Raw genomic sequence first — 57,671 nt, 5'->3', positions numbered from 1 at the left:
TAGTTTGAGAGTAACAATAACTACTTAACAATAAAGGAAAAACGACTAAAATAATAACAGTGATTTTTTCTTCGATTCTTAAAATGAATTCTTTCATATTTTTTTATTATTTGATTTAATATCCAAATGAGTTGTATTATGCATTTTACAAATCTTAAATATGTTCTAATTCTTTTATAATTTAGATTCAGATAGAATAAATTAGAAAATAATGAATTTTCTTTTAAATTTATATTTTCTTTCTCAAAGAAAATTGAAAAATTTCCTTATTGTCCAAATTTTTATAGGTTTGATTAGTTTATATTTCCTTAAATAAATCAATTCAAACCAGAAACTAGTTTTATTTTGATGTCCTTACAGGACAGATATAATTTTTTTTTAACTATTCCTTAGCTATAGAATTATGAATAATTCAAAATTGGAACAACTATGCTTAAAAAGCAATACCTACTTTCGGTGATTTTTTTCCTAAGCTAATAATTTATCTTTTTTCTCTGCTTGGAGTATTCGCGGATTTAGAATTTTTTTAATAAAAGATTTGTCATTTATTTATGAATGGCTTTTGGGTCAAGTAAATTTCCTACAAATCGGATCTTGAAGCGAAATCCCTTGGAAGAAAGCTTCTAATGCGGCTAAAATTTGGTTACAAATCTGTATCTATGAGGGAGTATCTTTTGGTTATAAGGCTTCATAAATGTTTGGAAACCGTTTCTAAGGTAATATTGGAAAAATCTAAAAAAAATGTGCAATAACTTCTCCCAAGAGCATGTTACCGTTATCATGTTCAAAGCTGGTTTCAATAAGTTAATTCCTTGAAAATCATAAACGACATAGGACCTCTAACGAATGAAATAGAATTTAAGGCACACTTTCCAAAATCAGTTTTACTCCCCATGGGTATGGGTACGCTGCAATCTCTGTTAAGGTATTCATTTTATTGAATTAGGCACGTGATTAATAAGTTTCAATAAGCTAACCGTTAAGATGTTAGAAGCTTTCGTTTATTGAAAAAAGCCAATAATTTGGACCTTTTGAGGTTTTTTCGGAAGTAATACTCCTTTTTGGCCTAATAGACTAAGATTAAATGATTAAACAGGTGCCTTATTCAATCATTTTAAAAGGCTATAGCGATTGATTACTAATACATTACAAATCACCGGAAGTGGGTATTGACTATTGATACACAATATTATATTTTTGTACTAAATTAAATTATTTCAATTCGGAATCTTATGTTTATTGGTGGCCTTGTGAGGTTGATTAAAGGCTTCAAGTCCTCATTTGGCAATCACATCTTATCAGCTTCTCGCATTAACATACGATATATATCCCTTACCTAAATGAGATAAAAAATTAATTTAGAAAAAAAATAATTTTAATAATTATGATGAGATACCAAATTTTATTTTATCTGTTTCTTAATATTTCAAATTCTTCATTTTCTCAAAACAACACAATGTTGACAAAAGAAGAAACGATTAATTATATTGAAAAAAAGCTTAACGAAACAATTGGACATAAAATAAATGGTCAATACGTATCCTCTAATAAAATCTCTTTAAAGGATTGCGAAATTAGATACTACAAAAAGCAAGAGAACAAAGTCAATTACTCTCCTAAACAATGGAGTTATGACTATGATTCTTATTATACAGGTGAATTTACTAATTCATTTTATCCACATCACATTAAGGAAATAGTTGATGGTACCAATGATCCGAATGAAAGCTGTGGTTTGCTTAAAGTTATACTAATATCTAAAACATCAAAGAAAATTACAGTTTATAATGCCTTTGTTGAAAAATTTCAAAAAATAACAATTTTACCAAATCTACAAGAGACGCTAGCGGGTGCTAATTGGGTGCGCTATGAAGATAGACCTTATTATTCTTTTGATAAAAAAAGTGAAGTTACCTCTTCGATGGATGTTATTACCATATATTATTTAAAATCAGATCCCACTAATTTTAATAAAATCAAAAAAGCTCTGGAACATTTAAGAGATTTATGTAAAGCGGAAGACGATCCGTTTGGAAATTAATTGATGTGAATAAGGCATTTATCAAATAAATGTTTTGTATGGATAAGGTGACTTTGCCACCATTATTTTGCTGCACTTTTTACAAATACCCATCATTCCACTTCATATTTGCCAAATATTCATAACATAATCTGTCATCGTGGAACCGTTTCTGAAATTCGAATATTGACAGACTCTTCTTATACCTCATTTCCATTAGTTCAGCCTTTACTGGTAATATTACCTAATATATGTCATTCAAAAAGCGCCTTATTCAATAAATTAATAATTCAGCCATTTAATAAAAATGGAAGCTACCCTACGATTTGAGTTAAGGCAGGATAAAGTTAATCGTAAAGGAGAACATCCTTTGATATTGATTATCCGGGTAGCCGGTCAAAGAAGGAAAATTGGGACAGGGGTAAAGCTCCCTCCCGAGTTATGGGATAATGACAACCAAAAAATCCTAAACCCAAGCCAAAAATTAAAGGCCCAAATTCAAAAATCATATGAAGATACAATTGTTACTAAAAATCAATTGGTCCAATACCAAGAGGAATTATTTTCTATGGTAAACAGGATTAAAACCCTTGAATCAAAATTTTTATACGAAGGGATTTCTTATAGTGCAGATATGATCGTTGAAGCCCTTAAGGGATCAATAACTGTCAAAACCAAAAAAGAAGATCCTTCGAACCTGGTTTATGATTTTATTGACCGTTACATTCAGGAGCATGAACTTACGCGAGTGAAGGGAAGCCTGGTTGTTTACAAATCCCTCAAAAAGCATTTAAAAAACTACGAGACCAAAACCAGGACAAAGGTTCGTTTTGATAAAATCGACTATAACTTTATGCAGGCCTTTCAAAACCATTTGATTGGTTGGGAGGAAGTCCATGAAACTACCGGTACGGTCAAAACATTGAATAACATTACCATCGCCAAACAATTGAGTACTTTAAAAACATTCCTTGGATATGCCAAAAGGCAGGGAATCAAGGTCAATGACGGATACAAGGATTTTTCTATCAAGAAAGACAAACTGGAAGTCATCGCTTTGACCCAAAATGAATTGGACCTGCTTTTTAATTTTAACCTTAGCTCAAATAAACGATTGGATCAGGTGCGTGATGTTTTTTGCTTTAGTTGTGTGACTGGTTACAGGTTTTCAGACCTCCAACAATTAAGGAGAGAGCATATTAAAGAAATGGAAATTCGGCTCACAATCAAAAAAACAAAGGAACCTTCCATTGTTCCTTTAAACAGTTATTCTAAATCCATTTTAGAAAAATACAAGGAGCTGGCGACCCCAATTCCTATGATTTCCAACCAAAAATTCAATAAATATATCAAGGAGCTTTGCAAGCTTGCTGGGATAGATGATCCGATTGAAATCATCCGGTACAAAGGGGCCATCAAACAATCTACTATTTACAGAAAACACGAGATTATCAGCGCGCATACAGGAAGGAAAACCTTTGCTACCCTCTCACTGGAGAAGGGGATCCCTGCAGAAACTGTGATGAAGATAACAGGGCATTCAGATTATAAGAGTTTTCAACGCTACGTCAAAGTAACGGAAGAAAGAAAAAGAAACGAGATGCAGAAAGCCTGGGGAGCTCCTATTTGATATATGAAAAAATGACTTATGAAAAAGTTTGATCCAAATAGACCTTTATGGCAATATAAACTCAGAGAATACTTACTGCTATTTGATGGTTATTCGGAAGAGGAAAGAATTCTCGCTTATCGTTATGGATGGCATATTTTTTCAAACAACCGGCAGCACTTTGAGGATTTTTCCACTTTTATCTTGCGGAGAAAGTGGTTTATTAATTTGTCCTTGGTTTACCCTATACTTATTGCTTTTCTTAGCATTTTGTTAGCACTTTCAGTCTTGACAATTGACGTTACTATGAAGGTGCCACTTGCTATTCTTTTTTCAGGGATTACAGCTGGAATAATATACAATTTGATCGGCAATACACTTAAAAATATTCGGGAGACGGTTATATTCTTAAAATATGTCGATCCAACGGAGAAACTGGCCAATTTCCGTGAGTTTGAAAGTCTTGATTTTTTAGACAAGGGAGCCGCACTTTTATTTTATGAAAATATGCGAGCGAAGAGGGATTATTCAATTATTGATACTAAGGAAGAAAATAAACTTGATAAAACGGAGAAATTACTGGCGCTTGATTTTTTATTGGGTGAACCTGGGACCTTGAATGAATTGATCAATAAACTGTGCCTGGATCCAAATTGCAGTTTGTCGAAGGAAGGGGTTTACCGGGTACTTGGTGAAGTCCTTTCCGCTTCTCCCAGTAACATCAAAAAGGATATTACTCGTGGAGTGAAAGAAATCAGAGCTGGTGAAAACCTTTCCACAAAAAGAATAGATCAACTCAGAAACGTTAAAACCATTTTCACCAAATCCAAATTGGCTTTAAAAGCTCACGAAATCGATAGCCTTCTATTCAACTTTCAATGACTCATCGAAAAAGTAAATAATTAAGTTGTTTAATGCTTATTTAGCCATTCTATAGGTGTCTTCACCAACTGACTGATCATTCTTAATGGTAGGAGACAAAGACTGATTTTTATTCAGTAATTTGATAGGGGTACCCCTATACACATCAAACCTAGCCAAGGTGGAAGCATTACAACTTAGCCCTCCCTTCGGATCCGGCTCATTTCTATGGAATCCAACCTTAGGCCAATCCCAAGGTTTCTTCATATGCCGCAACTAGATGAACCAAAAGTATTTTTACCTTTACACCTCGTAACCTTTCTGCTTTTAAAAACCTTTCAGTCAAGTTCATAAATTTTTTTTCAAAAATACCAAAATTCCCATATCTTTGATCAATAATCATACACCACCTTTTTGAAAATTATGGTTAAAAAGGGGAATTTTGAGCAATAACTTTAGAACGTTGCAAAGTCCTCACGAGAAAAGACAAATTCAGATAATCGAATGATTGGACTTTTGAAAAGCTTCATTTGATAAAGGAAATTGAATTGGCGTTTTGTTATTTTTCTGTAAAACACAACCTAAAACATTTAATCTTGTAGTGAAATATTGATTAAACTTTTGTAGCCTATGACTATTTATGTAGAACAAAATAATCTTACATTGGAAATGCTAATGGCAGCTTATATAGTAAAAAATTTTTTTCCAAGGAAGGTAAAAATCATTATTACCAGAAATATTCCAGATAGCGTGTCTGATTCACTTATTATAAGAAAAATCAAACCGCTTCCATTGACAGGTGATATATTAAGCCATCTTACCCTGATGGAAGAACTCTTAATTGAGGGTTATTTTGTAAGTGATGAAAAGATTTCCATTTTAACAAATGTGGTTAACCTAGGGTTTGAAATTGTTGAAGGAAATAAATTTCCTTCGGTTTCTATGGATTTTAGTCAATGTCAATCATTAATTTCAAAAAAAGCTATCGCAAGTTATATTATTTTTTTATTAATTATGGAATCGGAAGATTTGAAAAAATGAATTTCATCACATTAATTAAGTTTTTATTAATTGAATTAATTCTTTATTATAATATAATAAGATAACTTTACCACCATCTTTTGTGTTAATTTAGTAAGGTTCCTACTTTCTGTTTATTGCTAATGAACCGATATGCGAGTTCGGTGTTTTGGGGGGAATATTGCTCGATTAGTGTGGTTACACCTAAGCCTAGCAATGAACACGATTATCACCTAGTGCATCTGTTTTAAGTTCTAACCTTCTTTCCTGATTTTTTTTAGCAACTTTTGGAGAATGTCCCTCCAGGTCTTTATACTCCCTAAAATGATGAAAGGTATAATTGCCTACTTTCGCTATAACTCATCTTTACAATCGTCAAAAATTAATCTGTCCAACGTTTTTCAGTTCTTAGTCACTAAAATTTAACCTCCAATTTTATTTTAAAATCGCCCATTCCAGCCAATAATAAAGGTTTATGAAAACTTGGGGTACTACCCCAGCTAACTACCCCTGCCAACTTGTGACCATATTCGGCCAACAAACCAAACGAAAACTGAATATGAATGACATGATCTTTTCACCAATTGACAAAAGACAACTTATCCAAGAGATAGCTGAAGAAGTAGCTTCAAGGATAATCCCAGAGTTGCAACCAGCCACTCCCGACGATGAATTGATACAGATACCTGAGGCCATGAAACTGCTCGGGCGCTCCCGCACCACGATCAACAACTGGAGGAGGGAAGGTTTCCTGAAGGAACAGGTAATCAACACCAGGGTGTATTTTAAAAAGTCAGATATACTGAATGCCGGTCACCAAAAAAACGGTCGGAAAAAATAAAAGCGGATCATGCCCGATCCGCCTTAATTAATTTCATTAGGAAATGGTATCCCGTTTTTAATGAGATAAATATACCATTTCTGTATGGAAATATCAACCCAAATCTACAGAAATATGGACGATCAAACCCCTATCAAAAAGATTGATGAGAAATCTTCGAGTGCAACCATTCGAATGATCAGATTCCTTATGACAAAATATGAGTTTAAAAATAACATGGTACTTAACGAGGTCTTTGCAAAAGAAAAAGAAGGAAAGAAGTACCACCCAGTCAATCCCCATACGCTTTACATAGAATGCCGACAGGAGGGATACCGTACCTCGGTGGCAGAGATCAATACCTTTCTGTCTTCAGATTTTATTCCTAAAACCAACCCTTTCGTGAATTACTTTAAACAGGTACGGGAGACCTGGAGGGAAGCCAGCCATGGGGATTATATTCGGAAATTCACCAACTATATTCAGGTACAAGGACAAGAACGTTTTGAGATCCAGTTCAAAAAATGGCTGGTGCGCTGTGTGGCCTGTTGTCTACGGGATGACTTTTTCAATAAGCAAGCCTTGATCTTTGTACAGGAGCAACAGAATAGCGGCAAGACCACACTTACTCGTTTCCTGATTCCAGACCAGCTGAAGACTTACCAAGCTGAAAATATCTCTGTAGACAAGGACAGTCTTATCGCTTTGAGTCAGAATTTTGGAATCATTCAGGATGAGCTTTCCACACTTTCCAAAACCGAGATCAATGCACAGAAAACGCTGATGAGTAAATCACAAGTCAAAGTCAGGCATCCTTATGACAAGAAGCCTAAAATGGAACCGAGAAGGGCTTCCATATGGGGATCTACCAATAAGGCCGAGTTCCTTACAGATGTGACAGGTAGCGTGCGTTGGCTCTGCTTTACGGTAAGGGAAATTAATTGGAATTACATAAAGGAAATTGAAATCGATAGGGTTTGGGCACAGGCTTATCAGCTATACCTGTCGAATTTTCATTATGAAATGACAGCGAAGGAAATCCGGGAAAATGAAATCATGAACAATCAATACAAAACCATTTCTCCTGAAGTAGAGCTAGTGCAAAAGTTCTTTACACCAGGCACCAAAGAGGACCATGACAAATTCATGACTGCAACGGATATCTGCCATCAGCTGGCTTTAAATATTTCCGGCAATCTAAGAATTAGCCCTGTGGAGATTGGGAAAGCCTTGAAACTGCTTGGTCATGTTCAGACCCAAGTACGGAGAAACGAAACCCAAACCTTCCCCGAAAAGGGATACTACATAAAACAAAACCAACCTACTACTTACTACAAATAGGAGGTAGATAATTGAAATACAGCTAATTAACCTGTAGTAAGATAAAATAATTAAAGTTACTACAACCTACTACAAATAGCGCTTTTGTAGTAAGATGGTCTTTGATGCATAATAATATAACCAGTTGAATATCAATAATTAAACGGGTGTTTGTAGTAAGGTAGTAGCTGTAGTAAGTGGTTTTTCAAAAAAATTAAACTTAAGAACAATGAATGCAAAAGAGGCAAATAAAATATCCATAATAACCTATCTGGACCAGATAGGAATCAGACCAAGTAAAGTTAAAGCAGGTTATTGCTTTTATTATTCTCCCTACCGGGAGGAATCCACCCCTTCTTTTAAGGTAAGCCCGAGCAAAAATCTATGGGTAGATTTCGGAGATGGAAATGCTGGGGGTACGTTGATTGACCTGGTTCTTAAAATGAATCCTGCTTATACTGTTCCTGATGCTATTAGGGAAATCGAAACGGTAAGTGGCTCTTCTTTTTATCTTCATCAGCCTGCTATTCCCCGACCCGACCCATCTGTAGAGACAGCTGAAGGAATCAAGATAATTAAAACCAAACCATTAGGAAACAATAGCGCAATAACGGATTACCTTCAATCTAGGCGAATCCTTCTGGACACAGCTAAAGAATTTTGCCGTGAAGTCTATTACCGCATTGGTGACAACAGATATTTTGGTCTAGGCAACCCTCATGAAAATGGTTGGGCAATTCGTAACAAATATTGGAAAGGCTGCACTGCCCAGGGGGTATCTACCTACTGTAACAATTCAGCTGATCTTTGCCTTTTTGAAGGAATATTTGACCTGCTGAGTTATAGGGAGATGAGAAAAGGGGACCATTACCGAGAGGACTTTATGGTGCTTAATTCTTTGGCTAATTTACAGGGGTTCTATTCGAAAATAAATAAGTACAGCTGTGTAAACTTATTTTTGGACAGGGATAAGGCTGGGAAAGAGGCGGCCAGAAAATTAATGGATAGCCTACCCCATTGCAGAGACCAGTCAGAATTATTTCATCCCCATAAAGATTTAAACGAGTATTGGATGAGTAGGGAAAATTTAAGCGTAAAAAGGTAACCGAACCAATTAAGATTTTTAGGATACTACAGAAAAACTAAGAAAATGTCTAGATGAGTGGAGGAGACTTAAGGCTTTGCCTAGCAAATTGTTGAATATACGGATATGCCTATATACCAATACTTACATACATTCCTATTCAAATAATGCTATACCTAATTATATTCCGAAGGGGAGGGGGGAATGACGAAAAATGGAATGCTGAGTTCCAATAATAAATGCCTATTCAGGTATCCATATACACATATGACCATGTATTTAAAGATCCCTATATCCCAATAAAAATATAATATTTATTTGTATATATTTAGATAAAAACATATGTTAAGCAATATTATTAGTAATATTTAGTTATTAATTTACATTAAAACAGTTCTTTATTTAACCAACTAGAGTCTAATTACCGCTCTGGTGCCACTAGAATTCCGCTGTGCGCGGTCTTTGCAAGTTGTGTCTTTGTCCGACAAAAAACCACTGGGTTTTTTTCTACCAAAGACGAACTTGCCCCTCCCATTTCCCTTCTTGTTCGACAGTTGTGCAATGTGGAGTGGAGAAGAAAAATCCTCGCAACTCGGATTTTAACAAAAAAATCAAATGAAAAAAGCAACTCAAAATGACAGGGAACAGGTCGTGACCATCCTGTTGAAAGCATTTAAAAAAAACAAAAGTGTCAACTACATTGCTGGCAAAGAAGAAGAAAAAATTCGCTATTTGATGGAGTATTCTTTTGAAAACTGCATTGATATGGGGGAAGTTTTTATTTCGGAGGATGGCAATGCTTGTGCCATGATCCAATTTCAGGATAAGAAAAAGTTCTCTTGGAAAAGTACCTATCTGGATATACAGTTAATTTTCAAAACCATTGGGGTGGGAAATATTCCCAAAGCCTTATCCAGAGAATCCTTTATCAAGAAGCATTATCCCAAAGCGCCTTTTACCTACCTATGGTTTGTTGGGGTCAGCCCGGAAAAGCAAAAAAATGGCTTTGGCACTAAGATCCTGAAGCATGTACTGGATTATTCCAAAACACTTGACCGTCCTGTTTACCTTGAAACATCTACGGAGAGCAATCTCCCCTGGTATCAGAAACACGGTTTGGAGATTTATACCGTTTCCGAAAAGTTTGGATTTCCCTTTTACTTCCTGAAAACTGCCTAAAACGCTATGACTGTTCTGAATACCGAAATTCACATTGTAACCTTAGTATTTGTTTTGCTGGAGGTGATGATGTTTTCTCATCAACTGGTTTTTTACCTCCAAAAGCCCAATGAGAAGAAGAGGAAATATTACCTAATTTTGCTTTTTCTTCTGATTGTTTACAATTTGGCCGGAGGACTTTTTCCAGATGAAGATTTACCCCTGTCAGTAACATTGCAATACATTCTTGCCTATGGTGCCGGTTTCGGAATGGGAGCTTATTTTCCTTATTATTTTTACAGGGCATTCAATATTACACATTTGGAATTTCATGCCAAATACGGGGTGCTAATATTTTTGATCTTACCGTTTGTACTTTTCTTCTGTATTTTATATCCCATAGGAATAGACTTTAAGACCATGATCTACGTGGGAATGATCATTCCGTTTTCCTATGCTTTTTACATGGTTTACAATATACTTTGGGGCATTCGGCAACGCTACAAAACCAGAAAGGCTTCCTTCGATGCTATTCTATCTTACGTTGCTGTAGCTCCCTGGACATTGATGCCTTTGTTGGCCTATTTGGAAGTAACACAGCTTACTGAAGTTTTATTGACAAATGGTGGCTTCCTGGTAATCACTGTACTTTACATCCGGAACATGGTCGAGGAAAATAGAAAAGATTTGGAAACCCTGAATCTTCTGCAAACCAAAAATGAAGATGAAATTTTCACCATTCGCTGTACCAAGCTTGGCTTTACAAAGCGTGAAATTGAAGTCTGCGAATTGGTTCGAGAAGGTCATATATACAAGGATATAGCTGACACTTTGTTTATCTCCGAAAGAACAGTGAATAAACATATGCAGAATATTTTCAAAAAAGCAGAAAGTAATAACAAGTTTGATTTGTTGAATAAGATTACTAAAGGTGAAAGGACAGCTGAGGTGGGTTAATCATCTGGAATGCTAAAAGTAATGTAGTGACACAAATTGAATCATTTTATGCATCGCGGTTCACTATAATGGAAAAATAAGACGAAGAAGTTTAAAACCAGTGTTTTATTACCTGCTCCATCGTTTGATCAAGTGGATTCTGAACAAATAAAAAAGCTTCATAGAAAGCAAGGTCAAGATAGTTACATGGCTTAGATATGTTAATGTCTCTTTTCCAAACCTTTTCTACAATAGGGGACTGAGATACATATTAGTATAACATAATGAATCAACCGACAGGATGTTAAGCGCCTTATGGAATGACCCATTTAGGGGTGGGATTCCCCTTTACCTACTTGACTATCTATTTAATAGATCCTTTAATCCCAATTTAGATCTGTTTGTATTGATCTGATTAATTTCGCTTTCAGAGTAATTTTCTGGCTTAAAAGTAAGTGTTCCAAAAATATATTGCCCACCAGCTCTAAGTGATAATCTATCCGAAATTACAGCAAACATATAGGGGCTAAACGAAGAATCAATATGATATGCTCTGTGAAAATTTTCAGATACAAGTTGATTTAATTCTAATATGTTATTGTGTACTGTTACTAAACAGAGAGCCTCTTGAGCTTCATTTGACATATGGCTTGTTTTGGGCCATTTCCATTTTTTTAATAGTTTTATGGCTAGCTCCGAATTTATTTTATCGAAGTGATTAATTTTTTGATAAAGCCGTGTTATATCAGCTTTCTTTAAGTTAGGTACTGTTTGAATACTGTCACGATATATTTGATCTCGATAGTAAATTTCTTCAAGTGCCAGTTCAACCGAATCTAAAATTATAAGTTGAGTGAGACGATCTTTGATTTTTTCCACTTCAATAAGTAAGTGTCCTTCTTCTAATTTTGGAAGCCATTGATATTCGTCTTTGCCGGTAGATATCAACTGGGTAGCTAATGATGTGTTACTCTCTGCTTGTTCTTTACAACCATTTAATAATAAAACAATGATTAATACGGTGAAATATCGCATTTATATTTTACAGATAGCATTAAGACTAAAAACTATGGCGGAATCAAAACTTACCCTTTTTAACCTTCAGATTTTGCTTGTTGATAAATGTATCTATTTAATTTTCAGTTTTTAAGGATGTTTTTAGCTGGTGAGGCCAATCGAGTTACTTAGAATACAAGATAATTATTTATTCTTAAGATTTAAAACCTATACTCCTGCATTTACCTATTTACATTTGGTTACCTTGTTTTTGAGAGTTTCCCTCCATGAACGGATCAGGGCCCACTGTTACCTCATCTGCGAGCATATTTTTCTATAGCCCGGATTGGGAGGCAGTATTGGATTCTTGTATGGCGGATAAGGCTGCCAGGGCCTCTTCGCTAAAAGAACTGGCAGCATCGAAAATGCTCGATCGGAGAATAGAAGAATACTATGCCACCTTTGACAGGAGTTGTTTGGAACTGACGGAGGAGAGTTTGTCTTACACTTATATTCCCAAGGAATACCACTATACCCTTTACTATTACGATCAGGCCGGTAGCCTAGTTCAAACTGTGCCCCCGGCAGGAGTGCAGCCACTAAGTGGAGAGCAGGTTACATCGGTGAAAGGTGGTACAGCTATTCATCCCTATCACAGACTGGAAACCCGCTACCAATACAATAGCCGAAACCAATTGATTTGGCAGGACAGCCCGGATGGTGGAGTAAGCCGTTTCTGGTACAATAAGGCCGGGCAACTTCGATTGTCGCAAAATGCCAAACAGACTGTGAATGATCTGTACAGCTATACCAGATACGACAAGCAGGGCAGAGTGATAGAGACAGGGGAGATTTATTCGATAGAACCCACCGATACCTTGCAGGTGAATTTGGAAGATTTAACCTTTCCCGATTGTGGAACCTATGGCTGTGTAGATGTAACCCTCACGGTATACGACCGGGCAGGTTTACCTAGGGATCCCACTTTTTCCCAAGAATACCTGCGCAGCCGGGTATCCTGGACAGCTATGGTGGAGAAAAATGCAGCAGATACTGTATACACTTATTACAGTTACGATCCGCATGGCAACGTAAAGGCCTTACTCCAAGACCTGCCAGGGATAGGCCCAAAACGTACGGAGTATGTATATGATCTGGTCAGTGGCAACGTAAACCAGGTGCACTACCAAAAAGGTTATTCTGACCAATTGATTCACCGCTATCGTTACGATGCGGACAATCGAATTGAGGAAGTATTAACCAGTTCAGATGGCTACATATGGAACCGTGATGCAGCCTATTATTACTACCCACATGGACCGCTGGCCAGAGTAGAACTTGGTGAGTACAACGTACAAGGGCTAGACTACTACTATACACTACAGGGCTGGCTGAAAGGCATCAATATGCCTATGGAGGGTGATCCCGGGGGGGATGGTGAAGGAGGTTTCCGTACAGGTACCGATGCTTTTGCAATTGCTTTGGGTTATAATGAAGGGGACTATAAACCCGTAAATTCTAATGTGACCCTAACGGATAGCAGAGACCAACTCTGGAACCACTATAAAGAAATTAGAGATACCACCGCAACCGGATTATACAATGGTAATATTAGTTGGATGAATACTGACCTGCCAGGCTTGGGCGAGTCGGAACGCATGCAGGCCATGGTATATGGATATGATCAGCTGCACAGGATCGTTCAGGCCAGAAGCTTTAGCGGATCAGAAACTACTGGTTTCGACTCCAGGTCGCCAGGTGCAAATAAATACGATGCGGATTATAGCTATGATCCAAACGGAAATTTATTAACTTTACAGAGAAGGGATGAGCAAACGGCCATTCAAGAGGACTTGACATACAGTTACTATGATGTAACCAATAAACTTAAAAATGTAGATGGGTCAACCACAGAAAACTACACCTACGACGAAATCGGCAACCTGATTAGTGACAATGCCGAAGGCATAGACAGCATCACTTGGACTCCTTACGGGAAAGTGAGGGCAGTGTATAAGGACGACAACTCCGAAGTCCATTTCAGGTACGATGCCTCCGGAAACCGCATCGCGAAGATAACTGAAACGGATACGACCATTTATGCCCGGGACGCCTCTGGAAATGTCATGGCTGTCTACAAAAACGACACCTTGTTAGAACAATCAATCTATGGCAGTTCCCGACTAGGGCTAATGACGGCCACATCCAAAGCAGGCTACCGAACGCTGGGAGGTAAGAAGTATGAACTGTCCAATCATCTGGGCAATGTCCTGGCTGTAGTAACAGATAATATCCATCTCGATCAGGATTCCACTTGGGCCAGTGTAGTAAATGTTACGGATTACTACCCGTTTGGACTGGCGATGGATGGTCGTAGCGTGCAGGATAGTAGTTACCGTTATGGGTTCGGTGGGCATGAGACAGACGATGAGATTAAAGGCTCTGGAGATCATTTAAGTTTTGGAGATTACGGCTATGATCCTCGTATTGTAAAACGCTGGAACCTAGATCCTAAATTCTCCCAATATCCACATGTTAGTCCATATTCTGCTTTTGAAGGTAATCCTATATATTTTAATGATGACTCTGGGGAAAATGCAGAAATAACTATTAGTGGGGATCAGATTACCGTCACAACCAAAATTTACATTTATGGTAGTGGTGCAACAGCAGATAAAGTTGCGGAAATGCAAACAAATATAATGGCCAAATGGGGTGGGGATTATTCCTATAAGGATCCAGAGACGGGACAAATTTACAATGTCAAATTTGATATAAAAGTCGGCATTTACCAGGGGAAAACACCGGATACTAATATTTTGGAAATAAAAACCCAACCTCAGAATAATTTTGTTGAAGTTGTAGATAAAGCTGGAAGAAGTCGAGTACATGGTGAAAAAGGAGAAATGGTAGAGACTTTAGGTGGTTTGCTGATCACGAAAAATGCTATGCAAACTGGAATTTTCTATACAAAAGATATCAACGGCAGTGAAAGAGATGCTTCACCACATGAAACAGGCCATTTGCTTGGCTTATCTGATAGATATACGAATATTAGAAATGCCGCCGGAGTAGTTGTTGATTCAAAACCAATGCCGGGATGGAAAAGTAATATAATGGGGAATTCCTCACGTGGAGTCGTGGATCAAAGAAATATAGATGGTATACTTCAAAATGCCATAAATGATTATAATGGTTCCTACACAAAAAAGTGGAATGACTGCGAAATCTGTCCTGGCAAAATTGATTTTAGTTATATTCAAACCAACAAAGATCATGAGCCGAAATTTGATATTGAATAAAATTATTTTACTGTTTTTAGTACTGCAAATACCTTTAGGTTGTGAAACCAAAGAAAGTTTTTGCGAAAAATTCTTAATAATCACTAATGAGAATTATGGTTTTTTTTCTAATAACTACAAAAAATTTTATTCGTGCAAATATTTGTCTTTCATGAGAATAGACAAGGACAAACTAAATAAATCTCTAGAGGTTTTGGTGAACTCTGATTCGTTAACGGTTTTAAGAATTCATTTAGTTGACTTAGACACTCTTCCAGAAATTATCTCAAGATTTGAACGGTTGGAAACTATGGAAATAGTAGGATGCAACTTAAGTATAATTCCAGAATCATTTTCGAGCTTTACTACACTAAAAAAATTGAAAATTAATAATAATAAGATACGAAATATACCTTATATATCATCATTAGAAAGTCTAGACGTCACAGAAAATGATATGGTAAGCTTACCTTATAAATATTTTAAATCTCAAAATTTAAAATATTTATATCTAGATAATAATGAAATAAAGAATATTGAAATTAATGATATTCATAAGAAAAACTTAATAATTCTTTCAATATCAGGTAATAACATCCATGAAACTCAGGTTGATTCTCTTTTATCAAAATTGGGGGACTCTGTTGTTGTTACCTCAAGACCAGTTGAATAATAGTTTTGATGGTTATGATCCAAATGAGGACTGAGCGTAAAAAATTCAAACCTTAGTATGAATTTAGACTAAGAGGAGAGAATAAGTCTCTCCTCGACGAATTGACGTATGAGTATTACGCATTTAGCAACAAGCTGAAGAATGTGGATGGTACGGAGACCGAAAATTACACCTATGATGAGATTGAGGGCCGAGCGTTAAAAAATGATCCCTTTGGATCATTTTAGAGAGGAGCCAGGCTGTGCGGGAGAATTTCTGATGCTGCAGAAGGTATAGACAGTATTGCCTGGACGCCATATGGTAAGGTGAGGGCAGTTTTCAAGGATGACAGTTCGCAGGTACATTTCAGGTATGATGCTGCAGGAAATCGGATAGCTAAGATTACCGAAAGCGACACCACGGTTTATGCTCGGGATGCAAGCGGTAACGTCATGGCTGTCTACAAAAACGACACCTTGATAGAACAATCAATCTATGGAAGTTCCCGAATAGGCTTAATGACGGCATCCTCCAAAGCAGGCTACCGAACGCTGGGAGGCAAGAAGTATGAACTATCCAACCACCTTGGAAATGTTCTGGCCGTGGTAAGTGACAATATCCATCTCGACCAGGATTCAACTTGGGCCAGTGTGGTCAATGTTACAGACTATTACCCGTTTGGATTGGCTATGGATGGTCGTAGTGTGCAGGATAGTAGTTATAGGTACGGGTTTAACGGCAAGGAACTCGACGGCGGTGGGGAATGGGGCGGACGGAACAATTACGACTACGGTTTCAGGATCTATAATCCGAGGATTGCCAAGTTTTTGAGTGTGGATCCGCTATTTCAAAGCTATCCTTGGTATACCCCATATCAATTCGCAGGAAACAATCCAATCTGGGCAATAGATTTAGATGGATTGGAAGAAAAAAAGGTTAATGATAATTCTGGTGAAAATCGAGTAAGAGAGGCAAAGAAACATGAAAATAATTATACCTATTCTCAGGAGAATGTAAGGCCTTTAAATATGGAAAATAGGAAGTGTTTTGACTGCTCAGGATTTGTTCTATTTATCATGCAGACCACAGATCCTGAAATAGCTAAGAAATTAGCAGATCCTAACGATTCAAATCAGGGTAACACAAAAACAATTCAAGACGGAATAAGGGAGATTGGTGGTGGAATTCGAAAAGATAATCCAAAGGTTGGAGATTTAGCTATTTGGACTGGGCACGTCGAATTTGTAGATTATAGCGATGGCTTGAATTTTACAACTTTTGGAGCTCGAAGAGGAACGGTTCCAAATGAACTAGGTAGGTCAAAAAATGGAACAGTATGGCTGAATAGTAATTATGGTCAAGAAAAACTAAATGATCTGGCATCAGGAACATTCCTTGGTTTTTGGACTCCCCCATCGTCAGGAGGAGATTACAAGCCTCTGATTTCCAAATCAACATCAACCAATCTGAATAATAATACAAATCAGCTACAGGAAATTTTAATGTCTGGTACTGCAAACCTGAAAAAAGCAGAGTTTAGGGCTGCACCTGACCCCACTTTCGGTCAGACTTTGCAGGAAAGCAAAGTTCCAATCGTTAGGACTTTGGGCGATATTGTAAATTATTTTGGTCATTAAAAAATTAATTATAAGACAATGCATATATTAACTAAATTTATTTGTGGGTTCATTATATTGATTTTCTATTCCTGTGCTAGTTCTTCTTCTAGTGAGTATAAAGATTCAAATGTAAAGAATAGTGATTTGAATAAGTCCTTTTTTGAACGTTTTAAATATGATAGTTTACAAGAGGTTTCTAATATTACCTTAGCGAAAGAGCGTCAAGGGGGCGAATGGTTATTGAAAAAAGTAGACCCAATAGAATATAATAAATTTCTTCCTCCCAATTTGTTAAATGAATTTCAAACAAAAAGTTCAGAATTATTTTTATACGGATATAAGAAGCTCAACTCATCACAAATTGCTTTTGTTGAAATTGTTCAAGCACAAGAATATGTTGGATCTATTTTGATTACTATGAACTTAAATGAATTTGAAATAATTGATTATCTGGAAATAGAGGGAGGAAGTTGTCCGGGTCCGTATTTAGATGAAGATGAAAACGTGGTTTGGTGTGAAAAAAAATCTGGTCATTTTTTTGATGATGATAAGTTAAGAGTTGTTAGGGTAAAGTATAATAGCGACGATTTTGTGTCTGGTAGTGTGATGAGAATAGATTCTATAAAAGTCGATTATAAGTTTACCGAGAACGGTCAAATATCCCAAGTTAGTAAAGATTCCGTGAGATTCATTAGTACAGTCGACTAGCTACTCATTTATCTTTTAGTGTCTGTAACCTAATACAACGGACTATTATCCGTTCGGTTTGGCCATGGATGGTCGTAGCGAGCAGGACAGTGCCTACCGTTATGGGTTTAACGGGAAGGAGAAAGACCCGGAAGGAATGGGCGGGGGAGGCTCTACTTATGATTATGGGTTTAGGATTTACAGCCCGCTGATTGCGAGATTTTTATCGATAGATCCACTGACTGACAGTTATCCTTGGTATACACCTTATCAATACGCAGGAAATAAACCAATTAGGTTTATTGATATTGAAGGCCTTGAAGAAGGAGAACCTCGTATTTTCTGGGATTGGGACATAGATATGAATAATGCTCCTGATAAATATAAAGGCCCCCTAATGAAGAAAAGTGTTAAGTCTACATATACAGCAACTGGGTATGCGAGAAATAATGCCTATTACTGGAACAAAGTTTTAGAGAAAGACGCGAATGCATTGGATAGAGTAAATGCGAATAGAGTTAAATACGGAGGAGCGTCTCCAAAAGTGAGTCCCGAATTGATTGCACATTTGAAAAACACAAAGGGTATAGATTTGAGTTCATATGAGGGTCAGACTTTGGTTCACCATCACGTTAATCAAGGTAGAACGGCCGTTGCCATGCCCACAGGTGATCATACGGAATTTTCAGGACGGCTTCATCAAATTACTAGAAAGGGGAAGGTAAGAAGCAGGGGTGGTACTATTGGTAAAATAGGAAGCCTTTTGGGACCATTAGCAGATTTTTCAGGCTATTTGAGGGGTGATCCTCACAATACATGGGTTATGTTTAGTAAGCCTGATATTGGAGCAGTACGTTTTGAAGCAGGAGAAGGGTTTTATTATACGATAACATCTGCAGTGAATAATGATAGTTTTACCAGTGTAACCTTTCAGAGGTTTAGTGATTATCGCTGGGATGATGAGCAAAAGAAACATGTTGGTTTTGGCTATTTAGATACCTACACAGAAACCTATGACAAGAATACAGGTAGAAGTTCCATATCAAAATCGAAAGAATTATAAAAAATGAGAATAGTTGATATTGTTTCAAAAGTCAATCAAATAAAGCCATCAAAAGAAGAGCTTTCAAATCGAATTGAGGATGCTGATTATGTTGATTACCTTTTGGATAGCTATACAATCGATATCAATGATATCGATCCCAAGTTAAGTTTGATAGAAAACCTAGTTCTCCATACAAGTTTTGGTAGTATTGATTTTGCTGGAATAACATTTAACGGTGTTTTAGAAGATTTAGCGGTCAAAGAAACCAGACTCAAAGTTTTTGCTGTTTTTCAGGAGAATCAACTTTGTTATAATGGTTCGCTGGATCGGTTCTATTATATAGATTTGTATGATCCCAATAACCAGCCGATTGTAGTCCAATGTGATCTGATACAGGATAAATTTATGGAAGCTTTACTTTACCTAATGGGATTAGATATACGGTTTACATATAAGGATATACCCATTGGGCCTGATAGTAGCGAGGAATTAGCAAGGATCGCAGGCCATCCAGATTACAAGAGATTTTTTGATATTGTGTTGTCACAGTATGAGTAGAAGGATGGTTTAAGAAAATTCAAAGAAACAGTTAAGCCTCTGGAATTTCAGGGGCTTTTTTATTGGGCAGTGGGCAGGTTTTTTTGGAAGAAGTCTTTGAATTTAGTCCGGGTGAGCATGGAATCGATGATGCGGTACACAGCAAGTTTGTCTCCTTTTTCCAGTTGTGCGATTAGCTGTACTTTTTCATTGACGGTTTTGTCCTCAATCTTGATCTACTTTGGTGCCGCATCTTCCAGATGTACCAGCCCATCCAGTGTAAGGCCAAAGAACCTGGCAAGCTTGTCGGCCACTTCGATGGAAATATCCATTTCCCCTTTTTCCATCTTCGAATAGTTGGACGGGTGTACGTCCACGGCGTTGGCCACTTCCTTTTGGAGTAGTCCCCGTTCTTCCCTGAGCTTTTTTATGTTCTGTGCTAACTGGTGTTATTTTTTCAGATGGGTCAACCCAAAATAGTCTAGGATAAGCAAATTGGTTTTTATTGAACAATATATACCTGAATAACCTTCCACCCCTATATACGCATACCTACGTATTCGCATAAAATAGCCCTTTTTACGTATTTCCTTCCTTATTTTTTTTCCTTCTCTTTGGGTCTGTCAGTAATTAGCAAGAACCAGACAACCTGAAAAACATGAAGGATCCGCAGGAAAACAAAACCCACAAAATCACCTTCAGGCTCAAAGAGCAGGAGGCGAAATTTCTGGATGATTTTGCTGGGAGTGCGGGTATTTCCAGAAGTGATACACTCAGGAACCTGATCCGAAAAATCCAGGGAGATGCATCCATTATTAAGACAGATAAATTGCTTAATACCCTGTCTGACCTTGCAGCCGAGCAGGGGCGGGTAAACAACAATATCAATCAACTGGCCAGGCATGCCAATCAATATTCCAAGGTAAGTGACCTGGACCCCAAGGTATTTGTAAGGTTTAATACGCTGCTAAACCGGCACCTTGACTTTCAGGAGGACATGAACAGGACTTTCCGAAAAATTTATAAATCCATCAGCTGATGACAGTCAAAATTCTATCATCCACCAGTACTTTCAAAGGGGTTTCCTACAACACCAACAAAATGCAGTCCGGCAAAGGTGAACTGATGAAATTCAAAAATTTCGGTTACCTGCAATCGGCGCAAAAAGTAAGCCCGGCTGAAATGAAAACCTTTCTCAAAGTCCATTCTAACCGAAATTCCAGGGTACAAAACAAACAATTTCATGCCATGATTTCTTGCAAGGAACGAGAATACAACAAGAAGGAACTCACCAAAATGGCCGAGGAGTGGCTTGAAAAAATGGGCTATGGAAACAACCCTTACCTGATCGTATTCCATGGAGATACCAAAAACAACCATGTCCATATGGTCTCTTCCAGAATCGGCAACGACGGCAAAAAGATTAATGACAGTATGGAAAGGATTAGGGCACAAAAATACATGCTGGAGATCATGGAAAGAAATCCGGGTCAGGAATGCAGGAAGATTCTGGATCAGTTAAAATCATTTTCCTTTTCCACCCTCAACCAGGCCAAGCTATACCTGGAAACTCGGGGATATAACCTTCAAGAAAAAGAAGACCAACTGCTCCTATATAAATTTGGTTTGCTACAAGGCGAACTTTCCCTAAAGGAAATAAAGCATAAGACCAATGCCTATACCATCGATAAGGCAAGAAAAATGCAGCTCCATGCCTTGTTTGAAAAGTACAGGAAGGTTTACTGCAGCACCCCAGTTCCAATATTTGAACCGCTGAAAGGCAATCGCCTTGGGAAACCTAAGGGTTACCGGTCAGAAATGGCAGACTTTCTCAAGGAAAAATTTGGGGTAGAATTGTTGTTTCATGGCAGGGATGGCAAGACACCTTATGGCTATACGATTATCGACCATAGCAGGAGAATCATCTTTAAGGGAGGTGAAATCTATCCGCTTAAAAACCTGAATCAGGAAGAAACAAGGGATAAAGTTAAAGTAATCAATTTCCTTTTTCCATCAGATATTTCTGCTTATAAAAGCATTACAGGCGCTTCAGATACCCTTTTCCGAATCAAACGTTTTCCGGAAAATACGGCTTACCGGTTGAAATTACTGTCTATTTTAGAGGATTACCCCAACCTCCAAACGGGCCTTGAGGAATTCAAATTACACCTTCTGGTAAACGAAAAGAGCTTGTTTTTACTGGACACTCAAGAGCGGTTTTTTATTCGACTGGAAGCCATTCTGAAAAATAAAGAATACAACAGATTTGCCAGACTTTGGGAAGTCCCTCTCCGAAATGGAACAGGACAAGCAGCTAATATCGAATCAGGTTCTGATTCAAGATTGCAATTACCTATACAAGCGGACAGCGAAAAGGTCTTACCCCACACTTTGGGCAATGAATACGCCGAACCAGACCGGGAGACAGTGTCCCCACTTCCCACTTTTAACCTGGATATCCATCAGGATGTGGACGACGAAGCAATGCATGGAAGGAGAAGAAACAAAGATAAAGACAACAAAAAGAGAAGCATCAGATAAAAACCAATGCATATGATAATTCTATTCGCAAACCAAAAAGGAGGAGTCGGTAAAAGTACCCTTTCGGTGCTATTTTCCAACTACCTAACCCTGGCCAAAAACAAAGCGGTAAAGGTCTATGACATGGACTTTCAACGGTCGCTTTACAACAAGGCCCAGGCGGCAGAAGTGATTGAAAACACGCCATTGTACCCCGTAGAGGCTGCCGAATTGTCTCAATTTAATGCCATACAAAAAAAGGACACCAAAAAAGAAAATCAGGTCAGCATCATTGACCTGGCGGGTAAAATGGATGATGATGAACTTGTTCCGGTATTCCAAAAATCGGACCTCATCTTATGTCCCTTCAGTTATGACGAATACTCCGTGTCCTCTACCATCGAGTTTTCCTTTGTAATCAAAAAAATTAATCCGAACGCCAAAATCATATTTATTCCCAATAGGGTGCGGAGCAGTGTGAAATACGAAACCATGAAATCGGTTCAGGACGCGCTGAAAAATTTCGGAGCAGTCACCAGTAGCATCACTGAAAGGATAGATTTCCAGCGGATCACTACCTATGACATTCCTTCGAATATCATTGAGGTGATCGAACCTGTTTTTGAATCCATTTATAACGAATACATAGACCCGGCATGGCACAAGATGATTACATAAAAACGCTGATGAGCAATTTCCGCCCCAATGGTCATACATCGGTGAAAAAGAACGGAAAAGAAAGAAAGCTTCCTACAAATAAACAAAATAAATCTACTGCCCTGAGTAAGGATATAGACCATTTATTGGAGCAGGTCAGGGAACTGAAAATTGATGGTGACAAAAAGCGACTGATCAAAATCGATGAGAAAAGTGAGGAAATCCTGAAAGTGATGTACCCGGTATTTTCCGTGGATGTAACACGCTTTATCAATTTTCTTTTGACCCGCTTCTTTCAGGACCATCCGGAACTGATAGACGAAATCAGAAAATCATTTAAAAAACTCTAAAATGAACTGGACTGAATTTATAAAATTTTTGGCATCCGGATACCTGCTTTATTATGGGGTACTGGTTGTGCTTGATCTGCTAAAACCCCAAAAGGGAATCTTTCACAGGGGAAATGAAGACTTGCTGGAATTTCCAGAGGAAACCCAAACTACCATTATTGATGAAGAAGCATTTCAAAGTGAGGATTCCCTTAAAGCAACTGAAAGGTCAGAAGATCAGGAAAACCAGCAATGGAAACTCTATGGAGAAAATATCAATGATTCCACAGGAGGAGTAAGCAGCATGACAGAACTCTTTAGACTGGCACAGGATGAAATGATAGAGGTGAAGAAAAACCTTGTTTACTGAAATGAAAAGCTTGTTCCTCATACTGATGGTTTCCACGATTTTTTCTGTCGTCTGTTTGGAATTGACAGCCCAAACACCTCCGGGCCTCTCCGAGATCAACGAAGGAAAAAACCTAATGGCCCAGAACTTTCGGGCACTCTCTCGAGCGGTGCTAATTCTGGGTGCCCTCTTTGGCCTACTGGGCGGATTAAGGATATATAACAACTGGCAAATGGGCAAGCAAAACATCGATATTGAGGTAGCAGGATGGTTTGGGGCCTGTATATTTCTTTCTGTATTGGGAGTCTTCTTAAGTGCCCTTTACCAGGTACCCATTGCCTAAAAAAGATCAATCAATTTTAAACCATAATATACAATCCATTTAAATCAACTAATCATGAACAAAAACAACAAAAAAGCTATCGGAACCCTTGCTATGGCAGTCATTGGCCTGGTTCAGGCAAAAGCCCAGGGAGTACAAGGCATTACAGCCGCAGAATCTTCTCTCATAGGTTATGTAGATCCCGTGGCCTCTCTCTGTCTGGTCATTGGTGCTGTAGTAGGGATCATTGGCGGCGTAAGGGTCTATATCAAATGGAATAGCGGAGATCAGGACATCAACAAAGAGCTGATGGGCTGGGGAGGCTCCTGCTTGTTTATGGTGTTGGTGAGCGTAGTTATTAAGGCCTTTTTCGGTGTTTGATGAGCAAACGATTTCCCATTTATAAAGGGCTCCAAAAACCACTGATGTACAAAGGGTTTCAAGGCAAATTCATCGGCTGGGGCATTGCTTCTCTGGTGATGGGCCTTGTCCTGGGAGGGGTGATCGGAAGCTTTACTAACATGGTTTTCGGGGGATTGCTGACCATCGGTACTATTATAGGTGGCCTTTATTTTACCAGCCTACAACAGAAAAAAGGCCTGCACAATAAAACACGAAATCAAGGTGTGTTTCTACACCCTACAGACCTTAAGTGAATTAATTATGCCTAAACGCAAAAAGACAGCCTTTAAGTTACCCTATATCGGGATAGATCATAGCAATGGATACGATATTCTATACAATGAAAAAGGTGAATTTGGGGTAGTTCTGGAAGTGAAAAACCCGGTCCTGCAGTATGCTGCTGATCCGGGAAACTATGACAACTTTCACCAACTTTATGTCAATGCGATCAAAATTCTTGGGGAAGGATACATTATACAAAAACAGGACATTCTGAGCAGAAAAAAATTCAACCCTAAATCCTCTGGAGAATACCTGCAAAGGAAATATGATGAACATTTCAGGGGAAGGGTTTACACCTCCCATCAGACCCTTCTGGTGATAACAAGAAGAGCAAAACCCGGTTTTTATACTTACAGCCAGAAACAGATTAATGATTTTACTCAATCAATAGACAAAGTAGCAGACCTTTTTGTCCGAAGCCAGCTACCTGTAAATGTACTTAACCAAAATCAGATCAATCGGTACGTCAGGCAGATTCTTTCTATGAATTTCCATGAGAAAGAACTTTGCCTGAACAATCTGCTTGCAGGAGATGAACAGGTTGAAATGGGTGATACCGCAGTCCGCTCTATCAGTTTGGTCAACACAGACACCATTGACCTGCCTCAAGTGGTGGGGACCCATCTGGAAAGGTCAGACAAGGATAGTTTGAAAGGTTTTCCGATCGATAATATGGGGTTTTTGTTTTCTGTCCCCCATTTTAAAACCATTATTTATAATCAGGTGATTGAGATTGTTCCTCAGACCATCACCCAAAGGAAGTTGGAACTGAAACGAAAAAGACATTCAGGAATTCCCGATTCGGCCAATAATATGTGTGTGGAAGACATTGACCAATTATTGGAAGACATAGCAAGAAACAATCAGTTGCTGGTCAATTCTCATTTTAACATCCTGGTGTCCGGAGTAAAAGAGTTGATTCAGGGAACCGCCAATTTTATTGAGTCTTCCCTTTTTCAGCAGGGGATCATACCTTCAAAAAATGCCTACAACCAACTGGAATTGTTCAGAACCGTTTTGCCCTGCAACACTACAGAACTGAAACCTTACGATTTTTTCCTGACCACCTCAGATGCGGCCTTGTGCTTCTTTTTCAAGGAATCCATGAGTGAGGATGAAATCAGTAGTTTTCAGATCAGGCTGACCGACCGACAAGGCATACCAGTAAAGATTGATCCCGCAGACCTGCCCATGCAGACCAACCGGATCAATAACAGGAATAAATTTGTCCTGGGGCCCTCTGGATCAGGTAAATCATTTTTCATGAATGCGCTGGTAGAGCAATATTGCATGTACAATAAAAATGAGACCCCAAAGTGGTTGATGGACGTGGTTATCGTGGATACCGGTCATTCCTATTCCGGCCTTTGTGCCTATTATGGGGGCAAATACATTACCTATTCAGAAAAGAATCCCATTACCACCAATCCCTTTGCCATTACCAGAGAAGAATACAACATCGAAAAAAAAGATGCTCTTCTTACTTTAATTAGTGTACTGTGGAAGTCCGCAGAAGGTAAGATCTCTCAGGTAGAATCCGATGTAATCTCCAATACCATTTCAGCTTACTATCAGGTGTATTTTGATGAGGTATCAAAAATTGACCCCCCTTGTTTTAATAGCTTTTATGAATTTGCATTGACATTCATTCCTGAATTGATTCAAAAGGAAAATATTCCTTTCAATATAGATGAGTTCAGGTTTGTGCTCAAGAAATTCTATAAAGGAGGGGAGTATGGTAGCCTATTGAATGAAGAGGTAGATCAGTCCTTGTTTGGAGAAGCATTTATTGTTTTTGAAATAGATTCCATCAAGGAGCACAAGGTACTTTTCCCTATTGTCACCTTGATCATCATGGATGTATTTATTCAGAAAATGCGGTTTCGGAGCAAGCAGCGGAAAGCACTGATCATTGAAGAAGCCTGGAAAGCCATCGCCTCACCACTTATGGCCAATTATATTCTCTACCTATACAAGACAGTGCGGAAATTCTGGGGAGAAGCCATTGTAGTGACCCAGGAGTTGGGAGATATCATAGGAAACACCGTGGTTAAAGACAGCATTGTGAACAATTCAGATACCATCATTTTGCTGGACCAGGCAAAATTCAAAGACCATTATGATGAAATCGCCTCCCTGCTTTCAATCAATGAGCATGAAAGGAAAAAGATTTTCACCATCAACCAGTTTGACAACACGGAAGGTCGGGGCAGATTCAAGGAGGTTTACATCCGAAGAGGGGCAAGCGGAGAGGTTTATGGCGTGGAAGTATCCCTTCATCAGTATCTAACCTATACCACTGAAAAGCCGGAAAAGGCAGCAGTAGAAATCTATACAGATCGCTTTGGTAGCTATCAGCAGGGCTTGGATCACTTTGTAAGGGATTATGAAAATTCAAAAATGGAATTGAACCGTTTTTTCTCTCTGGTCAACCAATTGGGAATTCCTTATGGAGAAAAAAAAGAATTTACTGACTAAACAATTACAGCATGAAAACTTTGACATTTCTTTTGTTCATTTTCACCAGCGGATGGTTGGAGGCGCAAGTCTATGTTGATCCGGCTGTTTCGGGAGCCCAGGCTACCCATGCCGCCGTGATTAACAATCAACTTAACAAGACCAATGAAAGACTGACTTTAATAGAAAAAGGTCAACAAGCTGTCACTGGAAAACTTACCCTGGTGAATACCGTACAGGAAAAGCTTTATGCAGGATTGACCGAAGTGAGTGCTATCCTTACCAACCTAGCCAATGTGAGGGAGATTGCACGAATTGCGAGTGGCATTTCCGGAGATGTTCGGGACATCATGGAGTTGGCCAAGGAAAATCCCGAATTTATTGTTTTCGCAGAGCAGAACGCTACACTTTTCCAGCAAAGAGCTACTGCATTGGCTTTAGAAGTACAGCATTTTGCACTCAAAGGAGGCAAGGAAAATCTAATGGATGCAGGGGAAAGGGCAAAAATCCTCAATACTATATTAAATGAATTACTGATCCTGAGGTCTTATTCTTATGGAATGTATCGTTCCATGCATTTTGCAAACATGAAGGGGCTTTTCAATTCTCTAAATCCTTTTCAAGGCTATATAGAAACGGACCTTGCCATAATGGATGATATCCTTAGAAAAAGAGAAACCCTTAACCGGTAAGCCATGAAAATTCTCCTGATCTTATTGGCAATTTCCTTCTCTTTCCCAGTGGCAGCACAGGTCAATGTTGCCTTGTTGCATCAGTTGGTAGAAGACTCCAAAAATGAACACGAAAAGCAATCCGATGCAAAGGCCAATCAAGCTAAAAATGCCATTAATGAAGAAGTGAATAGAAACCTGATGGGCCAGGTCAAGGAAAAATATCGGGCAGTTCAGGAGCGTTTTGCTAAGCTTCAACTTTTGGTGGAAGCTGTTGGGCTTGCAGTATCGGCAGAGCCACTTTTAAGATCGATCATAGACCATCAGGAGCAAATCGTTTTTTATTGCCAAAGTGATCCCTTGGTAATTCCCCTGGCATTGGAAACAGAAAAGCTATTCGTCAAGCATTCCTATTCCCTGATGAATTACCTGATAGGCTTAATGGCTTCTATCGGTGACCTCAACCAAATGAAGGTTTCCGAAAGGCGCTTGCTATTGCAGCACGTTTTGCATGAGCTGAGGTCGATCAATAGACTCTCTCTGGCTACCTCCAAAAGTTTGGAGTCCTATATCCGTCAGAAATCAGGAGGGAATCCCTATCCCGAATTCCTTTTGGAAGCCTCAGGGACAGTTGATGAAATATTGGAAAACGCTCAACTAATAAAAAAATGAAACAGCTTCTGATCTTCTTTCTTTTGGCTAATTCCTTTCCGCTGTTTGCTCAAACGGCGGTATTTGACCGGGAGCACTTTTTGATTGTAAACGAAAATGCTGCCATTAGAAATGTATCAGAAATTGGTTACCAGGAAAGCCTTACAAGGATTCGGGAAAACACCGATGACCTTGGCTTGAATGTGTCCAGCCTGGCACTGGTAGAAACCATGATTTACCGGTCCTTGGGCCAGGTAAATGAAGGGCTGAAGGATGCCATTCAGGTAAAACAGATAGGAAAGACTTTGCAAAGAATTTATTCCTTAAGCGACGAAACCATAACTATTGCTTCTGAAAACCCTGTCCTACTCCTTTTTGCCGAAACCTATATTCGCCAAGCCAAAAAAAGAAGCTTTTTACTGGTTTCAGAGGTTTCGGCTTTTGTTCTGGCGGAAGGGAAAAATTTACTGATTAACCCCAATGTGAGGGATCAGTTGTTGGTGAAAATCCAAAATGAAATTGACCTCATTGCCAGCTACCTTCTGGCAGTGAGAAATTCCATGTATTGGGCAAATATCAATGGCGTACTAAAAAGACTTAATCCTTACCAGGCAGATATCGATCAGAACCTAAATCTAGTCAACCAAATTCTCATCCATAAACAAAGCCTGCGATGAATAAGAAAAGAAAAATTGAATTATTAACTCCTGGCCTGTTCCTGCTTTATATGACAACAACTATAGCACAGACCCCTATTCAGGACAATGCGGTTGTTGCACAACAGGAAAGAATGGTATTCAAGCAATGGGATGAAGACCGTTTCCTTCCCGGTCCTAAGCGTTTCCTGGGTATTCCTACGAATCCCAATTGGTTTTTAACCTGGGCCTTGCATCCCGATTATCCCAAACTGGACAGAAGGCCTCTTTCTTCTTCCGGGGAGCAGACCCAAAGACTGGGATTGGCTGCTGCTATGAAAATCTCCTCAGATTATTACAAACAGCAGACAGATACTGTTAAAAATATAGCAATTCGGGAAATGAAGCGCCTATCTGGTGCCTTGTCAGGATCAGACCCATTGTATTTACTCTACTACAAAAAAGAGCTCGCTCCACTTGAAAATATTGAATCCCATGCTTTCCAAAACAGTGCCGCAGGTGTAAGAGATTATATGCTTCAAAATGGTGCTTATGATTGGTATCTGGAAAGGATGAAAAGCCTTGAAGAAAGGTATGGATTTGCGAAAAGGCAGGATATGGAAAGAGGGCAGCGGGTGCTTATGTACCACAGGATTTTATTGGACCTGAGGAAACTCCAAAGCAACTGGGAGTACAAGTTGGCCCTATCACTGAAAATGCTGGCTTTCCGGGAAAGCATGAAAAAAAGACAAATCAGCAACGGACAATTATTGGAACATCCAGATCAAGAGGAAGAAATCCTTTCGGGAATTTTACAAAGACGAATCATACTGCGATGAAAAAAACTGGAACCACACTCATTTTAACCCTTTTGATGCTACCGATGGCACATGGCCAGGTACCAGTTCCCCCAGAAGAGTACAAGGAAGCCATTTCCTTTCTACAGGGAAATGGTGTATATGATCGGGGGGTCATGCGCTTTTTTGAAGGAATGCGCGATTATGCTTATTCCCATTTTGGCCCATTTATACAGGATGCCCAGGCTCTGGCCTGCATTTTTATGCTGATTTTCTTTTCCATTAAATCTTATGAAATGATGGTGGGGGATAAGAAAATGGAAATCATGCCACTTTTGAGACCTTTTGGCTTGTTGATGCTGACCATGTGGTGGGGCATGTTCTGTAGGATAATTGCATTTCCCACTGACCTGATTTCCGCAAAAACAGAAGCCATGTTTTCTACCCAAAATGAACGGATCAATGCTTTGAGGCTGGACCGTGCGGTGTATATTATTCAGGTGGCTGACAAAATGGTTGAATACCAGGCAACCACTGAATTGGCTTCTCAGCAAGCCGAGGAAGCAGACAAAGGCCTGGGTACAGTCATGGTGGATGGGGTTAAAGGCTTTTTTACCGACAATGTTTATGGTCCACTGGTACAGATGAAAATTAGGATGCAGACCAATATGCAACTATTGGTCACCCAGTTGCTGGAATTATTGGCCATCTGGATTTTAAGAATCTGTGTCTATTTTGTCTTTTTCATACAAATCATCTATTCAACCATTTTGGTGATTTTAGGTCCCTTTTCATTGGCCGTAAGCGTATTGCCGGCCTTTCGGGACGCCTTTACCACATGGATTGCCCGTTTTGTAGCAGTCAATCTGTATGTGGGTATTGCCTACCTGGTTTTATACGTGTGTGGGCTGATGCAGGAATATGCTTTTCTACAGGAGATTCAGAAATATGAAGCACTGCTGGATACCTCCGGTGGAGATGAAGTTTTGTCCAAATTGGCATGGATGGCAGGAAATGGCATTCTTTCCTTTGGCTTGGTCATCGTAAGTTTTTTGGTTGGAGCAATCGCCATCACCACTGTACCCTCCATCTCCACCTGGATCATCAGTACCTCGGGCGTTACCTCAGCATCCGCCACTATGGGAAGGACGGGTTCCACTCTTAGCAGAACAGCTTCCCGAATGTCAGTTAGAGGAATTTTAGGAAAATAAATTTCAATACCATGATCATTAAAAACATAGAATCGAAAATTAAACTGGCTACTTATTTGTCCTTAGGGAGCTTTATTACTGCCGTTATAATCTGTATTGGAGTTTCATTTTTTGCTTACAAGCAAGTGTCCAATGCAAGGCAATCCATTTATATCCTGGACAACAATATTCCCATTCTGGCCAAACAGACAAATATGCAAATGAACAGGCCTGCCGAATACAGGGCAGCAGTGGACCTGTTTCACAGCCTGTTTTTCTCCCTGACTCCGGATGACAAACACATTGAATACCAGATGAAAAAAGCCATGTACCTGGCAGATGAATCAGGTGCATTGCAATACAACAACCTGAAAGAAAGGGGCTATTTTAATTCCATTCTCAGTTCTAGTTCGGTACTGACACTACAGACGGATTCCATTGCCCTGGAACCAAGCAATAAATTCACTTTCTATGGCAAGCAGAAAATCGAAAGAAGAAGTGCCACAATCACCAGGTCCCTGATTACAGAAGGGTATTTAATGGATATTCCAAGATCAGAAAACAACAGCCATGGAGTTTTGATCACCAATTGGAAAACACTGGAAAATAAAGACCTCAGCCATGTTTCGAAAAACACCTTCTAAGAATAAAACGCTCTTCACAGCAATAAGAAAAGAGTTCAGTACCCTGCATGAAAAGGGAAAGGAACACATAAGTAAAATATTGGATAAGTATCCCGAACAATGCTTTTCGGGGATGGTGTTCAGCCTTATTGTTTCTGCTCTGCTCACTTTTATTATCCTGCCATTTGAGGGTTCCCAACAACCGGAAGCAGACCAACTCATGGAGGAGGCAAAAGTATTGGGATCCGGAGTAGCTGATGAAGTTTCTGCGCTTTTTCAAATTGGTAATGAGGCAAAGAGAATAGGTCAGCTAAAGCGTGAAGTAGAAAGAATCATTGCCAAGGATAAAATTGATTTACAAGACAGCATTTTTCTTGAAAATGCCATTTCTGAACTTGAAAAGTATCAAAAATTAAACTCAAAAGACCATGAAGATTGACTTCAAACAACCAAAATACATTTTGCCGCTGATCCTGTTGCCCTTTATGCTTTTGCTGAATTTTGGGATGCAGTCTTTTTACAGCGAAGAAGAAAAGGAAGATGATATTGGAAAAGCAGACCTGCAGGAAAGTGTAGGAAATGTTTCTGATCAGGTTCGAAACCGTGGTATCGATGGCAAACTCGATGCATTCAGATCCAGGTACAAAAGAGCGGATGGGTACACAGCCATCAAAAATATGAGGGTTGAGGTTGAGCAGGAAGATGAAATCCTTTCCCAATACAATGAAGCAGAAAAAAGGATGCTGGATTCCATTGATTTGGCTTTAAAAAACACCCTTAACCAGCCTGGTTCCCAATTAGAAAGGAGACCAACGCCAGTTTTGGAAGTCAACAATAATCCTTCGGCCCAAACCGATGAAGATGAACTTATTCTTCAGGCATTAAACCAAATGGAAAGCCAACAAGATATCAAAGAGGAGCCAAGGTATGCCGATCCCATGGACCTTTTTCGGGCTCAAATGGCCCTTGTGGATTCCATCTCAAAAGCCAATGATCCTGCGCTTCAAGTTACTGAAGATGAAATTGAAAGAGAGACTCAAGTTCCGCAAAAAAACAGGCTAAAGGTTTCCAAGACCAGCCAAACAGATAAAAATTTCAATACCGTAAGAAAAACTTCCCAAAGGTCTTTCATTCAGGCGATTGTTGATCAGGAAATCCGCAAAGGTACTTTGGGGGAAAGAATCAGGATTCGCTTACTGGAAGATATACAGATCGGTGCAAGGAAACTTCCTAAAGGGACTTACCTCTATGCGTGGATCAGCGGCTATGAGCCACAAAGAGTGAAATTGACTGTCAGCAGTGTGATGGTTGAAGATGAGATTTTACCCATAGCCTTAAATATTTATGATCAGGACGGCATGGAAGGGCTTTATGTTCCTTCCAGTTCCTTTAGGGAATTTTCAAAAGACCTGGGAGGCAATGTTACAGGAGGGATGAACCTTCAGATGAACCAAGGAGCCTCCTCCATGAATCAAATGTACTTGTCAGCCCTGCAAAAAGTTTTTACCTCCAGCTCTCAGGCCATGTCCAAACGGATCCGGCAAAACAAGGCCAACCTAAAATATGGCACCGTCATCTATCTTATTGATCCGGAACAATTGAATTCTGACATACTTTCAAACTAAAACCCATAATGATATGAAAAGATTAATCCTAATAACATGCCTTTGGAACCTATTTGGCTTTGCTACAATTGCCCAGGAAAATGGCGCTAACCATTCCCATTCCAATAGAGAAAAGTTATACATCCGGGAAAACATAACCCTCCATTTTAATTCTCCAGAACCCATTCAATATGTAGATATTTCCAGCAAAGGATTGGTGGGTGACTTGCCTTTGGACAATGTTTTCCGTATTAAAATGCAGGAAATTAGTGCAGCTGACAATATGGAACCTAAGCAGAACCTTGGAGTAGTGACCATTGTCGGCCAGAAGTTCATAGCCCAATATGAAGTGCAATATGCTTCAGGCAATCAGGATTTGCCCACATTGCTAGAAATCACCCCTGAAAACATGAGTCCTTTAGGTATTGGGCTGGTACCACTTACCCAAAATGAATTGAGAGAGTTTTCTATGGATGCCTATAAGAGAAAAGAGGATGAAACTGGCCTTTACAATTCCCAATATGGCATCACCGGCAATGTCAATCATATCCATACCTTGGATGATTACATTTTCCTGGACATTACCTATACCAACGATACCAATCTGAAATTTGATATTGACCAGATCAGGTTTAGAGTGGAAGATAAAAAAATAGCCAAGGCTACCAATGTACAGGCCATAGAAATGGAGCCTGTATTTACCCTTTTTGAAAAGGAAAACTTCAAACGGAAATACCGAAACATTTATGTTTTGGATAAATTCTCCTTTCCCAATAACAAGGTGCTTTCCATAGAACTAACCGAAAAGCAATTGTCCGGAAGGACTTTGATACTTGAAATAGATTATTTCGACCTATTGAGTGCGGACACTTTATAGGAATTCCTTTAACAGTGTGATTAGTATCTATTGAGGATTAATCAAATGGGGCATCACTAGGCAGGGAAGAACTTCATACCCTTCAATTCCTTAATCTACTTCCGATAAACAGGTGCATTTTAGCTCCCTTAATACGGTTTTGGGATTTATAATAGTGGATGAAATTGGCAACTGAAATCAGATTTCGCCTATTGATAAGTAGCAACGGACCATTGTGATGTTAGTTTATGTTATCTAAAAACCTGAAATAAATGGAACAGAAAAGACAGTTGGAAAAGCTCCATGGATTGATCCAGTTTATGGTCTACGGCATGGTTTTCCTTGAAATATTTCTCTTTATCTATAGCCATAAGTTGCTGTTGGAGGAAGGAACGGGCAGCCAGCTTGTGCCCCTTGTAGATAAATTGATGAATTTACCTATTTATCAAAACTTGCTTTACAGTAAATTGGCCATTTTATTGGTCCTCTTTTTGGCAGCCATTGGTACCCTTTCAAAAAAGGAATTGCACCTAAACCCGAAGAAGCAAATTGTATTTCCTTTGATTTTAGGGTTTGGCTTTTTCTTTGGCTCACTGTATTTCTATTCCCTGGAAACCAGTTCTAATATCTTACCTTATACCAGCTGGTCTGATCTAGCCTTTGTCATTTCATCCCTGCTTGGAGCGGTATTGATCCATACCTCCTTAGACAATGTTTCCAAACTGATCAAGAGTGGACTTGGAAAAGATGAATGGAACATTGAAGGAGAGTCTTTTATGCAGGAGAAGGATAAATTGAATACACCCTACTCGGTCAATATACTCATGCAGTTTTATTATAAAAAACGCGTTCGGAATGGTTGGATTAATATTGTCAATCCTTTCAGAGGTACCCTGCTGATAGGAACCCCGGGAAGTGGTAAGTCATTCAGTGTGGTAAATCCCTTCATCCGACAAATGATAGCCAAAGGCTATACCATGTGTCTTTATGACTTTAAATTTCCAGATTTGGGACAGATTGCTTACCATCATTATTTATTGGCCAAGCAGCAAGGGAAAATCCAAAACCATAGATTTTTGGTAGTGAATATGGATCAGGTAGAGTATTCTAAGCGGATCAATCCTCTGAAACGTGAATACCTCCAAACCCTAGCAGATGCTTCAGAAACTGCAGAAGCGATTGTGGAATCCCTACAGAAAACGGAATCTTCCGGTGGTTCAGATAAATTTTTCACCCAATCCGCTGTCAATTTCTTGGCCTCGGCCATTTATTTTATTTCCAGACATCAGGAGGGTAAATACTCCACTTTTGCACACCTTCTCGCTTTTTTAAACAGGACGTATGAAGAAATATTTACCTGTTTATCGACATTACCGGAGCTGGAATCCTTGCTAAGTCCCTTTCGAAGTGCCCTGGAAAAAAGGGCTTTTGAGCAGTTGGAAGGTCAGGTGGGTACCCTGAAAATCTTTATATCCAGATTGAATACTAAAGAAACAGCTTGGGTGTTTTCTGGCGATGATTTTGACCTGAAAATTTCAGATCCAAAATCTCCAGCCATTTTGGTGCTGGCCAACAGCCCATCCACTCAAAACATCAATTCCACCTGTTATTCGGTGATTGTAAACCGACTGACACGGCTGATCAATACCAAAGGCAATTTGCCTGTTGCCATTGTGGCAGATGAAGCACCAACCCTTTATATCCACAGGGTGGAGAATTTGATTTCTACCGCCAGAAGCAATAAGGTAGCGGTGTTATTGGGTTTGCAAGAACTTCCCCAGCTGAAGCAACTTCAGGGCAAGGATACCGCCACCACCATGACAGCTGTAATCGGCAATGTGTTAAGCGGATCAGTGCGTAACAAGGAAACGCTAGAATGGCTTGAACGGATGTTTGGAAAACGAAAACAACTGGGAGAAAGTGTTTCTATTGACCGAACCAAAACTTCCATTTCATTGAGTGAAAAATACGATCCCCTGATTCCAGCAGGAAAAATTGCCGGTATGCAGACAGGAGAGCTGGTGGGGCTATTGGCGGCTGATGCTAGTAAATTCAATGGCAGCTATAAAACCTCCAATATTCACTGCAGGGTTAATCTTGACCCTCAGGAAATAAAACACGAGGAAAGAAATTACCGACCCATTCCGAAATGGTATGACTTTAAAGGAAAAAAAGAACAAGTGCTGACCCGGAATTTTATGCGGATCAGGGAAGAAGTAGAGAACATCATCGATTACTATACCGCATCTGCTTAAATAAATTAAACTTTATAAAAACACATATATCATGAATTTAAAAGAAGGAAAAGTAATGCAGTCTTTAATGAGAAAACTGGACCGCCTTGAGACAGAAAAGCAAGTTGAATTGACAACCGATGAGGCCCGATTGTATCAGGTTGATGCACTGGATGAACTTCCCCCGGAAGACCATGTTGAACCCGCTAATCCCCTGAATAATGGCAGCTGAAACCAAAAAAATGCACGAAGTTGTAGCTGAGAGAATCATTGCCCAACTAAAAGAAGGAACGGCTCCATGGCAACTACCTTGGGAAAAGTCGACAGCAGCATTTGACAAGCCGCAAAATGCAGTCACCGATAAAGCCTATAGAGGATTAAACGCTTTATACCTTCAACTCTTCTCTCCCTTTGAAGATCCCAGATGGGCTACATTCAAGCAAGCCCAGTCTCAGGGTTGGCAGGTACAAAAGGGCGCAAAAGGAATGTCAATCAATTTTGTCAAAACCCACCAGTTTTATCCGAAAAAAGATGAGAAAGGCAAGCAGGTATTGGATGAAAACGGCAAGCCGGTCAAAGTACGTAGGACATTAAATCCTCCCATGGTCACCAAAGCCTGGGTTTTTAACGCCGAACAGATCAAGGGGGTACCTCCAATAGCAAAAAGCTCGGAGATTAGCCAATGGGAAAAACTGAACAGGGTAGAAAGCCTGATAAAAAACACCGGGGCCAGCATTGCACATGTCCATGGAAATAGCGCCTATTATTCACCTCTGGGGGATAATATCAGAATGCCTGAAAAGACACAGTTTAAATCTTCCGACAGGTATTATGCCACCCTTTTACATGAGCTGGGTCATTGGACAGGGCATAAGGACCGGTTGGACCGGAGTATCATGAACAGTTTTGGGACACAGGAATACGCAAGAGAGGAACTAAGAGCTGAAATCGCTAGTATGATGTTGGGAGCCGAGCTACAGATTGGTCATGATCCCGGCCAACACCTGGCCTATGTGGACAGTTGGATTAAAATCCTTACCGAGAAACCTTTTGAAATCCATCAGGCAGCTTCTGATTCCCAAAAGATAATGGATTACCTGATGGCCTTCGATAGAAAAAAAGAATTGAAGCAGGTTGCTTCGAAAAGCTCCACATCGGATACTGAGCCGGTATCAGAATTGTCCCACCAGCCGGAAGTTAAAGAACAAAAACAAGAATTGGAAAACACCTTAAAATTTGGAAGATGATCAAGGAAAAAACATTACCCATGGAAGACCTGAAAATATTTGGGATTTATAAAAATGGAAAGTTTACCATTCCGAAGGAACAGGTACAAGCGTTGCAGGAAGGTAAAATGACGGATATAGTAGCCCTTAAAAACCTGAAAGGAAAAGATATACAAATAGACAATCTTCCGGCCAGGCTCTCCATCGTAAGAGGAGATGATGGAAATCCTTCTTTAAGAATAGATCCGGTGTACAAGTCCCCCAATTCCCATCCACAACTCTCTACAGAGGAGAAGGAGCGGCTGATCCGGGCAGAGATTGCCAATATTCGTAAAAACTATGTAGACAAAAATGGGAATGTTAGGACGGAAATCATTGCGTATGATAAAGATACCAAGCAGTTTATGAGCTATGACCCCAGGGCTGTAAAGGCACCTGAAGCTGTCAACGATCAGAAACTGACTTCAGAGCAAAAAAGGAAATACAAGGAAGGGGAAATGGTGGAATTACCTGATGGCACTCAGTTTCAGTTTTCCACTACCGATCGAAAAGGCATACGTTCCAACCGAAATGGCTTGGTATTGTCTGTCCTTTTGGATGGTGGCTTATCCTATTTATTGCTTACAGGAATAGGCAGGATGTTGGGTCAGAAAAGTGGTGAGGAACAATCCTATTCAAAAGGTTATCAGGATGCACTCCAAAAGGTACAAAAGCAAATTGAGCGAAGAATTGCGCTAAACCCTAATCCTAAGGATGCCTTGAGGGATAGTAACAATGTCCGAGCAGAAATGTCAAAAGTTGTAACCCAACCGGCTAAATATCAAAACAGGAGTGGTGATGAAGTAAAACGCTTTAACTCCATAGATACAGAAGAAGGTAGGAATCCAAATAAGAAATCAGAAAACGATGAACACCGTCAGAGAAAGATTTGAGCTGTTGGAAAGCCTTGGAGTGAGTAGGGAAGTACAGCAGCTATTTTCGGAAGTTTTGAGGGAAGATGAAAAAGGCAGGTTGATTGCAGATTACCTTAATGAACATGGAGGTGTGGTGGATCGTGAAGTTATTGCTGTGCTTAAACACAAATTGTCCTCCAGGGGAGTCCTTTATTTTTCGCCAGCAGAGCCTGAAAACGTCAGGACACTGTATATTTCTAATGGGCTTATGCCTTTGATTTGCCTGGTACAAAGAAAAATGGGTCGTACGAATTTTAACTATTCTGCATTTCTGGCCATTGGAGCTAAAATGGATAAAAGACTACTTTTAAAAGGAGTTGAACAGTACCCAAAGGGAGTAAAATTTTTTACAGTATTTGGTCATTCCCTATTAGGTCGGGTCAGGGACTGTAAGGTACAACATTGGCTGAAAGGGGATGATTGCTTTTTTAAGATTGCTGATAATAGGGTAGTTGCATCCTATAAAGGGGAGACTTTTAGTATGTCATTGCAGGAGTTTTCATTAAGAAATCATTGCAGGCAGGTAGGGCAGAGACAAACGGTAAGCACTTGTAAACCTTTTGATAAAAATATTGATAATTTTTATATGTTTTGTTATTTTTAAGATTGCAAATACGATATTATTCTAATTTGAATAAGGTTAAAATTTTAAATTAAAATACGCATTAAACATTTCCTTATCGTTTTGAATAAGAATAGCCAAACTGACCAACTATTATGAGAAGATTAAAGAACCTCTTTTTTTATGCCTTCATTTTTTTAGCCATCTCTTGCAACCATGAGTCTGAAGAGGCACCCTTAATTGAAAAAACAGCCCGGATTGAAATTGATTTTGAAGGAAGTGTGGAACAGTACCTCATTAATTTCGGAGTCCACTCCCTCTACCAAGGCCAAAGCGGTTTTGTCAATGCAACCATCATTCAACCAAACGACCTTGAATGGACCCAAGTCATCGATGAGGCCAATACTTTTAACCTTTCCACCCCCGCTACCTTTTCCGAACTTATCGTAGAACCAGAAGAGCCTGTTCATACTCTCGGGTTTAATTTTAATGTGGTTCACACAGGTGATATACCAGATGAGGATTTTGAGGATTTAAGTGCTACTATTAAGGTTTTTGGAGACAATGCTGAGGTTCAGGCGTTCCAATATACTGCAAGACCAGTAGGGGAAGTTTCGGAGGCTTTGAGTGAGGTGGTGAGGTTTTGAGAATAAATTTAAATTATAAATTTAATTTTTGGAGATTTTATGGAAATAGTATCGATGGAAATACGCTGAATTATCAATCCAGGAAAACAGGATATTTTCGAATTAATAGTTAGCAAAATCTCATTGTAAATTAGCAGGATGAATCCCAAAACCTCATAAAAGAAATACTACTCAAAAGACCTTACGAAGTACCGGATGAAATAAAGGTGAAGGATAAAAAAATCACTTCTACTATCGGTATGGATCCAGCTCGTAATAGGTAATTGACCAAACAAACATGCTCGAAAGCAAAAAGGTACTTTTAAAATTAAAACGACATCCATTAATGGTTTTCTCAAAGCATTATCCTCCTAGATGATTAAATATACGTCATTTGCCGTATATATTTATTTATTTTTTATAATTATCTTTAAAATAGAAATATCAATAATTATTGTAAAGATGTAAAACATATCTGTCAGAGAAAGTTTAGGATGATGCATAGTTGGGACTGGATTTTCAGGATAGATTAGCATGAAGTTGATATAAATAAAATATAAAAATAACATAATGAAACCATGGCATTTGATATATTTTCTGGGGTAAAGATTCTCTTGTGGTTTTTGTGAAAATTGATATTCCCAAATTGAAGGGCATAGAGAGCAACAATGTTTAGAAAAGGCAATTTCAATATTTTGAAATTTTTATGGTAAAGCTAATGGAATATTAAAATGTGTTAGTTGAATACCTAAGAGAAGAGACTTCAGGAAATCTTTAAAAGAGGTAAAGTCAATTTCTTGTTTATTTCTTTAAAGTGTTTTGATTTTTTGGAAGGTGGCTTTCATCTTTATTAGCATGCAGAGTATTAATATACCTTAAAATATCTTTAAAGGCCGTTTGGAACAATGAATTATGAGTAAGGTACTAGTAACAATAAATAAGGATGAAGATTTGGAAATTGCTACAAATGTAGGAGGCGAAATCCTCACAAAATATTCCGATTCTCTTCTGATGCAAAGTGACGAATCCCAAATATCAGCAATGATAAATATTGGATTAGAAGTTAATAAACTGAAAGAGCCTGAGCTAGAATTTACGGGATTAAAATTTAATATTAGCCGTGCCATAGAAGCTGAGGGGGTTTCTCCTTCCATAATAGAGCCGGGGCGAACTTCCTATTATTTGGTTAAAATAATAGGTCCTGTAAAGGATGAGTGGCTTAGTGAGATAGAAAAACAAGGAGGAGTAATACAAGCAAATATGCCTGCTTTTACTTTATTGGTTGGAATTATGCCTGACAAAATTGAAACCCTTAACCAGCAATCCTGGGTTGAAGCAATCACGCCCTATCGGGCCTCGATGAAAATATCTCCAAAATTATCAAAAAGGCCAAGAATAAGCCCAAGTGCGACGGAGTTAGTTTTTGATACTGTGGCTGGTGGTAATAGAAAAAAATCCTCTCAGGTGGAAGTCAATTTTTTTAAAGGTGAGGATATAAATTCGGTTGAGCAAGAGATAAAAGACGCTGGTGGAGTAGTTTTGTCTAAGAGCCCAACATCTGTAACTGCTGTAATTCCGCCTCAAACTATAAATAAGTTGGCTCACCAACAAGAAGTTCAATCAATTTTACCTCACAATTTCCCTAAGCTGCATAACGACCAAGCAAGGCTAATTCTTGGAATTAATGGAAATAATTCATTTGATGATACAATATTAACAGGTTCAAATCAAATTGTTGCCATTTGCGATTCAGGTTTAGATACTGGTGATGACCACAATATACATTTAGATTTTAGAGGACGTATCCTGGGAATTCATAGCTTATCAGCTCCAGTAGAATATTCTCGATTTATAAATGATTCTTCAGAGATTAAGGATGGTGCAGCAGATTCTGGTTCGGGACATGGAACCCACGTGGCAGGGTCGGTGCTGGGAAGTGGACAAGCTGCATTAAGGAAAGGCAGTAATATAGTACCAAGAGGGATAGCTCCTAATGCCCAAATGTTTTTTCAAGCAACAGAACAAACAATAAATTGGAAATCTGCTGATCAGTTAAGATCCGAAGGAATTCGCGTTCCTACTGATTGGCCCCCAGAACCTACGGGGCTTTACGGTTTACCAAATAATTTAGAACCTCTTTTTGCACAAGCCTACGAAGCAGGAGCAAGAATCCATACAAATTCATGGGGAGCAAATGATGCAGGGGTTTACAATAATAATTCAAAGGAAGTAGATGAGTTTGTTTGGACGCATCCAGATTTTCTTATACTTTTTAGTGCAGGAAACGCTGGAACAGATTTAGATATTAATGGTGTTATTGATGCAGATTCTATTGGTACTCCAGCCACTTCAAAAAACTGCCTTACAGTGGGGGCTTGTGAAAATAATAGGCCTGCAACTTCAGACCCTCTTCCAGGTGTTAATATTAACTGGGATCAATGGGAAATTCATGACGGCTCCTTGGCATACCCACGTCTAGCTCTGGCTGGACATGTATCCGATAATCCTGATGGATTAGCTGCATTTTCATCAAGAGGTCCAACTGACGATGGGCGAATAAAACCAGATATTGTGGTACCAGGGACTAATATTCTTTCAACCAGGTCATCAACTTATACAAAAATAGAATCTCCCCTTTGGGGAGATTTACCTAGGAATAACCCATTACACGGCCTTTACTGCTGGAGCGGTGGAACGAGCATGAGTACACCACTAGTCGCAGGTGCGGCAGCTTTGGTAAGGCAATGGCTGGTAGAGCATAATTATCATCAGGATGGAGTAAGTCCTAGTGCTGCTCTACTTAAAGCTTTGCTTATAAATGGAGCAAGTGAAATGCCTGGACAATTTGTGGGAGAAATTCCCCCAATGAAAAATAATGCAAACGGATTTGGTAGGTTAAATCTCAGAAGTATTATTGAACTACTTGAATCAGGTGAAGTTTTAATTTTTGATGATCCAAAACTTGCTGTTGTTTCTCAGCAAAATCGAACAATCCAGGTTCGACCAATTAACGTCTCAAAGCCGATTAAAATAACATTAGTATGGTCAGATGCATCGTCTCCCGCTAATGTAGGTTCTCTACAAAATAAATTATATCTCCAGGTTAAGCAGAATAATGGAAATGTTTTAAATGGCGATAAAAAACCATATCCAAATGCAATAAATAATGTTCAACAAATAGGATTTATTCCTACAAATGCAATTTATGATGTCAGAGTAAGAGGTGTAAGTGTTATCAAAGGTTCTCCTAGATCAACACGTGCAAATGTTAGAGGTCAGGACTTTGCTTTAGTGATATCAAATGCAACACAAGTAGCATTAACCTAAGATTTAAAAATTTCAGAAAAGAAATATAATAAAAATGGCAAAAGAAAAAAAAAGTAAAAAAGAGAGAACAATTCGTCTTGTACTTGATATTAATCCAACAAGAAAAATTACCTCTGAAAATATCACTTTGGAAGAAGTAGATTTGTTTGAAGAAAAGGAGCTAAAACAAAATTTTAAATTTGAAATAAAGGTGCCATCGAAGGCGAAACTTGTCCGCATAAATATAGATGGTTCAAGAATAGAAGGAGATGAGCTTTTAAAATTAGCCATGGCAGCTGAAGATGGTGTAGTAAAAGGTGGTAAGTTTGTACCACTTGTTGATGATAAAATTTTCATAATAATAGATGCGGTAGGGGAGCCCAATATTGAACTCAAGCTTTTATCTTTAAAATTTATAGGAAAGTATGTTTTCTCTGAAGAAAAGCCATTTACAATAGAGGATAGCCGGCGGGCACAATTAGCTATAGATCCTGTTACACTTCCTTAATATTCGATTATGAAAATTAAAATATTAATCATTGTCTTTTTTGCTTTTTATACCACTTGGGTAAATGGACAACAAGGTGTAACCCAAAGCGCAGAAGGGAAAAGCTCGGTTATCCTAGATGGTTCAGCCATAGGTATTGATATCGTAGAGGCTGAATTAGTTTTTGGATGGAATAATTTGAATGGTCTCGCAGTGGAGAAAAATAATGCATTATTTGGAGGGGGAGAAATTCGAGTTAAAAACTCAAAAGGGTTAGGTAAACTATTCTCTAATGGGGATTTGGTTCCAGAAGGTAGATTAAATGGATATGTAGGCTATTATTGGTCGAATGCAAAAGGTGTAGTTAAGGATGATCCTGCTTTAGTTAGTTCAGCTAAATTTCAAAGTTTGGGTGAAGACAAAAAAATAATAATTTCTCATTATTATGATTCATTACTCATTGTTATGGAGGAGTTAAAAGATCTAATTGCCAATCCAGCAGCTAGTTTAACTGAAATCAATAAAGTAAAGGCTGATTTTGTAACTTATATCAATAATGGTAATCCTCTTATAAGATTTCATACGACAACAAGTGGAATAGATGAAACAGAAGCAGGTATTCCACAAAATGTTAAAACCTTTAGGGCTCAACTTAAAGCAGAGCTAATAAAAGTTTTTGAGAATCTTAATAATAAAAATTTTCAAGAATTAAGACGTGTAGCATTCCTGAATTCCAAGCAAAGCCTTAAATCAAATTATTGGAGGTTTCTTTTATTTGGGTTTGGGGGCGTCAAGGCTATTGGTTTTAAACAATTTACTCAGATAGATAACGGAAATTTAGCCAACAGTTTTAACAATGTTGATGACAAAGGTGGCCAATTAGGGTTAGGTGCCAACTTTGAGTGGAGAAGATGGAGAGTAGGAGCTACATATGCTTATGTTTCTAAAAATAATTTTAAAAATTTAACAGAAGCTACTTATTTATTGAAAACAGAAAATGTATCTGGAAATACCACTTTAATTTCAGAAGAAAAAATCACAGCATACTCGGGAACATTTGGAGACGTAGCTCAAAATGAATTCAATTTTGATATAATATATAACTTACCCTTAGATGTAAGTAGGAAGTCACATTTGCTTTTGAACCCTTATTTAAGAGGAAATTGGTTTTCAAGAGATAAAACATTATTGGTAAATACCACTAATCTAGGATTGGGTTTTCATTTCTTTAAAAATAATGGCAATTTTCTTGGTGGCTTCTATTTTGAGCTCCCGGATATTGAAGATAATCAGGAAAGAAGCAAAGATATAGAGAAACAAAAGCTTCGGCCTGCTTTTCAACGATTCGCCTTTGGTATAACAGCAAAAGTAAGTTTAAATTCTGTTTTAAGTTGGTAATAAGCTGATTCATTTATTAAAAATATTTTAACCCAAATTTACCATGGAAAGTTTAGACATGGAAGTACGTTGCGTAGTTAGCAGGATTGAAAATAATGATAAAGACTTAGCAGATGAGCTTCATAAAGTGCGGAATGATGAAAAGTATAAGAAGGAAGCCGATAAGCTAGCCTCTAAGTTTAAAAGTAAATTTAAAGAATCAGTTGGAGGGCTGGAAGGCATAAAACCAAGCTCGGCTCTCGAAACAATAGTGCTGCGGGTTGGTCGGCCTGTTTTATCTGTATTGCAAAATGCAGCTGTTTTAGAATTTAGGGAAGGAGAGAGTGAAGTTTGGAGAGGACGGTTAGCTAGATCTAGAGAGCAGTTGACCAATGCTATAACTGCTGTAGGTCGGATAGAGTTAGAGAACCATCCAGAAGGATATAGTTGGCTGGGAACTGGCTGGTTGGTTACAGAAGATATAATAGTTACTAATCGGCATATAGCTGAGCTGTTTGGTACAAGTAAAGAGGCAGGCTTCGTTTTCAGAAAAGGATTACGAGGTATGGACATTGGGGCTTCTATCGATTTTTTGGAGGAATTTGGCCAACCTGATGATTTTACATTTCGCATTTCAAAGATTTTACATATAGCCGAAAGTAATGGCCCAGACATTGCCTTGCTTCAGGTTAAGCCTGTTGCAGGTAAAATCCTTCCAAAGCCTATTGCTCTTTCGAGGAAGCAAGCCAGCCGGAATTTAGATGTGGCTGTTATTGGATACCCTGCTCGTGATAGCCGGATTCCTGATCAGCAACTAATGGAAGAAATTTTTGGAGATATATATGATAAGAAGCGCCTGGCACCTGGCCAAGTTACTGGAATAACAACCACAGAATTGTTCCACGATTGCTCAACATTAGGTGGAAACTCAGGTTCTGCAGTTGTTTTGTTAAATTCAGATAATGGATCTGAAGCAGTTGGGTTGCATTTTGCAGGTCGTTTTTTAGAAACTAACTATGCGGTTCCGGCCGCTTTGATTGACCAAAGGCTTAAATTCGTTAAAAGCGGCCGTCAAAAGGTTTTCCCAATCGCTATCAAACCAATAGATGCCCAACGTAAAGATGTTGCCGCTTTAAGCCATCAGTCTTCCCCTTCTCTTATTACGCAGGATAAAACTTCTAATCCCACCATAAATTTTACCATTCCGCTACAGGTAAGTATCTCTGTTGGAACACCCGTAATAGGTCAGGACTCAAGCCTAATAAACAAACTATCCACATACTCTTCTAGTGGTAGTGATGCCACTTTTATTGAGGACGAAGAAATTATTCTTGACGTTGAAAGCAGACCTGAAGATTATGCGGACCGAGAGGGCTATGACCCCTTCTTTATAGGTGCAGAGAAGGAAGTGCCATTGCCGGAAATAGCCAACACTCGTCTGAAATATGATGTGCTTACTTTTGATACTAACGGGGAAACAGAGTATGAACTGAAGTACCAACACTTCTCTGTTGTAATGAGCCGTACGCGTCGCCTTTGCTTGTTTAGTGCCGTTAATATTGACGGAAAAAGTTCTAAAGGAATGAAACGTGTTGGGTGGAGGCTTGATCCTAGAATTCCGGAGGAAGCTCAAATCATAAAGGAATGTTATGGAGACGAAACTAAAGATAAAAGAAAATTCTCCCGGGGGCATATGACCAAAAGGGAAGATCCAATTTGGGGCTCTGATGAAGAAGCAATCCTAGGAAATGCTGATTCTATGCATGTTACTAATGCTGTACCGCAAAAGCAGAGGCACAACGGAGGAGTATGGCAGGGTTTAGAAAACTATGCTCTCCACAATGCCAGGAAGGATGATATGCGGATATCTGTTTTTACTGGCCCTGTTCTCCGCCCCGATGATCCAATTAAATTTGGTGTAAAAATTCCTCGATCCTTTTGGAAAGTAATTGCTTTTGTTCATGATACAACAAAGGAATTATGTGCAACTGGTTATATTATGTCGCAGGAAATTTTTTTACAGGATGAAGATTACCAACGTGAAGAAAAATTTATTTTTGGGCAGCATAATGCCGCTCAAGTACCTATAGCAAGTATAGAAAAACAAACAGGATTATCTTTTGGAAGCTTGACAAGTTTAGATCCTATGCAAATAGTACAGGAGGGACTTATTGTACCACTTACTGGACCCGATCAGATTCAGTTTATAAGTAAATAATAGCTTTAAATGTTGTGTCATGAGTGATAATATAACTACCGAGCAGCGCCAATTATTAGAAAAAGCATTACGCCTGTCATTCGATAAAAAAGGTCTAAAAAGGATGTTGAGCTTACAATTAGGCAAGCAAATTGAGGATGAACTAGATACAAATTCAGGAAAAAAGGATATCATAAATGATTTAGTTCAACTAAGTATTGAAGGGGAGTGGATTGACCAACTAGTAATTGGAGCCTACCGGGAGAATAAGGTTAATCGTTTGGAAAAAGTTGCAGAAGAGCTCGAAATTAAAATACCAGAAAAAGAACCTGCAGCGCATCAAGGAAAGGTTACAGTTAATGATGTTAGTAGAAATGGAAATCTAGAAAAAATTGTTAATGAAAGATCTACATTTTTACAATTTAAAGATTTTAATAATAGGCTTAATAATATTGGAGCTCAGGTCTGTCGGATTGAAATTCCCAAGGGAACTGCAAAAGGCACAGGTTGGTTAGTTGGTCCAGATTTGTTGTTTACGGCCTATCATGTTGTAAAAGATGTAAATGAACAATTTTATGAATCCGACCAAATTTATTGCCGTTTTGATTATGAGGAGGAGCAGTTGGGTACGACAGTAGTTAATGAAAAGGGTTGTGGGGTAGCCGAAAAATGGCTAATTGACTTTTGCCCATTCTCAGCTTATGACCTCGGAGAATCTAATATCGAACCTACATTAGAAGAATTAGATTATGCTTTAATAAAGTTAGACACTCAAATTGGGAATGAGGTTCTACCTGGAGGAAAAAACCGAAGTTGGATTGTTATTACTGAAAATCCATCTGTTATAATGCCAGATGACCTAATGTTTATTGTACAGCATCCCCAAGGACGACCTTTAGAATTAGCTTTTGGAAATGTATTGGAAAAAGGTGCATACACTGTAAATGGTACCAGACTTAAATATGATGCTAATACGGATCCTGGTTCATCAGGTGCCCCATGTTTTAATATCAATCTTAGGGCATTTGGTTTGCATCATGCAGGTGGCCCGACTAATGACTTAAGATATAATCAATGCGTGCCTTTAAAACAGATAATAAAGGTTATGAAGATGCGGGGTGTTCCTGCTTTTTGGGAAAGTAGTAAATAATTAATCTTTTAAAAAAATGAATCGAGAAATTGTAGAAGCTCAACTCTGTAGACTTTCTTTATCACAATTAAAAACATATGTTTTTTACATACTTGGTGCACCTCTAGAAGATTTCGTTGATTTAAATCAAAGAAAGGAAATTATAGTTCATGAATTATTAGATGTATTAATACAGCAGCAAAAAGAGGATTTTTTTTTAACAGAACTGAGTGATAAGCTGCTAATACCAGAGTTAAAGCGTTCAGTTTATGATTTCTTAAATATACCGATTCCTCTTGGTTATGATGCGTTAGTAGTTTACGATCGACCATTTATTGATCGGAAGCAGTATAGGGTTACTATTTCTAATTTCTTGAATGGTCAACATCCAAATATACTCATTACTAAAGGTGATAGGTATAGTGGCCGAACTTATTCACATTGGTTTATTCAACACGCAACTCGAAATATTGGTTTGAATACTTTTAAAATAGATTTATTAGATGAATATAAACGACCTAAAGAAATTCAAGATGTAGTTGCACTTTTCGCAAATAAAATGGACTTTTCTCCTGCAGAATTACGTGACAGAATAGCTCTAGGTTCTACTCAAGCGAAAGGTCTTGCATCGGCAATAGTTGGGTGGTTAACCACTCCAACTGGTGCTTTAACTAATTGGTGCTTTATTTTTGACCATTGTGATATAGATGCGGTAAAAGTTGAGTGTCGAGAATTTGTAGACAATCTAGTATTAGAAGTAGGAGCAAACCCAATCAACAATATTTGGATTATACTTTTAGGTCATAATTCTGTATTTCCTAGATCCATCAAACCTGCAATATTAGAAGAGTATATATTTCCTGTTCAATTTTCAGATGTTGAACATTATATAGATGAGTTTGCTAAAAGTAAAGGTAAATCTTTAACAAAATTAGAAATTAATGATATCTGTTCAGCAATTTTTACTAATCTTAAAACCCCCTTGGATGTCGATGATATGGAAGAAATGGTAGATCGTTTAAGAGCTTATATGAAGGTGGTCTAACCTGAATTTTAATTATTTAAAAATATGGCTCATCAAAAAAAAACATCGAAAAGTGTTGATGAACAAATTAAGTACATTTATCAACAAGTCAATAAGGAAGATAGCCTTCTGGATATAGCATTTCAGGAAGCTGCATGTGTTCTAATAGCTTTTGATCCTTTGCATTTAAGACCACACAATTATATTGAAAAGCAGGATGAAGATCATAAGCTATGGAATGAATATTTGAATTACTGTATGCCAATAATAGATAAAGAGGAAGGAAATTGGTGGCAGCTTAAACAAAATGTTCGCCGGAAAGCTTTAAAACGATTAGGTTGCAGAGTGAAAATCCAAACAGCTCTACAATCAAACCCTGAGCGACCTCAAAATTTATCACAGAAATTTTTTGATGATGTAATATATGATCATCCAATTAATATTCAAAAATTAAGCCGTATAGAACTGGTTATATTAGGTAATATTTACGATTGGCTTAAAGATATCTTAGATGTATCCTTAGACATTGAAAGGTATCAGCAAGCATTGCCTACTGCTGATTTGCTCGATCCACTTCGTCAAATTGCCAATGTTAGTTTTGTTGGAAGAAAGAAGGAGTTAGAGGAGTTGGCCGATTATATTGGAGTATTACCAAGTAATAATGTTTATCGAAATGTTAAGCGTTTTGCTAATAACTTATATTATGATTTAATATCTCGGCCACCTTTATTAATATATGGCCCTGGAGGGGTAGGTAAATCTACATTAGTGTCAAAATTTATCTTGGATCATGTGGAAGAAGCTGGCCAAGATGCGCTTCCATTTGCATATCTTAATATTGAAAGATCTGTATTAGATTTAGAACGACCCACTACATTTCTTTTAGAGGCGGCTCGACAGTTAGCTAATCAAATTCCCTCACTTAGACCGAAGTTTTTACATTTAAAGGAAATTATTGAAGAAGATTTATCATCTTATGATTTCCTTGAAGTATCAAAATCTTTTCATTCAAGCTTCTTAGCAGAAGGATCTAGCAAGTTTGCTGCAAAATTGTTTGGTGAGATAGTTAATTCCATCAATACACCTGTTCTACTTATTGTTGATACTTTTGAAGAAGCCCAATCCTTAGGGACGGAAGTTGTGGAAGAAGTATGGAGAATCCTAGTCTCCATGCAAGAAGTTGCTCCAAATTTACGCATTGTAGTCGCAGGACGAGCCATTGTTAATGAATTCCCAGTACATAAACTTCGGTTGGGAGATCTCAGCCGAAGTGAGGCGCATGAATTTTTAAAAAAAGCTTTAAATGATATAAGTATAGATAATTTATTGTCTAAAAACATTATAGGTGAAACATTAGATGTAATAGGAAGAAATCCTATGAGCCTTAGGCTCGCAGCCATAATTGTGCGCGACCAAGGTATTGAAATGCTTCGGAATATTGAAACACGTAAAGGGTTCTTAGGTAGGGTTCGTAAAGAAATTGGGCAAGAAACGCTATATGGTCGGATATTAGCGCACATACATGATTCGGAGGTAAAACAGCTTGCTTATCCTGGGCTTGTTGTGCGACGGATTACTTCTTCTCTTATTCTTTATGTTCTGGCTAAACCTTGTAAATTAGAGATAAAGACAGAATACGAAGCTGAATTGTTAATGAAAAAGCTCTCTATGGAAGTTGCTTTAGTAGAGCGCGATCCTATTGACGGTGCATTATGCCATCGACAAGATGTACGTCGTATGATGTTAAAAGATCTTACAGAAGAAGTTCCAGAAACTGTTGTCCGAGCAATACATGACTTAGCTGTAGATTACTATGAAAAATTAGATGACGATATTTCTCGTGCAGAAGAAATATATCATAGGCTTTCTCGTGGTGATTCTCCTGCAGAAGTGGAGAATCGATGGAGAGCAAGTTTAAACCCTCGGCTACATACTGCCTTGGAGGAACTGCCAGGTAAAGCTCGAATATGGCTTTCCGCAAAGCTAGGGGTAACACCAGATGCTAAGCTTTTAGAGCGGGCAGATTTAGAAAGTTGGGAGGAAATAGCATCTACATCTGTCCAACGCCATCTTCAAGCAGGAAACCCAAATGGCGCATTAAAAGTTTTACATGAACGTCGAGACCGCACCCCAGCAAGTTCCCTTTATCGCCTCGAACTTGAAACCCTAAGAATGTTGGGTAATTTTGATGAAGCCAAATTGGTTGTTGAAAAGGCATTAATTTCAGCCACCAGTTCTGGAAACCTTAATGTATTACGTGAATTATTTTTACAAGCTGCTTTTATATATGAAGCCCAAGGAAATATTGAAGAAGCACTTACCTATATTATAAAGTCAGAACAAACATTAAAAAGCCAAGTTGAGCCTATTGAAGCTTTACGATTATTTATCACGCACATACGACTTCTTCGAAAATCAGGAGAGTCTAAAAACCTAGAACGATCAAGCATAATAGAAAAGGCAAAGAAATTACTCGAGCAGGAATACGTATTGAACAGTCTGCTTAACCATTCATCTCTTTTAAGAGAGATTGTAGCAGAACTTGGTAAAATTATGCCTAATCTTATTCAAAATGCAATAAGCAAAATTGGCATTGATATTCGAAGTAATGAACAGATTTTAACACTTTCACAGGCTTTAACTAATTGGAATAACCAACTTCAAAAGAATAATGATTTTGGGCCGGGTGAGTTAGTGGAAAGGGCTGGAATAAGAAATAATACTTTAAAAGATTGGACAAATTTTATTAGCAAAAATGCAGGGAAAAAACTTAGTCAGACAATTCAGCATTGGCAAAGAGAGGTTTCAGCAAACCAGCTGGAAAGTGAAAATATTATTAACTTCAACAAAACCTTAGTTGATATTTACCGCAATTCAGTTGATAATTCCATAAAGGGCAGTGGAGAATCATTTAAAAAATAAATATTATTTTAAATAGACTCAAAACCTTCAAAAGAAAAATGTATGGAAGGGCAGGATACCACCTATAAAAAAAAAGGGTACTCACAAATTCAATATAATTTGTTCACCAAATATGACGGAGAACTCAGCATCTGCCGGATTGACAGTCACTTTTTCACTATTTTTTAGCCTCCGGATTGGGGGTCAGCTTAGTCCGGTATATCCACAGGTCTGGCCCTCAGGTTTAAAGAGTTGTTTCAAAATAAAACAGAAGGATTATTGGACAGCTGGTTGCAGGATGCATTACTGCCTGAATCACAACTGAAAGGTTTTGCCAAAGGAATAAAAGGTGATTTTGAAGGGGTAAATCAGGCAGTAGTATCCATTATCAGCAACGGACAGGTGGAAGGACAGGTAAACCGACTCAAAAACATTAAAAGGAGGATGTACAGAAGGGCAGGCTTTCAATTATTGAGGAAAATAGTTCTTTTCAATTCAGGATAATTCACCAAATATGACGAAGAACCCAGCTTAGTCCGGTATATCCACAGGATCTTGCACCACCTGAAAAGTAGCTTTTCAAACATCCATTCACAGCGCTCCCATAAAAGGGTTACATCAATTGTGAAGCGAAATAGCTCTCGTTACAGTTGGCGCCCCTGCCTGCGGCAGGCATGGATGAAAAGGACATGGGGATTGTTCACATTTCTTTTCCAGTGGTTGAGCAGCACTGACTGTACCTGTTACTATTCACAGTTTTTTCAATATAGGCCCTTATATCTGTAATAAGGGTATAGTTCCTGATCTGTATGTCCTCGGCCAGAATTTTGCCACAGAACATCTGCAGACAAAATCTGTGTTGAATCTTTCGACAAGTGGTCTGTCGCTGACATTGAGGTATACTAAATATTAAATTAAGCGATTGATTATAGCGACTGTTTATGGTTATAAATTCACAAGAGCTTTTCTTATATCACTAGTAGTAAAATACTGAACAAAGTTTCCGGAGTCGTCTTTAATAATCCCTAAAAAAACTCCTTCTTTATCCATTTCCTTATTTACCTTATCTGCAGGGTCATCAAGTTTCACTATTAAAAACCTATTTACAAATTTATTGGTAGCCTCCAGCTTTTCCATTTCTGTAATGGCATTTTTTAATTTCGTATTCAATACTATTTCATTCAGTTCTGCATAAGTCTTTTGTTGATTTGCCACCTCAGTTGAAATCTCGTCTAGCTTATTTTTTATATAAATAAAAATTGCTTCATTGTTAATAATGTGCCATTTGTCATTAGTCTTTATTGAAATAAACCACATGTTAGGATTACTGGATGTTAGTTTTTCAGTTGCTTCTTTAAGGGTTATTGTATCCTCGTAATTGGAATTTAAAGGTTTTGGGGGGATGTCTCTAACTTTAATTGTTCCTAATTTTTCTGCACCTGTCATCTGTTTATGTAGCTGCAATAGACTATAAGAAGACTCGCGGAGATTTTCTCTACCAAAAAAATAAGCAGCACCTGCCCCCACCCAGGCTCCAAAGGCAGCAATAATAATAGAGAGCAAGTCCTTACGATAATTTAATACATATTCCTTTTCTTTTAGATAATCTGTAAAATTTGTGGAATTAGGATCAATGTTAACTCCTGGATTCTCGTTATACAGTATGAATCCTATTAATATAGTTAAAATCCCAAGCATTATTAACACTAGGTAAAATTCTAACTTGCTTTGGCCAGCAGGTCTGGTGTTTTCTGTAAACTTATTCATTATTTATTTCTTATCGAAGAAAAATGTTGGATATAATATTCCTATACTAGGCCCTTTTAATAATTTACCTTTATTTTATTTTAACCTAAAGATATAAATATGGCATTATAATATTCCCCGCCCCATCCCCTTCACAATCGCCTCTCTCCCCGAATGCACTTGCAGCTTCTCATATATATGCTCCAAATGCTTCCTTACTGTTTTATCAGAAATAAACAATTGTTCACTTATCTGCCGCACCGACATCCCTTTCTTTAGCCATTGCAACACCTCCTGCTCCCTTTTACTTAATTTTTCGGTTCCGGGGGATGTAACATCCTCGATTTTTGATTCACCTTTTAAATATTTTAATGCCATACTTGCTAGAGATGGAGAAAGGGGAAGTCCTCCTTCCAGAACTTCGTCTATTGCATTAATAAGTAGATGTGGTCTTATCTCTTTTAGCAAATAGCCGGATGCTCCAGCTTTTAAGGCTTCAAAAAGCTTTTTCTCATCATCCATAACTGTTAGCATTAGAATCTTTAGATGAGGATAATTTTCCTTTGCCAATTTGGTAGCCTCAATACCGTCCATTCCGGGCATTGAAATGTCCATTAATACCACATCAGGTAAATCCCCCAATTCCATGGCTTTTAATGCAGAATAACCATCACGCTCTTCCCAAATTATCGTTAATCCTTCACCCAATGTTAACTTGTCCCGGATATCCTGGCCAAGTTGGGCATTGTCTTCAACGAGTCCGATTTTTATCATTTTTTTGAAGGGGTAGAGATAAATTGATATTATCAAATATAAAGTATAAGATAATAGCTGTCAATACGTCAAATGGCGTAATTATTAAGTGGTTACAGGTATGATAACTTGTATTTCCGTTCCTGAATTTCCTGAAATTAAATTCATAATACCTTCCATTTCTGCAGCCCTCTTGCGCATATTTTCAAGTCCGAATCCATATGTGGATTTCTCTGGATCGAAACCGATGCCATTGTCTTTAATCACCAGGTTTAGTTGAGGTGGATTAATCCTCAATTCAACCACTATTTCATCGGCTTGAGCATGTTTAATTATATTCGCAATTGCTTCCTGAGTTAATCGCATCAGGTGCACAGCTACTTCTGGTGAAAGGATGATATTTTCAGCTGGATTTGAACAGTGCCATTTTAACTGGGGATATTTCTCATCTTCCCATAGGTTCTGTAGAAAACCATGCAGCCTCAAAGTGAATTGGGAACAAGTAACTTCTTTCTTATTTAAAATCCAGATGGTTTCCCGAAGGTATTGGTTGGTATCCCTGGTGAAATCACGTAACTGTTGAAGTTGTTTTTGCTGTGAATTGTCTGCTATAGAAAGGATGTCTAACCGTGAAATAATATGGGTAAGTTGAGAACCTATACCATCATGCAGGTCTCTAGCGAGATGTTCTCGTTGTCCATGGAGTGAATTTTCCATACGTAAGGTGGCAATTTGTAAATCCTGCAGTCGGTGCTCAGATTTCGAGATTTCTTGCTGTTGTGTTATATTAACTGTCCTAAGCTGTTCTTGGGATTCTTTTATTACTTTTTGGCGGTATATCCATCCTAAGGCAATTAAGAATAATTGTATCGTCAATCCAATCCTCAGTAATAGCATGTCATGCAATGGTAGAATATCTGCAATTGAATTTTCAAGAAAAAAATTAGTAGCAAAAAATAGGAGTAAAAAAAACTGGGATACAAATAAAAGCCCAGTTGGCTGAAATCCTCTTTGAAGGCCATCTGCCAAATAACTCAGCCAAAGTAAAATAATAGTAACTACAACTACTATTCCGTTCCAATATCCAATTTTGGTAAAGAAGCTATTCGATTGGGCATAGCCATAATTGTTCAAGATTATAAAAATGGTCAGTAATAGGTAGAGCCACCAAGGGCTGAGGTTTAGCCACCATTTTGCCGATTTGCTGGGGATGACCAGAAATTTTCGACTAAACAATAAGAAAAAACAAATGCCCAGATTAAGAAAATGTGGGTTTTGAATGGGGTTGTAATACTTGTACAAAGATGGTGCAAGGTATATTCCCCATCCATCTAATAACAACGCATATACTGAAAAACAAGTGATATAGGCTGCGAAATAATAATAGATGCGCTTTTGTTGGATAAAATAGGCAGCTAGGGAGACAAAAAGAACAGTTAAAATCATTCCAATAAAAAGCGCCCATCTCCAATTGGATTCGTTTGAATAATGGATAAATTCTGGCTGATTCCAAAATTTCACAAAGTATTTCATAGGAAAACCTGCAGAATTATTTCCCTGGATAATCACATCAAAGGTTTGATAATTCTTTATAGGAAGCTCAGTCAGAAAATAGCGGTGCTTTAGCGGATTATAATTTATTTTAGACAAATGGGAGAATCCAGTGGCTGGAAACTCATGAATTTTACCGGCATCGTCAATTAGCCATATTTTTAAAGTATCAATAAAAGGAGTCTGCAACTCCATAAATATGGGTTGGGTTGTTTTACTTTTTATCTTGATATAAACCCAGCCGGAACCGCTGTTGTTGCCGAAATTGATAGCTGTAACTTCTTTCCATTTCGCTTTGGGTAACGCAAGGATATCTGGAAAGGTATATAGAGAATTGGCATCATAAAATTGAAAAATTTGTTTTACCATCACAGGAGATTTAATGGTAATACTGTTTATTCCCCTTCGCTGGTTTAACGCCCACCAGCAACCGATACCCAGAAGCCCTACAATGAGCAAAATCTGGGGCACGAATTTAAAAAACGTCCGATCGATTTTAATAAAAATAGGAGTTAAAATAAAAATTACACCAACTACAATTTAATTATATTATTCCACATTTTTTTGTTTGTTAAATCTATTAATAAAATTTATTTTTTAATAGAGGAGAAATATCAATAGTTATTTACTTCTATTAAGGGCTTTGATAGTCGGTAATATATTAATTCTAACCGAAAATTTGAATTGGGGAGATATGCCAAATCAATGACTCACCAAAGTTATGGGCTATTTTTTCACATGCATCCGGTTTGACTGTCTGAAATATACCAAGGAAATACGGCATAATAGGAAGTGACCGACAGAGATTTTTTTATTCCGTTCCTCCCTGTGCTTAGTGAAAAACTCCCCATGGAATGGGCTTATCATTCATTTAGCCCTCCAGCGCCAGGAGATTTAAAGTCGGTAAGCACATTATGAAACGTTTTAATCTATTATCAGAACCCACAGAGATGCTTTATAACCAGGGAAAATCTGCCATGACAGACTACCATATCATCGCTGCTATAGCCAATATTCAAGTAGACAAAGCTCGGGAGATCCTTGCCTTGGCAAATAATAGACTATCGGAGTTGGCCAAGTGGGACATGGAAAGATGGCTGAAAATAGAAGGAATCGGATATGCCAAGGCCACGGCTATGGTAACTTCATTTGAATTGGGTAGAAGAAGGATGTTTGAACAACCGGATAAAAAAATCAAAATCAATTGTTCCCAGGATGTTTACAATTGTATGAAACCTTTCCTTTATGACGAAGTAGTGGAACACTTTTACATTGTATTGCTAAACCGAAACAACCAGGTACTCAAACTCCATAAGATCAGTTCAGGGGGAACCAACGCTACCTTGGCAGATCCAAAGTTAATCTTCAAAAAAGCACTCGACCACCTGGCCGCAGGAATCATCCTTGTACACAACCACCCTTCCGGAAACCTTAGACCTTCCGAAGCAGACAAGAGATTAACCAAAAGGTTGACCGAAGCTGGAAACAGTTTGGAAATGCCAGTACTGGATCATTTGATTTTCACAGATGGTACTTACCTTAGTTTTGCGGATGAAGGCCTGTTATAGGTCTTTATCCATTTGGTTTTACTAATGGGGAATTATCAACT

At 38.3% G+C, this 57,671-nt stretch carries 56 protein-coding genes (1 of these 56 cut by a window edge); 48 read left to right on the top strand and 8 right to left on the bottom strand.

The features are described from left to right. Positions 1–97, bottom strand: partial view of a hypothetical protein gene (locus tag AC0L7T_RS22100; protein ID WP_473338483.1) — the beginning only. The gene continues 710 nt to the left of window position 1, outside the view; the window shows 97 of its 807 coding nt (coding positions 1–97); the start codon lies at positions 95–97; the stop codon falls past the left edge of the window. A gap of 1,287 nt (positions 98–1,384) precedes the next feature. Between AC0L7T_RS22100 and AC0L7T_RS22095 the strand changes: the two genes are divergently transcribed. The 3 genes from AC0L7T_RS22095 (at position 1,385) to AC0L7T_RS22085 (ending at position 4,511) form a co-directional block, all read left to right on the top strand. Then, positions 1,385–2,041, top strand: coding sequence for a hypothetical protein (locus AC0L7T_RS22095; RefSeq protein WP_473338482.1), 657 nt, complete (start codon positions 1,385–1,387; stop codon positions 2,039–2,041). Positions 2,042–2,327: 286 nt separating this feature from the next. Then, the gene (locus tag AC0L7T_RS22090; RefSeq protein ID WP_473338480.1) at positions 2,328–3,650 is read left to right on the top strand and encodes a site-specific integrase; all 1,323 of its coding nucleotides are present in this window, start codon (positions 2,328–2,330) and stop codon (positions 3,648–3,650) included. 18 nt (positions 3,651–3,668) lie between these two features. Beyond that, positions 3,669–4,511, top strand: a complete 843-nt coding sequence (locus AC0L7T_RS22085) for a hypothetical protein (RefSeq protein WP_473338479.1) — start codon at positions 3,669–3,671, stop codon at positions 4,509–4,511. Positions 4,512–4,547: 36 nt separating this feature from the next. Here the strand turns inward: AC0L7T_RS22085 and AC0L7T_RS22080 are convergent, their stop codons facing one another. Both AC0L7T_RS22080 and AC0L7T_RS22075 read right to left on the bottom strand, forming a co-directional pair. Continuing rightward, the gene (locus AC0L7T_RS22080) at positions 4,548–4,757 is read right to left on the bottom strand and encodes a hypothetical protein (protein ID WP_473338477.1); all 210 of its coding nucleotides are present in this window, start codon (positions 4,755–4,757) and stop codon (positions 4,548–4,550) included. Continuing rightward, positions 4,732–4,893 carry a hypothetical protein gene (locus AC0L7T_RS22075; protein WP_473338475.1) on the bottom strand — a complete coding sequence of 54 codons (162 nt, stop codon included), beginning with the start codon at positions 4,891–4,893 and terminating at the stop codon, positions 4,732–4,734. Before AC0L7T_RS22075 ends, AC0L7T_RS22080 begins: the two co-directional genes overlap by 26 nt. Positions 4,894–5,120: 227 nt before the next feature. Here AC0L7T_RS22075 and AC0L7T_RS22070 point away from each other — a divergent pair, with 227 nt between their 5' ends. The 6 genes from AC0L7T_RS22070 to AC0L7T_RS22045 all read left to right on the top strand — a co-directional run bounded on the left by AC0L7T_RS22070 (position 5,121) and on the right by AC0L7T_RS22045 (position 10,849). Beyond that, on the top strand, positions 5,121–5,531 hold the full coding sequence (locus tag AC0L7T_RS22070) for a hypothetical protein (protein ID WP_473338474.1): 411 nt from the start codon (positions 5,121–5,123) through the stop codon (positions 5,529–5,531). 454 nt (positions 5,532–5,985) lie between these two features. Next, positions 5,986–6,351, top strand: a complete 366-nt coding sequence (locus AC0L7T_RS22065) for a helix-turn-helix domain-containing protein (protein WP_473338473.1) — start codon at positions 5,986–5,988, stop codon at positions 6,349–6,351. Between the two features lie 84 nt (positions 6,352–6,435). Further along, entirely contained in the window at positions 6,436–7,671 is a 1,236-nt protein-coding gene (locus AC0L7T_RS22060; RefSeq protein ID WP_473338472.1) for a VapE domain-containing protein, read from the top strand. Positions 7,672–7,879: 208 nt separating this feature from the next. After that, positions 7,880–8,755, top strand: a complete 876-nt coding sequence (locus AC0L7T_RS22055) for a toprim domain-containing protein (RefSeq protein WP_473338470.1) — start codon at positions 7,880–7,882, stop codon at positions 8,753–8,755. Positions 8,756–9,349: 594 nt separating this feature from the next. Next, on the top strand, positions 9,350–9,913 hold the full coding sequence (locus tag AC0L7T_RS22050) for a GNAT family N-acetyltransferase (protein ID WP_473338469.1): 564 nt from the start codon (positions 9,350–9,352) through the stop codon (positions 9,911–9,913). 6 nt (positions 9,914–9,919) lie between these two features. After that, complete coding sequence (locus AC0L7T_RS22045; protein WP_473338468.1) at positions 9,920–10,849, top strand: helix-turn-helix transcriptional regulator; 930 nt, start codon at positions 9,920–9,922, stop codon at positions 10,847–10,849. Between the two features lie 339 nt (positions 10,850–11,188). Here the strand turns inward: AC0L7T_RS22045 and AC0L7T_RS22040 are convergent, their stop codons facing one another. Further along, positions 11,189–11,863: a hypothetical protein gene (locus tag AC0L7T_RS22040; protein ID WP_473338467.1), complete on the bottom strand. Its 675-nt coding sequence runs from the start codon at positions 11,861–11,863 to the stop codon at positions 11,189–11,191. 248 nt (positions 11,864–12,111) lie between these two features. Here AC0L7T_RS22040 and AC0L7T_RS22035 point away from each other — a divergent pair, with 248 nt between their 5' ends. From AC0L7T_RS22035 to AC0L7T_RS22010, 6 genes are all read left to right on the top strand, one after another. Continuing rightward, a complete protein-coding gene (locus AC0L7T_RS22035) occupies positions 12,112–15,126 on the top strand; it encodes an RHS repeat domain-containing protein (protein WP_473338466.1) in 3,015 nt (1,004 codons plus the stop codon). 151 nt (positions 15,127–15,277) lie between these two features. Next, the gene (locus AC0L7T_RS22030; RefSeq protein WP_473338464.1) at positions 15,278–15,778 is read left to right on the top strand and encodes a leucine-rich repeat domain-containing protein; all 501 of its coding nucleotides are present in this window, start codon (positions 15,278–15,280) and stop codon (positions 15,776–15,778) included. 305 nt (positions 15,779–16,083) lie between these two features. Beyond that, on the top strand, positions 16,084–17,394 hold the full coding sequence (locus tag AC0L7T_RS22025) for an RHS repeat domain-containing protein (RefSeq protein ID WP_473338463.1): 1,311 nt from the start codon (positions 16,084–16,086) through the stop codon (positions 17,392–17,394). An 18-nt stretch (positions 17,395–17,412) separates the two neighbouring features. After that, entirely contained in the window at positions 17,413–18,084 is a 672-nt protein-coding gene (locus AC0L7T_RS22020; protein WP_473338462.1) for a hypothetical protein, read from the top strand. A 64-nt stretch (positions 18,085–18,148) separates the two neighbouring features. Beyond that, positions 18,149–19,126: an RHS repeat-associated core domain-containing protein gene (locus AC0L7T_RS22015; RefSeq protein ID WP_473338461.1), complete on the top strand. Its 978-nt coding sequence runs from the start codon at positions 18,149–18,151 to the stop codon at positions 19,124–19,126. 3 nt (positions 19,127–19,129) lie between these two features. After that, the gene (locus AC0L7T_RS22010; RefSeq protein ID WP_473338459.1) at positions 19,130–19,666 is read left to right on the top strand and encodes a hypothetical protein; all 537 of its coding nucleotides are present in this window, start codon (positions 19,130–19,132) and stop codon (positions 19,664–19,666) included. 215 nt (positions 19,667–19,881) lie between these two features. Here the strand turns inward: AC0L7T_RS22010 and AC0L7T_RS22005 are convergent, their stop codons facing one another. Further along, the gene (locus AC0L7T_RS22005) at positions 19,882–20,034 is read right to left on the bottom strand and encodes a helix-turn-helix transcriptional regulator (RefSeq protein ID WP_473338458.1); all 153 of its coding nucleotides are present in this window, start codon (positions 20,032–20,034) and stop codon (positions 19,882–19,884) included. A 269-nt stretch (positions 20,035–20,303) separates the two neighbouring features. On the opposite strand from AC0L7T_RS22005, the gene AC0L7T_RS22000 reads away from it, so the two are divergent. The 32 genes from AC0L7T_RS22000 to AC0L7T_RS21845 all read left to right on the top strand — a co-directional run bounded on the left by AC0L7T_RS22000 (position 20,304) and on the right by AC0L7T_RS21845 (position 52,516). Continuing rightward, positions 20,304–20,684: a plasmid mobilization protein gene (locus AC0L7T_RS22000; protein ID WP_473338456.1), complete on the top strand. Its 381-nt coding sequence runs from the start codon at positions 20,304–20,306 to the stop codon at positions 20,682–20,684. Further along, positions 20,684–22,186, top strand: a complete 1,503-nt coding sequence (locus AC0L7T_RS21995) for a relaxase/mobilization nuclease domain-containing protein (protein ID WP_473338454.1) — start codon at positions 20,684–20,686, stop codon at positions 22,184–22,186. The genes AC0L7T_RS22000 and AC0L7T_RS21995 overlap by 1 nt, the downstream gene beginning before the upstream one ends. Before the next feature lie 12 nt (positions 22,187–22,198). Beyond that, complete coding sequence (locus tag AC0L7T_RS21990) at positions 22,199–22,843, top strand: ParA family protein (protein WP_473338453.1); 645 nt, start codon at positions 22,199–22,201, stop codon at positions 22,841–22,843. Continuing rightward, positions 22,822–23,172, top strand: coding sequence for a hypothetical protein (locus tag AC0L7T_RS21985; protein ID WP_473338452.1), 351 nt, complete (start codon positions 22,822–22,824; stop codon positions 23,170–23,172). Before AC0L7T_RS21990 ends, AC0L7T_RS21985 begins: the two co-directional genes overlap by 22 nt. A 1-nt stretch (position 23,173) precedes the next feature. Then, positions 23,174–23,521, top strand: coding sequence for a hypothetical protein (locus AC0L7T_RS21980; RefSeq protein ID WP_473338451.1), 348 nt, complete (start codon positions 23,174–23,176; stop codon positions 23,519–23,521). 1 nt (position 23,522) lies between these two features. Further along, positions 23,523–23,843, top strand: coding sequence for a DUF4134 family protein (locus tag AC0L7T_RS21975; RefSeq protein WP_473338450.1), 321 nt, complete (start codon positions 23,523–23,525; stop codon positions 23,841–23,843). A gap of 54 nt (positions 23,844–23,897) precedes the next feature. Next, positions 23,898–24,203, top strand: a complete 306-nt coding sequence (locus AC0L7T_RS21970) for a DUF4134 domain-containing protein (RefSeq protein ID WP_149395080.1) — start codon at positions 23,898–23,900, stop codon at positions 24,201–24,203. After that, positions 24,203–24,478 carry a DUF4133 domain-containing protein gene (locus AC0L7T_RS21965; RefSeq protein WP_149395079.1) on the top strand — a complete coding sequence of 92 codons (276 nt, stop codon included), beginning with the start codon at positions 24,203–24,205 and terminating at the stop codon, positions 24,476–24,478. Before AC0L7T_RS21970 ends, AC0L7T_RS21965 begins: the two co-directional genes overlap by 1 nt. A gap of 7 nt (positions 24,479–24,485) precedes the next feature. Next, positions 24,486–26,984, top strand: a complete 2,499-nt coding sequence (locus tag AC0L7T_RS21960) for a TraG family conjugative transposon ATPase (RefSeq protein WP_473338449.1) — start codon at positions 24,486–24,488, stop codon at positions 26,982–26,984. An 11-nt stretch (positions 26,985–26,995) separates the two neighbouring features. Further along, positions 26,996–27,655 carry a hypothetical protein gene (locus AC0L7T_RS21955; protein ID WP_473338448.1) on the top strand — a complete coding sequence of 220 codons (660 nt, stop codon included), beginning with the start codon at positions 26,996–26,998 and terminating at the stop codon, positions 27,653–27,655. Between the two features lie 3 nt (positions 27,656–27,658). After that, on the top strand, positions 27,659–28,306 hold the full coding sequence (locus AC0L7T_RS21950; protein ID WP_473338447.1) for a hypothetical protein: 648 nt from the start codon (positions 27,659–27,661) through the stop codon (positions 28,304–28,306). Then, positions 28,303–28,962, top strand: coding sequence for a hypothetical protein (locus tag AC0L7T_RS21945; protein ID WP_473338446.1), 660 nt, complete (start codon positions 28,303–28,305; stop codon positions 28,960–28,962). Before AC0L7T_RS21950 ends, AC0L7T_RS21945 begins: the two co-directional genes overlap by 4 nt. Continuing rightward, a complete protein-coding gene (locus AC0L7T_RS21940; protein WP_473338445.1) occupies positions 28,959–29,759 on the top strand; it encodes a hypothetical protein in 801 nt (266 codons plus the stop codon). Before AC0L7T_RS21945 ends, AC0L7T_RS21940 begins: the two co-directional genes overlap by 4 nt. Beyond that, positions 29,756–30,928 carry a TraJ family protein gene (locus AC0L7T_RS21935; RefSeq protein WP_149395073.1) on the top strand — a complete coding sequence of 391 codons (1,173 nt, stop codon included), beginning with the start codon at positions 29,756–29,758 and terminating at the stop codon, positions 30,926–30,928. Before AC0L7T_RS21940 ends, AC0L7T_RS21935 begins: the two co-directional genes overlap by 4 nt. Before the next feature lie 11 nt (positions 30,929–30,939). Next, positions 30,940–31,551, top strand: a complete 612-nt coding sequence (gene traK, locus AC0L7T_RS21930; protein WP_473338444.1) for a conjugative transposon protein TraK — start codon at positions 30,940–30,942, stop codon at positions 31,549–31,551. Beyond that, positions 31,529–31,969 carry a hypothetical protein gene (locus tag AC0L7T_RS21925; RefSeq protein WP_473338442.1) on the top strand — a complete coding sequence of 147 codons (441 nt, stop codon included), beginning with the start codon at positions 31,529–31,531 and terminating at the stop codon, positions 31,967–31,969. The genes traK and AC0L7T_RS21925 overlap by 23 nt, the downstream gene beginning before the upstream one ends. Continuing rightward, positions 31,959–33,155, top strand: coding sequence for a conjugative transposon protein TraM (locus AC0L7T_RS21920; protein WP_473338441.1), 1,197 nt, complete (start codon positions 31,959–31,961; stop codon positions 33,153–33,155). The genes AC0L7T_RS21925 and AC0L7T_RS21920 overlap by 11 nt, the downstream gene beginning before the upstream one ends. 13 nt (positions 33,156–33,168) lie before the next feature. Further along, the gene (gene traN, locus AC0L7T_RS21915) at positions 33,169–34,011 is read left to right on the top strand and encodes a conjugative transposon protein TraN (RefSeq protein WP_473338439.1); all 843 of its coding nucleotides are present in this window, start codon (positions 33,169–33,171) and stop codon (positions 34,009–34,011) included. A 251-nt stretch (positions 34,012–34,262) separates the two neighbouring features. Further along, positions 34,263–36,245 (top strand): type IV secretion system DNA-binding domain-containing protein, encoded by a 1,983-nt coding sequence (locus AC0L7T_RS21910; protein ID WP_473338438.1) that lies wholly within the window; start codon positions 34,263–34,265, stop codon positions 36,243–36,245. 31 nt (positions 36,246–36,276) lie between these two features. After that, a complete protein-coding gene (locus AC0L7T_RS21905) occupies positions 36,277–36,456 on the top strand; it encodes a hypothetical protein (RefSeq protein WP_473338436.1) in 180 nt (59 codons plus the stop codon). A 10-nt stretch (positions 36,457–36,466) separates the two neighbouring features. Then, positions 36,467–37,471: an ArdC family protein gene (locus AC0L7T_RS21900; RefSeq protein ID WP_473338433.1), complete on the top strand. Its 1,005-nt coding sequence runs from the start codon at positions 36,467–36,469 to the stop codon at positions 37,469–37,471. Further along, the gene (locus AC0L7T_RS21895) at positions 37,468–38,382 is read left to right on the top strand and encodes a DUF4099 domain-containing protein (RefSeq protein WP_473338431.1); all 915 of its coding nucleotides are present in this window, start codon (positions 37,468–37,470) and stop codon (positions 38,380–38,382) included. The genes AC0L7T_RS21900 and AC0L7T_RS21895 overlap by 4 nt, the downstream gene beginning before the upstream one ends. After that, positions 38,357–39,007 carry a hypothetical protein gene (locus tag AC0L7T_RS21890; protein WP_473338430.1) on the top strand — a complete coding sequence of 217 codons (651 nt, stop codon included), beginning with the start codon at positions 38,357–38,359 and terminating at the stop codon, positions 39,005–39,007. Before AC0L7T_RS21895 ends, AC0L7T_RS21890 begins: the two co-directional genes overlap by 26 nt. Positions 39,008–39,120: 113 nt before the next feature. Then, a complete protein-coding gene (locus tag AC0L7T_RS21885) occupies positions 39,121–39,612 on the top strand; it encodes a hypothetical protein (RefSeq protein ID WP_473338428.1) in 492 nt (163 codons plus the stop codon). Between the two features lie 891 nt (positions 39,613–40,503). Then, positions 40,504–42,918, top strand: coding sequence for a S8 family serine peptidase (locus AC0L7T_RS21880; RefSeq protein ID WP_473338427.1), 2,415 nt, complete (start codon positions 40,504–40,506; stop codon positions 42,916–42,918). Positions 42,919–42,952: 34 nt separating this feature from the next. Beyond that, complete coding sequence (locus tag AC0L7T_RS21875) at positions 42,953–43,405, top strand: hypothetical protein (protein WP_473338426.1); 453 nt, start codon at positions 42,953–42,955, stop codon at positions 43,403–43,405. Positions 43,406–43,414: 9 nt separating this feature from the next. Beyond that, positions 43,415–44,782: a hypothetical protein gene (locus AC0L7T_RS21870; protein ID WP_473338425.1), complete on the top strand. Its 1,368-nt coding sequence runs from the start codon at positions 43,415–43,417 to the stop codon at positions 44,780–44,782. 43 nt (positions 44,783–44,825) lie between these two features. Next, complete coding sequence (locus AC0L7T_RS21865) at positions 44,826–46,979, top strand: DNA/RNA non-specific endonuclease (protein ID WP_473338423.1); 2,154 nt, start codon at positions 44,826–44,828, stop codon at positions 46,977–46,979. Positions 46,980–46,998: 19 nt separating this feature from the next. Continuing rightward, a complete protein-coding gene (locus tag AC0L7T_RS21860; protein ID WP_473338422.1) occupies positions 46,999–48,108 on the top strand; it encodes a trypsin-like peptidase domain-containing protein in 1,110 nt (369 codons plus the stop codon). A 16-nt stretch (positions 48,109–48,124) separates the two neighbouring features. Next, entirely contained in the window at positions 48,125–49,132 is a 1,008-nt protein-coding gene (locus AC0L7T_RS21855; protein WP_473338420.1) for a hypothetical protein, read from the top strand. A gap of 24 nt (positions 49,133–49,156) precedes the next feature. After that, a complete protein-coding gene (locus AC0L7T_RS21850; RefSeq protein ID WP_473338418.1) occupies positions 49,157–52,033 on the top strand; it encodes a P-loop domain-containing protein in 2,877 nt (958 codons plus the stop codon). 231 nt (positions 52,034–52,264) lie between these two features. Continuing rightward, complete coding sequence (locus AC0L7T_RS21845) at positions 52,265–52,516, top strand: hypothetical protein (RefSeq protein WP_473338417.1); 252 nt, start codon at positions 52,265–52,267, stop codon at positions 52,514–52,516. A gap of 441 nt (positions 52,517–52,957) precedes the next feature. Here the strand turns inward: AC0L7T_RS21845 and AC0L7T_RS21840 are convergent, their stop codons facing one another. The 3 genes from AC0L7T_RS21840 to AC0L7T_RS21830 form a co-directional block, all read right to left on the bottom strand. After that, positions 52,958–53,779, bottom strand: coding sequence for a hypothetical protein (locus AC0L7T_RS21840; protein WP_473338415.1), 822 nt, complete (start codon positions 53,777–53,779; stop codon positions 52,958–52,960). Between the two features lie 105 nt (positions 53,780–53,884). Beyond that, positions 53,885–54,532 (bottom strand): response regulator, encoded by a 648-nt coding sequence (locus tag AC0L7T_RS21835; protein ID WP_473338414.1) that lies wholly within the window; start codon positions 54,530–54,532, stop codon positions 53,885–53,887. 84 nt (positions 54,533–54,616) lie between these two features. Then, positions 54,617–56,431, bottom strand: coding sequence for a sensor histidine kinase (locus AC0L7T_RS21830; protein ID WP_473338412.1), 1,815 nt, complete (start codon positions 56,429–56,431; stop codon positions 54,617–54,619). A gap of 545 nt (positions 56,432–56,976) precedes the next feature. Here AC0L7T_RS21830 and AC0L7T_RS21825 point away from each other — a divergent pair. Continuing rightward, positions 56,977–57,630 carry a JAB domain-containing protein gene (locus AC0L7T_RS21825; RefSeq protein ID WP_473338410.1) on the top strand — a complete coding sequence of 218 codons (654 nt, stop codon included), beginning with the start codon at positions 56,977–56,979 and terminating at the stop codon, positions 57,628–57,630. The last annotated feature ends 41 nt before the right edge of the window (positions 57,631–57,671 follow it).

The organism is Cyclobacterium sp. 10D3-21 (genome assembly GCF_055809755.1).
The sequence above is the reverse complement of the archived record's forward strand: the minus strand, read 5'-3'. Positions and strand labels throughout refer to the sequence as shown.

Excerpts from the sequence above, each read along its gene's own strand:
- AC0L7T_RS22070 (WP_473338474.1), top strand. The coding sequence starts at position 5,121 with ATGACTATTTATGTAGAACAAAATAATCTTACATTGGAAATGCTAATG.
- AC0L7T_RS21940 (WP_473338445.1), top strand. The coding sequence starts at position 28,959 with ATGAATAAGAAAAGAAAAATTGAATTATTAACTCCTGGCCTGTTCCTG.
- AC0L7T_RS21825 (WP_473338410.1), top strand. The coding sequence starts at position 56,977 with ATGAAACGTTTTAATCTATTATCAGAACCCACAGAGATGCTTTATAAC.
- AC0L7T_RS21875 (WP_473338426.1), top strand. The coding sequence starts at position 42,953 with ATGGCAAAAGAAAAAAAAAGTAAAAAAGAGAGAACAATTCGTCTTGTA.
- AC0L7T_RS21975 (WP_473338450.1), top strand. The coding sequence starts at position 23,523 with ATGAAAAGCTTGTTCCTCATACTGATGGTTTCCACGATTTTTTCTGTC.
- AC0L7T_RS22000 (WP_473338456.1), top strand. The coding sequence starts at position 20,304 with ATGAAGGATCCGCAGGAAAACAAAACCCACAAAATCACCTTCAGGCTC.
- AC0L7T_RS21995 (WP_473338454.1), top strand. The coding sequence starts at position 20,684 with ATGACAGTCAAAATTCTATCATCCACCAGTACTTTCAAAGGGGTTTCC.
- AC0L7T_RS21950 (WP_473338447.1), top strand. The coding sequence starts at position 27,659 with ATGAAAATTCTCCTGATCTTATTGGCAATTTCCTTCTCTTTCCCAGTG.
- AC0L7T_RS22055 (WP_473338470.1), top strand. The coding sequence starts at position 7,880 with ATGAATGCAAAAGAGGCAAATAAAATATCCATAATAACCTATCTGGAC.
- AC0L7T_RS22085 (WP_473338479.1), top strand. The coding sequence starts at position 3,669 with ATGAAAAAGTTTGATCCAAATAGACCTTTATGGCAATATAAACTCAGA.
- AC0L7T_RS21830 (WP_473338412.1), bottom strand. The coding sequence starts at position 56,431 with ATGGTAAAACAAATTTTTCAATTTTATGATGCCAATTCTCTATATACC.
- AC0L7T_RS21965 (WP_149395079.1), top strand. The coding sequence starts at position 24,203 with ATGAGCAAACGATTTCCCATTTATAAAGGGCTCCAAAAACCACTGATG.
- traN (WP_473338439.1), top strand. The coding sequence starts at position 33,169 with ATGAAAAGATTAATCCTAATAACATGCCTTTGGAACCTATTTGGCTTT.
- AC0L7T_RS21925 (WP_473338442.1), top strand. The coding sequence starts at position 31,529 with ATGTTTCGAAAAACACCTTCTAAGAATAAAACGCTCTTCACAGCAATA.
- AC0L7T_RS21905 (WP_473338436.1), top strand. The coding sequence starts at position 36,277 with ATGAATTTAAAAGAAGGAAAAGTAATGCAGTCTTTAATGAGAAAACTG.
- AC0L7T_RS22065 (WP_473338473.1), top strand. The coding sequence starts at position 5,986 with ATGAAAACTTGGGGTACTACCCCAGCTAACTACCCCTGCCAACTTGTG.
- AC0L7T_RS21890 (WP_473338430.1), top strand. The coding sequence starts at position 38,357 with ATGAACACCGTCAGAGAAAGATTTGAGCTGTTGGAAAGCCTTGGAGTG.
- AC0L7T_RS21945 (WP_473338446.1), top strand. The coding sequence starts at position 28,303 with ATGAAACAGCTTCTGATCTTCTTTCTTTTGGCTAATTCCTTTCCGCTG.
- AC0L7T_RS21835 (WP_473338414.1), bottom strand. The coding sequence starts at position 54,532 with ATGATAAAAATCGGACTCGTTGAAGACAATGCCCAACTTGGCCAGGAT.
- AC0L7T_RS21855 (WP_473338420.1), top strand. The coding sequence starts at position 48,125 with ATGAATCGAGAAATTGTAGAAGCTCAACTCTGTAGACTTTCTTTATCA.
- AC0L7T_RS21840 (WP_473338415.1), bottom strand. The coding sequence starts at position 53,779 with ATGAATAAGTTTACAGAAAACACCAGACCTGCTGGCCAAAGCAAGTTA.
- AC0L7T_RS22030 (WP_473338464.1), top strand. The coding sequence starts at position 15,278 with ATGAGAATAGACAAGGACAAACTAAATAAATCTCTAGAGGTTTTGGTG.
- AC0L7T_RS21900 (WP_473338433.1), top strand. The coding sequence starts at position 36,467 with ATGCACGAAGTTGTAGCTGAGAGAATCATTGCCCAACTAAAAGAAGGA.
- AC0L7T_RS22050 (WP_473338469.1), top strand. The coding sequence starts at position 9,350 with ATGAAAAAAGCAACTCAAAATGACAGGGAACAGGTCGTGACCATCCTG.
- AC0L7T_RS21935 (WP_149395073.1), top strand. The coding sequence starts at position 29,756 with ATGAAAAAAACTGGAACCACACTCATTTTAACCCTTTTGATGCTACCG.
- AC0L7T_RS21895 (WP_473338431.1), top strand. The coding sequence starts at position 37,468 with ATGATCAAGGAAAAAACATTACCCATGGAAGACCTGAAAATATTTGGG.
- AC0L7T_RS21850 (WP_473338418.1), top strand. The coding sequence starts at position 49,157 with ATGGCTCATCAAAAAAAAACATCGAAAAGTGTTGATGAACAAATTAAG.
- traK (WP_473338444.1), top strand. The coding sequence starts at position 30,940 with ATGATCATTAAAAACATAGAATCGAAAATTAAACTGGCTACTTATTTG.
- AC0L7T_RS22095 (WP_473338482.1), top strand. The coding sequence starts at position 1,385 with ATGATGAGATACCAAATTTTATTTTATCTGTTTCTTAATATTTCAAAT.
- AC0L7T_RS22040 (WP_473338467.1), bottom strand. The coding sequence starts at position 11,863 with ATGCGATATTTCACCGTATTAATCATTGTTTTATTATTAAATGGTTGT.
- AC0L7T_RS21910 (WP_473338438.1), top strand. The coding sequence starts at position 34,263 with ATGGAACAGAAAAGACAGTTGGAAAAGCTCCATGGATTGATCCAGTTT.
- AC0L7T_RS21955 (WP_473338448.1), top strand. The coding sequence starts at position 26,996 with ATGAAAACTTTGACATTTCTTTTGTTCATTTTCACCAGCGGATGGTTG.
- AC0L7T_RS21920 (WP_473338441.1), top strand. The coding sequence starts at position 31,959 with ATGAAGATTGACTTCAAACAACCAAAATACATTTTGCCGCTGATCCTG.
- AC0L7T_RS22075 (WP_473338475.1), bottom strand. The coding sequence starts at position 4,893 with ATGATTATTGATCAAAGATATGGGAATTTTGGTATTTTTGAAAAAAAA.
- AC0L7T_RS21990 (WP_473338453.1), top strand. The coding sequence starts at position 22,199 with ATGATAATTCTATTCGCAAACCAAAAAGGAGGAGTCGGTAAAAGTACC.
- AC0L7T_RS22010 (WP_473338459.1), top strand. The coding sequence starts at position 19,130 with ATGAGAATAGTTGATATTGTTTCAAAAGTCAATCAAATAAAGCCATCA.
- AC0L7T_RS21870 (WP_473338425.1), top strand. The coding sequence starts at position 43,415 with ATGAAAATTAAAATATTAATCATTGTCTTTTTTGCTTTTTATACCACT.
- AC0L7T_RS21885 (WP_473338428.1), top strand. The coding sequence starts at position 39,121 with ATGAGAAGATTAAAGAACCTCTTTTTTTATGCCTTCATTTTTTTAGCC.
- AC0L7T_RS22015 (WP_473338461.1), top strand. The coding sequence starts at position 18,149 with ATGGATGGTCGTAGCGAGCAGGACAGTGCCTACCGTTATGGGTTTAAC.
- AC0L7T_RS22060 (WP_473338472.1), top strand. The coding sequence starts at position 6,436 with ATGGAAATATCAACCCAAATCTACAGAAATATGGACGATCAAACCCCT.
- AC0L7T_RS21985 (WP_473338452.1), top strand. The coding sequence starts at position 22,822 with ATGGCACAAGATGATTACATAAAAACGCTGATGAGCAATTTCCGCCCC.
- AC0L7T_RS21860 (WP_473338422.1), top strand. The coding sequence starts at position 46,999 with ATGAGTGATAATATAACTACCGAGCAGCGCCAATTATTAGAAAAAGCA.
- AC0L7T_RS22020 (WP_473338462.1), top strand. The coding sequence starts at position 17,413 with ATGCATATATTAACTAAATTTATTTGTGGGTTCATTATATTGATTTTC.
- AC0L7T_RS22080 (WP_473338477.1), bottom strand. The coding sequence starts at position 4,757 with ATGAAGAAACCTTGGGATTGGCCTAAGGTTGGATTCCATAGAAATGAG.
- AC0L7T_RS21960 (WP_473338449.1), top strand. The coding sequence starts at position 24,486 with ATGCCTAAACGCAAAAAGACAGCCTTTAAGTTACCCTATATCGGGATA.
- AC0L7T_RS21970 (WP_149395080.1), top strand. The coding sequence starts at position 23,898 with ATGAACAAAAACAACAAAAAAGCTATCGGAACCCTTGCTATGGCAGTC.
- AC0L7T_RS22045 (WP_473338468.1), top strand. The coding sequence starts at position 9,920 with ATGACTGTTCTGAATACCGAAATTCACATTGTAACCTTAGTATTTGTT.
- AC0L7T_RS21880 (WP_473338427.1), top strand. The coding sequence starts at position 40,504 with ATGAGTAAGGTACTAGTAACAATAAATAAGGATGAAGATTTGGAAATT.
- AC0L7T_RS22035 (WP_473338466.1), top strand. The coding sequence starts at position 12,112 with ATGAACGGATCAGGGCCCACTGTTACCTCATCTGCGAGCATATTTTTC.
- AC0L7T_RS22090 (WP_473338480.1), top strand. The coding sequence starts at position 2,328 with ATGGAAGCTACCCTACGATTTGAGTTAAGGCAGGATAAAGTTAATCGT.
- AC0L7T_RS21980 (WP_473338451.1), top strand. The coding sequence starts at position 23,174 with ATGAACTGGACTGAATTTATAAAATTTTTGGCATCCGGATACCTGCTT.
- AC0L7T_RS21865 (WP_473338423.1), top strand. The coding sequence starts at position 44,826 with ATGGAAAGTTTAGACATGGAAGTACGTTGCGTAGTTAGCAGGATTGAA.